We start from the raw sequence: 55,870 nt of genomic DNA on the forward strand, positions 1-55,870 counted from the left end.
GGAGCCACTGCCACGAAACGGCCACAACCAGCGCCTCGCCTCACGTAGGTCCCGGCAATGACGCCATGGTACGGGCCGTACACGATCCGACACCGGGAGGACAGGCGGGCGGGGAAGGGGCGCCGGCACGCCTGCCCAGGTCCCGTAGAAGCCGCGGTCGGCAAATGTCAGGCTGCCGCCGACCGCGCCGCAGCCCCAGCCGCCCGCAAAAAGTGAAGGCGTGGAGTGGGCCCTGCCCAGTTGCCTGAACCTGACCATGCGCCATCCAAACCATGCAGCCCAGGCTGTGCCCGGCGACTTGGGGCTGCGCTGTGGTTGACCTACGGGGCCGCTTGCCGGTGGTGGCGCGCCGATGGTCCCCTCGGCAGACCTCCGGGTAGTTACTTACTGTCGTTTCCGGCTACTTAGAGTCGGGAACTTTCAGGGTGACCCCGACCTGAGGAGCACAGGTGCCCCCGCTTCGTGCCGTCATCGCTGCGGCCGCCGTCGCCCTGGCAGTCACCGCGACATCACCCCCCGTCCACGCCGCAGCCCCTTCCGACACCCCCATTCCCACATACATCTGCGATCGGACCGTCGCCGGTGTCAAGCACAAGGGCTGGGGATGGCTGAACTGTGGCGCCTCCCGAGGCGCCCCGGTCAGCGGCGAGGTATATGGCACCTTCCTGATCTTGTCGCGCAAGGAGTCCGATCCCGCGCTCGCGTGCCAGCAAAAACAGCGTGACAACTACCCGTCCGGGCGCGCGCAGTTGCCCGACCAAATCATCGGTTTCTTCTGCGCCCCCGTTTCCTCGGGATGACCCGACTACCACTCGGCGGCACGGCGAACAGGCCCGTGCCTCATCGCGTCCTGAAGGCATGACGAAAGGCTGGATGATGAGCATCCCTCCCAAGGGACACGACCCACGGCTGTTCGTCGAGGACACCGATTCGTTCATCGAGGGCGGCAAGCAGGGCAAGAAAGAACAGAAGAAGGAACAGGAGAGAACGCCCCGGCCCCACACCACCACGCCGGGACAGGACCCCAAAGCCCATGAACTGCATGTGTGCATGGGATTGAACTCCTGCAAGGGGCAGGGCCGCGACGGTTCCGGCTGGATGGCCGGCACGGGCCAGTGCGCCACGGTCTTCCACGAGTGCCACGGCGCGAACGAATGCCGCGGCCAAGGCGGCTGCGGCTACACCGGGCACGATGCCGAGCAGGCCCTCCCCGGCGCCCAGCACTGCCGCTACTCCGGCAGCTGCGCCAGTCCGGTCAATATCAGCCGGGTCCACGCCGCCGGTCCGTTCCGCGGAACGAGCGTGTGGAAGCGGGCGCGCAAGGTCTTCGAGCAGCGCATGTACGAGGCGGGCGTCCCGTTCGGCCCGTCGCCGGGCGAGGGATACCCCGATGACGAGGTGCCCTCCTATGAGACCGGCCGCGTCAGCAAGCCGAAGAAATGACGGCCGTTCACTCGTCCGCGGCGCGCGCCGCGCCATCGAACGCAGGCGATCCAGCGGTCCATCAGGCGTCGGAGCGCCTCGGCCTTGGGGTGGGGCTACGGGCGTCGCACCTGCCGTACGTGGTGTCGGCGTGGCCGCGGGTGGACTGGTTCGAGATCATCTCCGAGAACTTCATGGACTCCGGCGGCTACCCCCGCCACGCCCTCGACCAGATCGCCGAGCGGTACCCGCTGGTGATGCACGGGGTGTCGCTGTCGATCGGCAGCACCGACCCGCTGGACATCGGCTACCTGCGCCGGCTGCGGCGCCTGGCCGCCGCCACTGGGGCCCGGTGGGTGTCAGACCATGTGTGCTGGACAGGGGTCGCCGGCGTGAACACCCACCAGTTGCTACCGATCCCGTTCACCGAACAGTCCCTGCGGCATCTGGCCCGCCGGATCCGTACGGTGCAGGACGTCCTGGAACGCCCGCTGGTGCTGGAAAACCCCAGCACCTACGCCGCCTTCGCCCACTCGACGATGACCGAGTGGGAGTTTCTGGCGCGCCTGTGTGAGGAGTCCGGATGCCGGCTGCTGCTGGACGTCAACAACGTCTTCGTCTCCGCGGCCAACCACGGTTTCGACGCCGAGGAGTACATCCGGGCTTTGCCACACGATCGGATCGCGCAAATCCACCTGGCGGGCCACGCCGACCGCGGCACCCATCTGCTCGATACCCACGACCGCCCCGTCGCCGAACCGGTGTGGCAGCTCTACCGGCTCGCCACGGCGCTGAGCGGGCCCGTCCCGACGCTGCTGGAATGGGACGACCGCCTTCCGCCCTTCCCGCAACTGCTCGCCGAGTTGCACAAGGCCAACCGGTACATAGGCAAGCCCCCTCCGCACCCGGGCGAGCGCGATCTGGGCATGGGTGAGACCAGCCCGGGCGTGTGCGAGGCCGACCCGTGCGTGGGCGAGGTCGACCCGTGCGCGTGCGGGCCCGACCTGTGTACGGGCGAGCCTGGCCTGGGCGTGCGCGACCTCGCTGTCGCTCCGATTCCATTCGCGCGCAAGGGGCCGGTGCGCGGTGACTAGAGCATCCCTCGCCGTCTCCGTTCCCGCGCTTGAAGCAGCCCAGCACTGGCTGCAGAACGCCGTCGCCATCACCGCCTTCGCTGAGCCTGCCGAAATCCCTCCGGCAGCCGGAGCCGCCGGGATGCTGGCGGGCTCGGCGCGGTTGACCGCCGAGCAGTGTCTGGACATCTACCGGATCGACTATCAGGCGCGTCTGCTGGAGACGATGCGGCACCAGCATCCGTCGCTGCGCGTTTTGCTCGGCGACGAACTGTTCGATGACTTCGCCGCCGACTATCTGCGGTCCCACCCTCCCCGCTCGTACACCCTGGCGCGGCTGGACGAGGACTTGGCCGATCATCTGTCCGCCCAGCGGCCCGACCGGGACGCGCCGCCCGCACAGCGCGAGGCATGGATCGACGTGATGATCGACCTGGTCCGCTACGAACACGCCTTCGCGCAGGTCGCGGACGGCCCTGGCCTGGAAGGCCTACCAGACCGGCCCCCGCCGGCGCTTGCCCAGCACCACATCGACACTGGTAAGGCAAGGGTGACACCGGCGCCCTGCCTACGCCTGCTGAATGTCTGCGCGCCAGTGCACAGCTACCACACCGACGTCGGCCAAGGACGGCGACCGGCACCGCCCGTTCCCGACCCGGCGCACCTGGTGCTGTTCCGGCATGACTACCGCGTCCTCACCACCGCGATCACGCCCGGTGCGTTCGCTTTGCTGGACGCGCTCACGCAAGGAGCGGCCCTGGCAGACGCGGCCGAGGCCGCCTGCGTCGCCCTTGCCGAGGCTCGCCACCACCTGCGCCACTGGGCCGCCCAACGGTGGGTGCGCGTGTCCCACCTCACCGACCAGCACACCCTCCGTCCGGCCTGCACCCGTCAGGAGACCTCCCCGTGAGCAACGGCCCCTCTGCCTCCACCGACTCTGCCGCCGGCACTGCCCCCACCAGCGGATCCATGGCGACGATCCTGGACGCCTTCCCGGTCAATGCCGCCAAAGGCATCACCACCAAAGAGGACCTGCGCAACCACCTGATCCAGGCTGCGGCCGTGGAGACCCAGACGATTCCCATGTACCTGTACGCCCTGTATTCCATCGCAGGACAGGGCCACTCCCGGTGGGCGGCGGGCACCGGTGCCCACCGCCTGATCCGCAGCATCGTCGTCGAGGAAATGCTGCACCTGTGCCTGGTTCGCAACATCCTGGTGGCCCTGGGCTTCGGTGACCAGGTGCGGTTCTACGATGAGGACTTCGTGCCCGACTTCCCCGAATACATGCTGCACCGCCATCCAGCGCTGCTGCTCCGGCTGAGCAGATGCGACAGGAGACTCATCAGGGACGTCTTCATGGAATTCGAGCGCCCTGATGCGCCACCGGCCGAGGGCACCCCTCCCAAGGGGCAGTACGCCACCATCGGGCAGTTCTACAAATCGATCGGAACCGGGCTGAAACGGCTGGATGCCGCAGAACCCCAAAGCCTGTGGGCCGGGAACAAGCCCGAACTCCAGTACGTCGCCGCCTACTGGAACAATGACGGCGGCGGGGAACCCATGCTGGTCAAGGACCTGTCAACCGCCCAGCAGGCGCTGAAGATGATCGTCGACCAAGGGGAAGGAGTTGACCCCGCCAAGCCCTCGGTACCGGTCGATGTCCTCTATCCCGTACCGGGCATCGATGAACTGCCCCACTTCCACAAGTTCCAGCGCATCGCCGAAGGGATCGAACCGATCGGTCCCACCTGGAAGGTCCCCACCGATCCCAAGTCCTTCCAATTCGGGGACGACGCCGCCGCCAGCAGCATCAGCAATCTGTTCAACGCGGCGTACTGCTACGTGCTGCACCTGATCGACGTGCTCTACCAGACCCCGTCCACCGATGTCGTCCCCGGAAAGAAGAGTCCCCGCTACGGGCACGAGCGGCTGTTCATGTCGGCCATGCAGGGCGTGCTGGCCAACACCGCCGAGATCATGGTGGCCACTCCCGCCAGAGCTGGCGAGATGGCCAAACGGAAACTGCAGATGGCCCCGACCTTCGAGTACTACTCCCACCTTCCCGCGTCGGGCAAGAAACAGCACCTGATCGAGCTGTGCGACAAGGCCGTCGACCATTTCCCGCAACTGGGCGGCGACAACAGCGTCCGGTGGCTGCTGGGCAAGATGCCCGACGTGTGATAAGCCCCCCGACACCGACCGGCGGGCGGACCGCGACGGCGGCACGATACGGCGGGGAGTGTCAAGGTGTCCGCGTCGGCTCGGCCCAAGGGCGAACGCCTGTACGACTCACCCAGAGGGAGTCCCGATATCCGACGCCGGTGTGATGAAGCGATTCGGTCGTGTCATGCGGCAGATCGAGATCAACGGGCGCGCATATCCGATCACTCTTAAGAGCTGCGCCCGGCTGGTCGAGTCGGTCAACGACACTCTCGAGGGCCAGTTCGGCCTGGAGGAACACGGCGGTCGGTCCGTCGAGGGCGTCGCCATTCGGGTGGCCCAGCGTGTCCTGGCGATGGCGGCCGGGATCTGGCACAGCAGCAAGATCGGTGCACCGGTTACCCGGTCGCCTACGATCACTGATCGCAGCGACCAACTGTCCACTCACCGGTTTGGCATGCCTGCGTGCGGGCTGTTGACCACCAAGGACAGTGATCCTTCGGCGAGGTAGAAGTGCCCGGGGAAGTAGTCGATGTGGAGGTGGCCGCCGCCTTCGGCGGTGGCCATGGCTTGCAGGTTCTCCGCGAGCACAGTCCTGCTGGCGCAGTCACCGCTGATCACAAGGATCTGCTGCTCGGCGTCCCGGTGGATGAGGACCCCGGGGCCGGAAGTCTTCTTGACCTCGACGCCGGCCAAGGCGTTGCTGCCCGGCGAAGATGTGGAGCTGAGCCGCCCCTCGCCCTGGGCCACCGCGCTTGCCAAGCGCGTTAGCTCTTCCGCCGATGCGGAGAGATCCACTTCGCCGTACCTGGGGTCAGAGACCAGCCTCACGGGCGTCACTCCTTCAAAGTTCGGACCCTCATGATGCCCGCCTGCCAGATCGTCGGTCATCCGTCCGGGTCAGCGAAGACGGCCAGATGCAGCGGAGCAGATCGGAGCTACCCGTCTAGGGGAAGCCGTCAGCCAGTTCCTCGGCGGGTTGCCTCACGCGTCGGTCGAAGGTGCCGGGCGCTTCGGGGAGGGGCGCTCAGTTCACCGCTGATGAAATTGGCGCGAATCAAGTCCTGCGCTGCCCAGCGCATTAGTGATCAACCTCCAGCGGGAGGTCCGGCTCGGCGTCACCGACGACATGCGCATCGCCCACGAGGAGGTCTTGGGCAGCGTCGCCGAGCGCGTTCAAGTCGTCTGGATCGGCGTGGGAGACGGCAGCAGCCCAAAAGCCGGATGGCAGGATCTGGTCGGCGTGGTAGCTGCGGCCTGCTCCAGCAGCTCGGGGCCGCCAGTCAGGTATTGGGTGACCTGACCGTCATGGGCGCGGTCGACCGCCAGTGCCGGGCGCGCATCAGATCGGCGATTTGTCGGAAAGCAGCCAGATCGGCGCCGGTTCGAAGGTTGGGCGTGTTGGTGTTGGTTGGGTTGTGGTGTTGGCGGCTGTGGGGGTTACCAGCCGCGTTGCCACCAGTCGGGGATGCTGGGGCGTTCTCTGCCTAGGGTCGAGTCGTTGCCGTGGCCGGGATAGAACCAGGTGTTGTCGGGGAGGCGGTCGAAGACTCGTTCGGTGACGTCGGTCATCAGTTGCTTGAAGCGGGTCGGGTCGCCCCAGGTGTTGCCTACACCTCCTGGGAAGAGGCTGTCGCCGGTGAACAGGTGGGGGCGGTCGGCTTCGGTGTAGAGGAGGGCTATCGAGCCGGGGGTGTGGCCGCGTAGGTGGATGACCTCGAAGGTGGCTTGGCCTACTTGGAGGGTGTCGCCGTTCTCGACGGGTTCGGCCACGGGTTCGGGGAGGGGCTCGGCGTCGAAGGGGTGGGCTACGACGGGGGCGCCGGTGGCCTGGACGACGTCGCTCAGGGCCATCCAGTGGTCCTGGTGGCGGTGGGTGGTGACGACGCGGCTGAGGGGGCCGTCGCCGATCAGTTGGAGGAGGCGGGCCGGCTCGTTGGCGGCGTCGACGAGCAGCTGGTCGCCGGTCGCGGTGCAGCGGAGCAGGTAGGCGTTGTTGTCGTACGGGCCGACGGCGACCTTGGTGATCGAGAGACCGGGCAGCTCCCGGACGTCGGGTTTGCCGCCGACCTCGACGTGACCGGTGTAGCTCATGTGTCCTCCTCGGTGGGGCGCGCGGTTCCATCCTCTCTCATGCGGGGTGCGTGGGCGGGAATTGAGTCACCAGACTCAGCGCAAGCGTGCCGTACCGGATGGTTCTCGACGGATTCTTGGCGGACGATCGTTCGTGGAAGGTCAGGTCGAGAGGACGGTGACGCGGTGGTGACGAGGACTTCCCCGGTCGGCCCTCCGCGCGGGGACGACGCTCCAGAGGAACTGCTCCGGCAGGCCTGCGCGCTGGTACGGCTGTGCGGTCAGGACGGGCTCATCGCGGCGGTGCTGCTGGGGGTCGTCGGCGTGGGGGTGATCGCTCAGCTTGCCGCGGTTCGGCCCGGGGTCGTTCAGCTGGCGTTGCTCGGGGTGCTCGGTGTCGCGTATGCGGGGTCGGCGGGCTTTGTCGTCCGGTCGCGGATGACGCTGGTGGCGGCGCTCAGCAGTGCCCGTGGGAACACGGGGTCGCCGCTCGATCCGGCCGTGCCGTGGAGGCCGTTCGCGCTGGACACCGCACTCGACGAGCGGGTGCGGGATGGAGAGCTGCGCCGGTTGCTGGCGGCGGCGCACCGCTGCTCGGAGCTGTCCTGGAGGGCGGTGGTGTGGGGGATGGTGACGGCCGTGTCGTTCGTCATCTGGACGATGGCGATGGTGGCGCTGTGATCGACGACGACGTCAGGCGGGGCAGCTTCTGGGACCGCCTCGCCGTCACCGACCGGCAGGCGCTGCGCGCGATGGGGCGGCGTTCGGAGATCCCCAAGGGCGGGATGGTCTGCCACCAGGGTGTGGTGGCGCCGGGCGTGTTCGTCGTGTTCAAGGCGAACGCGCGGACGGTGTCGAACGCGGTGGCGAAGGAGTTCGTGGACTCCAGCGAAGGCGACGAGTCCATCATCGACCTGTTCGGGCCGGGCGATCTCGTGGGTGCGCTGGCGCCCTGGGGGCATCCGCAGCGGGGGACGGTGGCCGCGCTCGATCAGATCGCGGTGCTGCGCATCGACCGGCGGCAGTTCGCCAGTCTGCTTGCGGCCAATCCGCAGGTGGCCGAGGCGATGATGCACACCATCGCCGAGAGCGACGCTTATGGCGGACGTCGTCATGCGGTACGGGCGGCCGAACATCCGCAGCGTCTCGCCTATCACTTGTTGGAGTTGGCGCATCGGTTCGGCGTCGTCACGAGTTACGGCGTGCAGATTCCGCTTCGTCTCAGCCAGGCCGATCTGGCGAACTGGGCCGGCATCTCCCGCGAGACCCTCGTGCGCTGGTTCCGGGTATGGCGGTCCAAGGGCATCCTCGACAGCCGCAGCCGTCCGCTGACCGTTCTCGCTCCGGAGGCGTTGCGGCGGGCGGCCAGCCCGTGGGGGGACGAGTGGCCTGCGGCGTCGAATGCGCCGCGTACGACGGATTCCGTGGCTGCCATGCAGGTGGACGAGGCGGTCAGCGTGCGGATCGCCACTCGTTCGCCTGTACGGCTTCAATCGTCGGGCCCGCCTGCGCTGAGGCTGCCGCCGGACAACCCGTTCTTCACCGGCCGAGAGGTCGGGCTGGGCAAGCTGGATCTGCTGGTCTCCCAGTCCGAGATGCCGCGGGCGGTGATCGTTCAGGGGATGGCGGGGGTCGGGAAGACCACGCTGGCGCTGCACTGGGCACACCGGGTCGCCGTGCGGTTCCCGGACGGGGTGATCTTCGTGGACCTGCGGGGGACGACGCGGGCTCCCGTCACCGCGGGGGAGGCGATGGGGCAGGTGCTGCGGGGATTGGGGGTGCCGGGCGATCAGCTGCCGCGCACGGAGGACGAGTTGATCGCGCAGGGCCGGTCGGTGCTGGCCGACCGGCGGGTGCTGCTGGTGCTGGACAACGCGGCGGGGGCCGAGCAGGTCCGGCCGCTGCTGAGCGCCCTGGGGGCGGGGCTGGCGATGGTGACCAGCCGGCGGCAGCTGCCGGACCTGCTCGACGGCGCCGACATCCGGACGCTGGAGTTGCGGGAGATGATGCCGCAGGAGGCGGTCGATCTGATGGCCGCCGTCCTGGGACCGGGCGACCGCCGCGTCCGCGACGACGAGAAGGCGGCGGTGCGGCTCGCGGGCGAATGCGGCTTCCTGCCGCTGGCGCTGGGCATCATGGCGGGGCGGCTCGCCGAGAACCCCGAGGAGTCGATCGCCGATGCCGTGCGGGAGCTGGCGGATCGCGATGCGCCGGCCCCGGCGCCGTACGAGCCCGGGATCGCCACGAGCGGCCTGCCGGCGACCGGCGGTTTGCATGGTGTGCTCAGCCCGACCTTCGATGTCGCCTATCGAGGGCTGCGCCGCGATCAGCGGGAGGCGTTCCGCAGGATCGGGCTCGTTCCCGGGCCGGATTTCACTGCGACCGCGCTGGCGGCGTTGCTGGATCGGCCGGTGGCAGAGGCACATGAGCTCTTGGACGGGTTGTGCCAGGCGTATCTGGTGCACGATGTGGCGCCGGGCCGGTTCCGCATGCACGACCTGTTGCGGGATTTCGCTCGTGAACGTGGGCTGAGTGAGGACGACGACAACGACCGGCTTGCGGCGCAGCGGCGGTTGCTGGGCGCGTACCTGTCGGAGGCGCGTGAGGCGGGGCAGGCCTTGGGGCAAGGGGGACGTCCCGTTCTGGAGGGTGCAAAGGAACCGGCGTCACCGCCAGACCCGGCGGAACGGGCGCAGAGCCTGGCGTGGTTCGAGGCTGAACGGCGCAACCTGGTCGCCGCTGTGCATCTGGCGGCTCAGCACGGTCTGCACCGCACGTGCTGGGAGTTGGCCGACTCGCTATTCGACTTCCAGGAGTTCCGGCGTTACAGCGAGGACAACATCGCCGTGCACCTGGCGGGTTTGCGAGCGGCGCGGACAGAGGAAGACTGGCCCGCTGCAGCGGTCATGTTGCACAACCTTGCAGTGGCGCACTTCGACCTCGGCGGGTCTGTGCAGGCCATCGGGTACGGCGAAGACGCCAGGCGCGGCTTCCGTTCAGCCGATCCTCCCAACCGTCGAGGCGAGGCGCTGGCGCTGGCCACCCTCGCCGACGTGCACTGCGCGCTTGGCCGCTACATGACAGCGATCGAACGGGCACGCAAATCGCTCGCCATCCACCAGTCCCTGAACGACAGCAGCGGCGTGGCCAGAGGACACGAGACACTTGCCAGGAGTTTCCTCGGCCTGGCCGACTACGAGGCCACCCTGGAGAACGCAAGGAAGGCGCTGGAAATCCGCCGTGACATCGGTGACGCGGCAGGGGTGGCCGAGACACTGCTCACCATCGCACGGGTGCACCGGCGGCGTGGCGCCATCGATTCCGCGGTCTCCCATGCTCTCGAAGCACTCTTCATCAGGCAGGAACTGGCAGACCGGCATGGTGAGGCCCAGGCCCTGACTGAGTTGGCGCGCGTGTACGCCTCGCTGGGGCTGCGTGACCTGGCACAGCAGGACGCCGAAAAGGCACTGGAGACCTACCGGGCCCTGGGCGCCCGGCATGGCGAGGCGCGCGCGCTCACCACCCTGGGCCGCCTGATGTGCGATGCCGCACGCTTCGCTGAGGCGTTCACCTACTGCGGCGACGCGCTGCGGCTGCACCGGGAGATAGGGGACAGGCACGGCGAGGCAGAAGCCCTCGCCCAGGTCGGCATCGTGCACTGGCGTCTCGGCCGCTACCGCGAGGCCCGCGAACAACTCGCCCGCGCGCTGGAAATCCGCCGGGAGATCGGCGACCTGCACGGCGAGGCGCACGACCTGGAACACCTGTCGATGGTGATGCGGCGCCTCAACCGCTATCAGGAAGCGTTCGTACTCGGCCTGGAAGCACTCGACCTGTGGCACCGGCTCGGCGCGCAAGACGGCCTGGCCGGCACGCTCGGCAGCGTCGCCCGCACCTACCTGTGCCTGGGCCTGCACCAAGAGGCCGAACGAGCCGCCACCCAAGCCCTGGAGATCCGCCGCGACATCGGCGACCGGTACGGGCTGGGCACCGGCCTGGACACCTACGCCCTCGTGCTGCGCCGCAGCGGCCGCCTCGACGAGGCGCTGCAGACCGAACTGGAGGCCCTGCGCGTCCTCGGCGAGGTCGGTGACCGGCACAGCGAGGGCACCGCGCTGGTCCACCTCGCGGCGATCTACCTCGACCTGGACCGCACCGATGAGGCGCTCGCCAGCGGCAAGGAGGCGCTCGACCTGGCGATCCGGCTCGGCGACGCCCGCGAGCAGGCGTACTCGATGCACACCATGGGCCGGGCATGCCAGCGGCAAGGCCGCCATCCCGAGGCGGCCGAGCACTTCGCCGCCGAGATCGTCATCCGCCGCGAGGTCGGCGACCACCGCGGCCAGCGGACCGCCCTGGAGAAGCTGCGCGACTCGCACATGGCGCTCGGCGACGAGGCTGCGGCCGACGACTGCACCCGCCGGATGCGCGCCATCGAAATGTGGCTGGAGTCCGATGGCGCTGACGCGGAGGTGGTCCCCGAGGCAGAATGATCTTCAGTATCCGATCTCACGTGTGTCGTTTTACGCAGTCCATCGTCGCACTGCCGCGTTCACTCGAATGGGGAGGGCGTCGATGGTCATCAGCACGTTCTGGACCGCGCTGCCCGGCCCGGGGCGCAGGGCGCTCGAGGAGGCCGGCACCTCGGTCCTGATCAGGCAGGGCGCGTTCCTGACGCGCGAGCACAGCCGGTCGTCCCAGGTGTACGTGCTGCGCTCGGGGGCGGTGCAGGTCTGGGTCGACCGGACGGGAGAACGGGTCATTCTCGACATGCTCGGCCCCGGTGACCTGGTCGGGGAACTGGAGGCCGTGGACGGCGGCGTGCGCGAGGCCAACGTGGAGGCGCTCACCCCGGTCCAGGCACTGGTGCTGCCCGCCGACCGGTTCCGGACGGTGCTGAACGCGGACCCCGAGTGGGTGTGGGCGGTTGCGGGCGTCCTCGCCGAACGCCTCCGCGACGCCAACGAGCTGAGGATCTCGCACTTCCCCGACGACGCCGAACGGCGCCTCGGTACGCGCCTCCTCCGCCTCTTCGCGCGCTTCGGCGACCCCGCCGAGGACGGCACGGTCGTCGTCCGGCTGCCGGTCTGCCAGCAGGACCTCGGCCGGTGGGCGGGAATGGGCCGCCGCAAGGTCGCCCAGATCCTCGCCGGCGAACGTGTCCGCGGCGGCCTCGCGGTCACCCGCAACATGATCACCGCGCGCTCACCGGACGTCCTCCACCGTCTGGCCGGAGACGACGCGGACCTGGACCCGGAAGCCGTCAGCCCGGGAGCCGTCAGCCCGGGAGCCGTGAACCCAGGCGGTGTAGGTCCAGGCGACGCGGAGTCGGAGGGAGACCGGCGTTCATAGACCGCTGGGCGCGTGTGGCCATGGTGGTGGTACGGGGAGTGCCCCGTCGGGGCGCAGCGCCAGGCCGGAACCGTCCGAACGGCCGCTGAGCCAGCCGAGCAGCGCACGACCGGAGCCGGAGATGACCGGCCCCGCCGCGTCACCCAGATCGGCCGATTCACCGGTGTCGGTGGCGACGAGCCGGAATCCGGCGAGCTCGCCCTGCCGCCCGGCCGGGAGGGCGGCCAGATCCCTGAGCGTCGCGGGAAAGGCCCACCGTACGTACGACTCGGGCCAGTCCGCCGGTCCGTACCCCGCCGCGAGATCCACGTGATGCGCCTCGACCTCGTTCCAACGGCGGCACACCGAATACCAGGCGGGATGCTCGAAGCCCACTATCGCCCGTACCTTCGCGTCCCACGCCGCGGACGGGAGGGTACGGGCCTGCTCGGCGAACCGCGCCGCCGTCGCCCGGACGTCGGCGACCAGCGCGGACCGGCACCGCCCGGCGCCCGCCTCGATGTCGGCGTCGCGCGCCGCGAGGCTCGGATACTGCGGGATCTCCACGCCCGTCCGCGCCCATTCGAGGAGGTTCCAGAGGGAGTCGGCGTTACGCGCGACATGGGTGGCCACGTGCGCGCGCGTCCACCCCGGCAGCGCCGAGGGGGCGGCCAGTTCCTCGTCCGAGAACCCGGACAACGTGGTCACGACCCGTTCGGTCCCCGCGTCGATCTCCTCCAGGACCTTTCTCCAGTCGCGCATGACGCCACTCCTCTCGTCCGGGTCCATCCTCCACGGTGGGAAGCCAGGAGTGAACGACGTCACGGCTACTGTGTCACGCACGCGCGTCACCACACGCGCGTCACCACACGCGCGTCACCACACGCGCGCGCGTCACCAAGCGTGTCCTAGCTGTGCACCCGGCCCAGGAAATCGCGGGCGAGGGACACGATCTCGGCGAGGTTGGTCTCCAGGGCCCAATGCCCCCCGTTGAGCAGGTGCAGCTCGGCATCCGGCAGATCCCGCAGGTAGGCGCGTGCCGAGGGCGCGGGCATGTAGCCGTCCTCCGGTCCCCACGGGATCAGTGTGGGTGGGCGGTGCTCGCGCAGATACGCCTGGTACCTGGGGAACCATTCGAGGTTGGCCTTCAGCCCCTCCATGAGCCCGACCATGATCTCTCGCCGTTCCGGTGTGCCGAGCTGGAGCCAGGCGAGCCTCCACAGGTCAGGGCTGATGTGCGCGGCCAGGCGCTCGTCGACGTCGTTCAGGAACTCCTCCCGGAACCCGTCCTCGCTCACCGCCGCGGCGAGCTTGGCGCGGCCCTCCGGCGTCGGCTCCGCCCAGTACTCCTTCAGGTACGCGTACTTGGGCCCGAGCGCGTCCTCGTAGACGTCGCCGTTCTGGATGATGAGCGCGGCGACGCGTTCCGGCGCCTTGATCGCCAGCCGCAGCCCGATCTGCGACCCGTAGTCGTGCAGGTAGAGCGCATAGCGTTGCAGGCCGAGCGCGTCGGCGAACCGCTCCAGGAAGTCCGCGTAACCGTCAAAGTCGTATGCGAAGTCCGCCGGAGTGCCGCTGTACCCGAAGCCCGGGAAGTCGGGCGCGACCAGATGCCAGCGGTCGGCCAGAGCGGGCATGAACGCGCGGTATTGGTAGGACGAACAGGGATAGCCATGAGGCAGGAGAACGGCAGGCGCGTCAGCGGGCCCTGCCTCGCGGTAGAACACACTGATCCCATCGAGCTCCATTTGCCGGTGCTGCACACGATCCCCCTCGTCGTCGATGGCAGACGCAGGATCGTTCCCACCCAGCGGAAACCAATCACTCCCACCCACCTGGCACCAGGAGTGGCGCGGTGTGGCCAGTGGTGGGGGGTTTAAGGATTTTTGTGGCGGTGTAAGACTTGATCTTCCGAGAGGGAGTGATCGTTATGCTGCGCCGTGCTGGTGCCGTCGTGTCCGCCGGGATCCTTGGGGTCGTCCTGCTGCCTCCGACGCAGGCCTTCGCGCACCGTGGGGGTCTGGTCGGTGAGTTCCCCCTGCCGAACGGATGGCGGCCCGAGGGGATCGCGACCGGGTCCGGGCCGTTCGCCTACGTCGGATCGCTGGCGGACGGGGACATCTACCGCGCCGATCTGCGGACCGGGAAGGGCAAGGTCATCAGCCAGGGGCCGGGCACGCCGACGGTCGGGATCAAGCTCGACCGGCGTGGGCGGATCTTCGCGGCGGGCGGGCCTGCCGGGACGGCGCGGGTCGTGGACGCGCGGACCGGCCGGATCATCTCCAGCCACCAGCTGTCGACCGGGACGCCGACGTTCATCAATGACGTCTTTCTGACGCGCGGCACAGCGTGGTTCACCGACTCGGCCACTTCGCAGCCCGCGCTATACAAGATGCGGCTCGGGCGGGACGGGCTGCCCAAGAAGGTCGAGCGGCTGGCGCTGAGCGGTGATCTCGTGTTCAACCCGACGGGCCCCAACGCCAACGGCATCGTCTCGACGCCGGACGGGAACGCCCTGCTGATCGTCCAGAGCAACGCCGGGAAGCTGTTCCGGGTCGATCCGAAGACCGGTGTGACGCGGACGGTGGACCTGGGCGGCGAGTCGCTGGTCAACGGTGACGGAATGTTGCGTCATGGGAACACGTTGTACGTGGTTCAGAATCGCTCCAACGTCATCGCCGTCCTGAAGCTCAACCGGTCCGGCACCTCGGCACGCGTGGTCCGGCGGATCAGCGACTCCCGTTTCGACGTGCCGAGCACGGTCGCCTCGTTCAAGGGACGGCTCTACCTGCCGAACGCCCGGTTCACGACGACGCCGACGCCCGACACCACCTACAACGTGGTCGGGGTTAAAGTGCACAGGTAGCCCGCCCGCTGGGGCGGGGTGGCGAGCCGGGCGCGTTCCGGTGGCGAGAGATCTTCGAACACGTGTACGGTTCGAAATGCGAAGGCGCTCGCCGCCGTTGTCGCAGGACAGGGATTCTGTCGTACCCCCTGGCTAGCCTGAGACCGAGGTTTTCTGTCTCTAGTCGCCGCGCCCCAAAGAGGAACCGGGAAGAACGCTGTGCATGACCGACTCATCGTGCGTGGAGCACGCGAGCACAACCTGAAGGACGTCTCGCTGGATCTGCCGCGCGACTCCATGATCGTGTTCACCGGGTTGTCCGGGTCCGGCAAGTCGAGTCTGGCGTTCGACACGATCTTCGCCGAGGGGCAGCGCCGGTACGTGGAGTCCCTGTCGGCCTATGCCCGGCAGTTCCTCGGGCAGATGGACAAGCCCGACGTGGACTTCATCGAGGGGCTGTCCCCGGCGGTGTCCATCGACCAGAAGTCGACCAGCAAGAACCCGCGTTCGACCGTCGGCACGATCACCGAGGTCTACGACTACCTGCGGCTGCTGTACGCGCGGATCGGCCACCCGCACTGCCCCGAGTGCGGCCGCCCGATCAGCCGCCAGGCGCCGCAGCAGATCGTCGACCGGGTGCTGGAGCTGGAGGAGGGCACCCGGTTCCAGGTGCTCGCCCCGGTCATCCGCGGCCGCAAGGGCGAATACCTGGAGCTCTTCCGCGAGCTGCAGTCCAAGGGCTACTCCCGCGCGCTCGTCGACGGCGCCATGATCAGGCTCGATGAGCCGCCGCGCCTGAAGAAGCAGGAAAAGCACGACATCGCGGTGGTCGTCGACCGCCTCGCCGTCAAGGACTCGGCCCGCCAGCGGCTCGCCGACTCGGTGGAGACCGCGCTGGGGCTGGCCGGCGGCACGATCGTGCTCGACTTCGTCGATCTTCCCGAGGACGACGAGCACCGCACCCGGATGTTCTCAGAGCACCTCTACTGCCCGTACGACGACCTGTCGTTCGACGAGCTGGAGCCTCGCTCGTTCTCGTTCAACTCGCCCTACGGCGCCTGCCCTGACTGCACGGGCCTCGGCACCCGCATGGAGGTCGACCCCGAGCTGGTCGTCCCGGACGTCGAGAAGACGCTGGGCGAGGGCGCGATCCAGCCGTGGTCCAACGGGCACGTGAGCGACTATTTCCTGCGGCTGTTGTCGGCCCTTGGCGACGCCATGGGCTTCGACCTCAACACCCCGTGGGAAAAGCTGCCCGCCAAGGCGCGCAAGGCCGTGCTCAACGGCCACGAGACCCAGGTGCACGTCCGCTACAAGAACCGCTACGGCCGGACGCGCTCCTACTACACGGCCTATGAGGGGGCGATCCCCTACATCCAGCGGCGGCACGCCGAGTCCGAGAGCGACGCGACCCGCGAGCGCTTCGAGGGCTACATGCGGGAGATCCCGTGCCCGACCTGCGACGGCGCCCGGCTCAAGCCCGTCATCCTCGCGGTCACCATGGGCGGCAAGTCGATCGCCGAGGTCGCGGCCATGCCCATCGGCGAGTGCGCCAAGTTCCTGCTGGCCCTGGAGCTGGACGAGCGGGAGACCCACATCGCCGAGCGGGTCCTCAAGGAGGTCAACGCCCGCCTCGGCTTCCTGCTCGACGTGGGCCTGGACTACCTGACCCTCGACCGCGCGTCGGCGACGCTGGCAGGCGGCGAGGCGCAGCGGATCCGGCTGGCCACCCAGATCGGGTCCGGCCTGGTCGGCGTGCTGTACGTGCTGGACGAGCCGTCCATCGGCCTGCACCAGCGTGACAACCACCGGCTCCTGGAGACCCTCGTCCGGCTCCGTGACATGGGCAACACGCTCATCGTCGTCGAGCACGATGAGGACACCATCCAGGCCGCCGACTGGATCGTCGACATCGGCCCGCGCGCGGGCGAGCACGGCGGTGAGATCGTCGTCTCCGGCACGCTCGACGACATGCTCCGCTCGGACAAGTCCCTGACCGGCGCCTACCTGTCCGGCCGCCGCAAGATCGAGATTCCGGCCATCCGCCGGCCCCGGACCAAGGGCCGCGAGGTCACGGTCAAGGGCGCCGCGCAGAACAACCTCCAGAACGTCGACGTCGCGTTCCCGCTGGGCGTGTTCACCGCGGTCACCGGCGTCTCGGGCTCCGGCAAGTCGACCCTGGTCAACGACATCCTCTACAACTCGCTCGCCAAGCAGCTCAACGGCGCGCGCGTGGTGCCCGGCAAGCACAAGCGGGTCAACGGCATCGACCAGCTCGACAAGGTCGTGCATGTCGACCAGTCGCCGATCGGCCGTACGCCCCGTTCCAACCCGGCCACCTACACGGGCGTCTTCGACCACATCCGCAAGCTGTTCGCGCAGACCACCGAGGCCAAGGTGCGCGGCTACCAGCAGGGCCGCTTCTCCTTCAACGTCAAGGGCGGCCGCTGCGAGAACTGCTCCGGTGACGGCACCATCAAGATCGAGATGAACTTCCTGCCGGACGTCTACGTCCCGTGTGAGGTCTGCCACGGCGCCCGCTACAACCGGGAGACCCTGGAGGTCCACTACAAGGGCAAGACGATCTCCGAGGTGCTCGACATGCCCATCGAGGAGGCCACGGTCTTCTTCGAGCCGATCACCGCCATCCACCGGCACCTCAAGACCCTCAACGACGTCGGCCTCGGCTACGTCCGCCTCGGCCAGCCCGCGCCGACCCTGTCGGGCGGCGAGGCGCAGCGCGTCAAGCTGGCCGCCGAGCTGCAGAAACGCTCGACCGGCCGGACGATCTACGTGCTGGACGAGCCGACCACCGGCCTGCACTTCGAGGACATCCGCAAGCTTCTCGGAGTGCTCAACGGCCTGGTCGACAAGGGCAACACGGTGATCGTCATCGAGCACAACCTGGACGTCATCAAGACCGCCGACTGGATCATCGACATGGGCCCCGAGGGCGGCTCGCGCGGCGGCACCGTCGTCGCCACCGGCACCCCCGAGGACGTCGCCAAGGTCGAGGGCAGCCACACCGGCACCTTCCTGGCCAAGATGCTCGACTAGCTGAACCGCCAGGCCCCGGCAACCGTGACAGGAGTACGGCGGCACTCCCGCCGTACTCCTCGCACCATCGGAGGTCGGTCGATGCGTCAGCCAATCACAAACGACACGGCGGGCGGGGGCACTCGGCGCGAGCTCCTTGCGGGTGCGGGGCTCGCGGGACTGGCCGGGGTAGTGACGGCATGCGGCGGGTCGGAGAACGGCACGGCCCCCGCGAGCCCGGCCCGCACCGGCCAGTCCACCGGGTCCCCGGCACCGCCCTCACCACTCGAGACGCCGTCCCCTTCGCCCACGAAGAAGCCTCAGGGCACGAGGCTCGCCAAGGCCAGCACGATCCCCGTCGGCGGCGGGCGGGTCTTCGCCAGCCGGAAGGTCGTGGTGACCCAGCCCGAGAAGGGCGAGTTCCGCGCGTTCAGCGCCGTCTGCACCCACCGCGGCTGCACGGTCGGCTCGGTCTCAGGCAGCACGATCAACTGCCCATGCCACGGCAGCAAATACTCCATCGAAGACGCGTCGGTCCAGGCCGCCCCGGCCACGCGCCAGCTCGCCCGCCGTGGCGTCACGGTGAACGGCGGCGAGATCTATCTCACCTGATGGAAACGCGCGATGCCCCCGGCGGGCGACGGCCGTCAGGCCGCGCCCGCCGAGGGCATCGTCAAGCAGGTCGGGTCAGGCGGGAACGATGTTCTCGGCCTGCAGGCCCTTCTGGCCCTGAACGACCTCGAAGGACACCTTCTGGCCCTCCTGGAGCTCACGGAAGCCCTGCGCCGCGATGTTCGAGTAGTGGGCGAAGACGTCCGGGCCTCCGCCGTCCTGCTCGATGAAGCCGAAGCCCTTTTCCGCGTTGAACCACTTGACCGTACCGGTGGCCATAGCCATCTCCTTCTGGATAGGCCTCGAACCCACCCCTTGTGGGAACGAGGACGCCGCGACCGCCCATCCGGAAGATCCAGAAAAACAAAAAAGCGCCTGAGGTAGGACCGCAGGCGCACACAACCAATGTTTATGGGAACCGCAACGAGGACCACGTTAGCACATGTCCCGGCCAGGAGCCCACGTTTCCCGTCAACGTAAAATTCGAGACCAGGTAGCGGGGAAATGCCCCGGAATCGTCCTGGGTGGCGCATACTGGCAAGTGATGAAACCCTCCCGAGCCGCCAAGCGGCGACACCTGCCGACCAGCCCCTTCAAGCCTCCGCTCCCGGCGCCGCCGGTCAAGGAGTTCGCGCTGGGCGACCAGGTGACTCACGACAAGCACGGTCTCGGACGCGTTCTCGAAGTCGAGGGGCAAGCCGTCCTCGTCGACTTCGGCACGGTGAAGGCGCGGATCATCGCGCCTTACGCCAAGCTCTTCAAGCTCTGAGCCGTCCGAGGCCGGACCAGGCCCGGGCCCCACGAGGGGGCACGGGCCCGTCCTCCTTGCTTCCCTACACAATGTCCTGACGTCCCTAACGCAGTTCTGCGGTGCGGTCGGCCGCGCGGCGTTCCTCGGCCAGCTCGACCAGTGTGGCCGACATGCCCGCGAACAGCGCGAGACTTCGCGTGACCGAGGCGCTGAGCGGCAGATCGCCCGGGCGGCCGACCACGGCCAGCACGCCGCGGGTGGCCTCGCCCGTCTCCAGCGGCAGCAGCAGGATGGGGCCGGCCGGCAGCCCCGTGAGGGCCTGGTCCACGGCCACCCGCGCCGACAGCGCCCGCCGGGTGGCGAACACGCGCCCGATCATCGAGCGGCCACGGCGCACGGTCAGGCCGTGGATGCGGTCGGCGTCGTCGCCGACGGCGATCTCCACGCGCAGGAGGTTGGGGTCGTCCTGCGGCAGCGCGATGAAGGCCAGGCGCGCCCGGGCCATGACGCGGGCGTGCGTCGCGATCTGCGTGAGCAGGTCCGCCAGGGCGGTGCCGTCCAGGACCGCCGCCATCAGGTCGAACGACGCCGTGAGCCGTTCGGGGTCACCCGGGCTCCAGCTCCGCCCGGCGGGACCCCACTTGAGCGGCGCGACCTCGTCGTCCGCCACCTTGTCGTTCCACATCTTCTGGACCACCTGGGCTCTCGTAGGAGTGGCGCCGGCCACGGTCAGGCCGCGGTCGAACGGGCGCCGGTGCCGGACTGGAGCGCGTCGCGCACCGACCGGCGGATGGTGAAGGCGCGCCCCAGGCCGGTGAGGGTCAGCAGCCGTTCCATCTGCGGCCGGGGCGCGGCGAGAACGATCGAGATGTCGCGCGACGCCGTCCGCCGGCGGGCACCGACCAGCAGGGCGAGGCCGGCCACGTCGCAGAACGTCACGCCCGAGAGATCGATGACCACATGGGGACCGGTGTCCCGCAGGGCGGCGTAGAGCGGACCGCGGAGCCCCGGGGTGGATGCGATGTCGAGCTCTCCCCGGAGGGTGATGAGGAGGTGCCCGGGTGAACGGTCGAGCGTCATTCCGGCTTCGTCCAGGGAAACATCCAGGCAAACGTGGTCGGTCATAGGCCGGATCTCCGATCCAGGGCTGTGCAGGCCGACGGCCCGCCGGGCATGGCGAGGGGCGTGGGCCTCATCCCGCGTGGCGGCTTCGGAGCTGGTGATGCGGCGGCATGGGCGCCGGACCTGTCTGGGCCCGGGGGCCCATGAAGTGAGAACCAGGGCGATGCCGGCTTTGCTGCCGGCACCTGCGGACCCTCGTTCGAATCGAGTGTACGCCTTCAACTGCGATCGCGCCCGGCGGCGATCGCCGCAGGGCACCGCCGGGACGAGGGCGGACGCAGACGATCTGTTCAGGATTGAACCGTCCGTGTGACGCATCCGTTCCTCCTTGTGACAGGGGAGTAATCGAACGCCGCACACGGAGGTATGAGGTTCATGGTGATGGAGCCCGCATCGCAGGTGGAAGAGATCGAGCAGTCGGCCACCGCGGCACCGGAGGGGGGCAACACCCGGCGCGGGGTCCTCATCGGGGTCGGGCTCGCCGGCGCCGCGGGAGTGGTGGCGGCGTGCGGCGGATCCGACGACTCCGGGGACAACGGCTCCGCCGGGCAGCAGTCGCCGACGGGAGGCGGCGGCGGGGCCGCGCTGGCCCAGGCGAGCGAGATCCCGGTCGGCGGCGGCAAGGTCTTCAAGGACCAGAAGGTCGTCGTGGTCCAGCCGACGCAGGGCACGTTCAAGGCGTTCAGCGCCGTCTGCACGCACCGGTCGTGTCCGGTCGACGAGGTCGCCGGCGGGACGATCAACTGCCCCTGCCACGGCAGCAAGTTCAAGATCGCTGACGGTTCGGTGGCCGGTGGCCCGGCGACCAAGCCGCTGGAGGAGAAGCAGGTCACGGTCGCGGACGGGCAGATCAAGCTCGCCTGACGGCAGCGTTCCGCGGATCCCGGGCCCCTCTACCGGCTTTTGGTCCACCGGCCATCGGTCTACTGGCCATCGGCATGGGCGAGGAGGGGCTCAGGGAGTTCCGTGCGGAATTTCGGCAGCGCGTGCGGGTGGTTTTCGCGGATGTGGCGCACCAGGTGCTCGCGTACGTCGCAGCGCAGATCCCAGGCGCTGGCCGAGTCGGCGGCGCTCATCAGGGCGCGGACCTGCACCAGCCCGTTCGGGAGGATGTCGGTGACCTCCAGCACCCACTCCCGGCGGTCCCAGAGCGGGCTCTCGCGCAGGAACGAGTAGACCTCGGTGCGCAGCTCCTCGACCGGCACCGACCAGTCCACATGGACCACCACGGTCCCCATCACCCTGCTGGAGTGGCGCGTCCAGTTCTCGAACGGCTGCTCGGTGAAATACGACACCGGCAGGATCAGCCGGCGGTCGTCCCAGAGGTGCACCACGACGTACGACAGGGTCAGCTCCTCGACACGACCCCACTGGCCCTGGACGACCACCACGTCGTCAAGGCGCAGCGCGTCGCTGAACGCCAGCTGCAGCCCGGCGAACAGATTGCCGAGCGTCGGCCGGGCCGCGATGCCGACGACCAGCCCGGCGACACCGGCCGAGGCCAGCACCCCGGCGCCGAGGGCCCGCACCGCCGGGAAGGTGAACAACGCCGCGCCGACCGCGAGGATCACCACGACGACCGCCGCGATCCGGCGGAGCAGCATCATCTGCGTCCGCGCCCGCCGCGCGCGGCGGTTGCGCTCGCCCTCGATGCGGGTCAGCCGGTTCAGCGCCGGATCGGTGAGCGCGTACGAGATCCTCAGGACCAGCCAGGTGACGGCGCCGATCGCCGCGATCCGCATCCCGTGCCCGACCGCCCCGCTCGCGCCGGCACCGAGCAGCTGGTACGGCATGGCCGCGTTCGCGCTGATCACGGCCGCGGTGGCGAACGCGGGCGCGGTGCAGCGGCGGGCCACCGCCGCGACCCCGGGCCACCGCGCGGACAACGGGCCGGCCAGCAGGCGCCGGCCCACCTCCACCACGACCACCGAGGTGGTGACCGCTATCGCCAGAATGATCCAGGACCAGAGCGCGGACACGTCCGGACGACCTCCCTTGATCTTGATCGCGGGCTGGGTGCCATCCGGTAGTCCCTTTCCGATCATCATGGGCCCGAATCGAGATCTGGATCACTCTGGGGGGATCTGGGCCATTCGTCCCGCTGCCGCGGAGGGCGCCGCCGGCACGCCTACTCTGTCGGCGGCGCCCACTAGGCTTTATGTCGTGGCAGATCCGGCGACCTACCGACCCGCCCCGGGGTCCATCCCAGACTCGCCGGGGGTATACCGCTTCCGTGACGAGCACGGGCGGGTCATCTACGTGGGCAAGGCCAAGAGCCTGCGCTCCCGGCTCAACTCCTACTTCGCCGACTTCGCCGGGCTGCACCCCCGCACGCAGACGATGGTGCAGACCGCCGCCCGCGTCGACTGGACGGTCGTCGGCACCGAGGTCGAGGCGCTGCAGCTCGAATACTCGTGGATCAAGGAGTTCGACCCCCGGTTCAACGTCCGTTACCGCGACGACAAGTCCTATCCGTATCTGGCCGTCACCCTCGACGAGGAGTTTCCAAGGGTGATGGTGATGCGAGGCGCCAAGCGCAAGGGAGTGCGTTACTTCGGCCCCTACTCCCACGCGTGGGCGATCAGGGAGACGGTCGACCAGCTGCTGCGTGTGTTCCCGGTGCGGACCTGCCGGCCGGGCGTGTTCAAGCGGCAGCACCAGCTCGACCGGCCCTGCCTGCTCGGCTACATCGACAAGTGCTCGGCCCCCTGCGTCGGCCGTGTGACGCCCGAGGAGCACCGGCTTCTCGCCGAGGATTTCGGCGACTTCATGGCGGGCAACACCAGCCGCTTCATCAAGCGGCTCGAACGCGACATGCGCGAGGCGGCCGCGTCGCAGGAGTACGAGCGGGCCGCACGGCTGCGCGACGACATCCGTGCGCTCGAACGCGCGCTCGAAAAGCAGACCGTCGTCCTCGGCGACACGACCGACTGCGACATGATCGCCTTCTTCGAGGACGAGCTGGAGGCGGCCGTCCAGGTCTTCTACGTCCGGGGCGGGCGCATCCGCGGCCAGCGCGGCTGGGTCGTCGACAAGGTCGAGGCCGTCACCACCGGCGACCTCGTCGAGGACTTCCTCATCCAGATCTACAGCGAGAGCGACTCGGTGCCGCGCGAGGTGCTGGTCCCGGCGATGCCGCCGGACGAGCAGGCCATGATCGAGCTGCTGAGCGAGCAGCGCGGCGGCCCCGTGCACCTGCGGGTGCCCCAGCGCGGCGACAAGAAGGCCCTGCTGGAGACCGTGCAGCGCAACGCGATGGAGGCGCTCAAGCAGCACAAGACGCGCCGGGCCAGCGATCTCACCACCCGGAGCAAGGCGCTGCAGGAGCTCCAGGAGGCCCTCGACCTCGACGAGGCGCCCCTGCGGATCGAGTGCTACGACGTCTCCAACCTTCAGGGCACCAACGTGGTCGCCTCGATGGTGGTGTTCGAGGACGGGCTGGCCCGCAAGAGCGAATACCGCCGCTTCACGATCAAGGCGGTCGAGGGCCAGGACGACGTCCGGTCCATCCATGAGGTGATCACCCGCCGGTTCAAGCGCTACCTCGCCGAGAGCGAGAAGACCGGCGAGCTCGACACCCTCGGCGACCCCGGGGCGGGCGTGGAGGCCGAGCTGGAGGGGCGCACGGCGGGCAGCGCGGTGGGCGATTCGGAAGGTGGTCCGGAGGACGTCTCGGCCCATCAGCCGATCGATCCCGAGACCGGCCGCCCGCGCAAGTTCGCCTACCCGCCCAACCTGGTCGTCGTCGACGGCGGCCCGCCGCAGGTCGCCGCGGCGCAGCGGGCGCTGGACGAGCTCGGCATCGACGACATCGAGGTGTGCGGCATCGCCAAGCGGCTGGAGGAGATCTGGCTGCCGGGCGACGACGACCCGGTGATCCTGCCCCGCAACAGCGAGAGCATGTACCTCGTCCAGCGGGTCCGGGACGAGGCGCACCGGTTCGCGATCAACTTCCACCGCCAGAAGCGTTCGAAGACGATGACGGCGAGCGAGCTCGACAACGTCCCCGGCCTGGGCCCGGCCCGCCGCAAGGCCCTGCTGAAACATTTCGGCTCGCTCAAACGCTTGAAGGAAGCGACACCCGAGCAGATCGCCGAGGTGCCGGGCATCGGGCTGCGCAGCGCCGCGCAGATCGCCGCCGCGCTCGGGGGAGCGCCGGTCCCGGGCGGATCCGCGACCGCGGCGATCGACGAACGCACGGGCACCCATGACGGGGAGCACAGGGACGGGGAGCACAAGGGGGAGCGCGGATGACCGCCGAGACAAAGGTCCCGGACATCGTCATCGTCACCGGCATGTCCGGGGCGGGGCGCAGCACGGCCGCCAAGTCGCTGGAGGACCTCGACTGGTTCGTGGTCGACAACCTCCCGCCCGGCCTGCTGGCGACCATGGCCGACCTCGGCGGCAGGGTCAAGGACGCGGTGCCGCGCATCGCCGTCGTGGTCGACGTGCGCAGCCGCGCGTTCACCGCCGACCTGCACTCCTCGATCGAGGATCTGGAGGCCCGCGGCGTCCACCCGCGCGTGGTGTTCCTGGAGGCCTCCGACGCCGCCCTGGTGCGGCGCTTCGAGAGCGTGCGGCGGCCGCACCCGCTGCAGGGCGACGGCACCCTGATCGACGGCATCTCCCGTGAGCGCGAGCGGGTCCGCGAGGTGCGCGCCGAGGCCGACCTGGTCCTGGACACCAGCGATCTGAACGTGCACCAGCTGCGCGCCAAGATCGTCAGCTTCTTCGGCAACGACACCGGCGAGTCCCGGCTGCGCGCCACGGTGCTCTCGTTCGGCTACAAGTACGGCCTGCCGGTCGACGCCGACCTCGTCGTCGACTGCCGCTTCCTGCCCAACCCGCACTGGGTGCCCGAGCTGCGGCCCCAGACCGGCCGGGACGCCCCGGTGCGCGACTACGTGCTGGCGCAGCGCGGCGCCAAGGAGTTCCTCGACGCCTACATCGAGGTGCTGCGGCTGCTGAACGACGGCTACGAGCGCGAGGGCAAGCACTACGTCACGCTCGCCGTCGGATGCACCGGCGGCAAACACCGTAGTGTGGCGATGGCGGAGCAGCTCGCCACCCGGCTCCGGGACGAGGGCGTCGAGGTTCAGGTGGCCCATCGTGATCTCGGTCGTGAGTGAGCGTTCCGATCAGGTCCGGTACAAGGAGACGAGCGGCACGGTGAACTCCCCTGGGCCCAAGGTCGTCGCGCTCGGCGGGGGCCACGGCCTCTACGCGTCATTGTCGGCGCTGCGCCGGGTGACCGACCAGCTGACGGCCGTGGTGACGGTCGCGGACGACGGCGGCTCCAGCGGCCGGCTGCGCAAGGAGCTCGGCGTGCTGCCGCCGGGCGACCTGCGGATGGCGCTGGCGGCGCTCTGCGGCGACGACGAGTGGGGCCAGACCTGGCGCGACGTGGTGCAGCACCGTTTCCGCAGCCAGGGCGAGCTGCACGACCACGCCGTCGGCAACCTGCTGATCGTCGCGCTCTGGGAGCTGCTGGGGGCCGAGGCCGCCGTCGAGGGGCTCGACTGGGTGGGCCGCCTGCTCGGCGCCCACGGGCGCGTGCTGCCGATGGCCTCGGTGCCGATGGACATCGTGGCGGAGGTGCGGGGAGCCGATCCGGCCCGTCCGGACGCCGTCTCCAGGGTCAAGGGCCAGGTGGCGTGCGCCAAGACGCCGGGCACGGTGCTCAGCGTGTCGCTGGTGCCGACCGACCCGCCCGCGTGCCCGGAGGCGCTGCAGGCGGTGCAGGAGGCCGACTGGGTCGTGTTCGGCCCCGGCTCCTGGTTCACCAGCGTTCTCCCGCATCTGAAGGTCCCCGAGCTGGCCCGGGCCTTGACCGAGACCCGCGCCCGGCGGATCGTCGCCTTGAATCTGGTGCCGCAACCTGGGGAGACCGACGATTTCTCGCCGCAGAACCACCTCGAGGTGCTGCAGGCGCACGCCCCCGACCTGCGGATCGACGTCGTCCTCGCAGACCGGGGCGTCGTGGACGACGCCGCGGCGCTGGACAAGGCCGTCCAGGCCCTCGGCGGCAGCCTGGTGCTCACCGACGTCGCCGCGGCGGACGGATCGCCGCGTCATGATCCCACCCTGCTGGCCCAAGCCTTCGTACAGATATTCGCTGACTGACAACCGCGCGGGCCACGATCGGCCAGACTGCAGGAAGTTCATTAGGGGGAGGGTTCATCTATGGCGATGACCGGTGTGGTGAAGGACGAGCTGAGCAGGCTGTCCATCATGAAGCCGTGTTGCCGCAAGGCCGAGGTGTCGACACTGCTGCGCTTCGCCGGCGGCCTGCATCTGGTCAGCGGACGCATTGTGATCGAGGCGGAGATCGACACCGGCTCCGCCGCCCGGCGGCTGCGCAAGGACATCGCCGAGGTGTTCGGGCACACGTCGGACGTGGTCGTGCTGGCGCCCAGCGGCCTGCGCAAGGGCAACCGTTACGTCGTTCGGGTGTTCCGGGAGGGCGAGTCCCTGGCCCGGCAGACCGGTCTGATCGACAACAACGGGCGGCCCGTGCGCGGGCTGCCCCGGCACGTGGTCGCGGGGGCGGCCTGCGATGCCGAGTCCGCTTGGCGCGGCGCGTTCCTCGCGCACGGGTCGCTCACCGAGCCCGGCCGTTCGATGTCGCTGGAGGTCACCTGCCCGGGGCCCGAGGCCGCGCTCGCCCTGGTCGGCGCCGCCCGCCGGCTCAAGATCCACGCCAAGGCGCGGGAGGTGCGCGGGGTCGACCGGGTCGTGGTCCGGGACGGCGACGCGATCAGCGCGCTGCTCACCCGGCTCGGCGCGCACGACAGCGTGCTGGCCTGGGAGGAGCGGCGGATGCGCCGCGAGGTCCGGGCCACCGCCAACCGGCTGGCCAACTTCGACGACGCCAACCTGCGCCGCTCCGCCCGCGCCGCCGTCGCGGCCGGCGCCCGGGTCGCCCGCGCGCTGGAGATCCTCGGCGACGACGCCCCCGAGCACCTGGTCAACGCCGGCCGGCTGCGCCTGGAGCACAAGCAGGCCTCGCTGGAGGAGCTCGGCCAGCTCGCCGACCCGCCGCTCACCAAGGACGCGATCGCGGGCCGTATAAGGCGTCTGCTGGCCATGGCCGACAAGCGCGCCCAGGACCAGGGCGTCCCCGGCACCGAAGCCAACCTGACAGCCGACATGCTGTCGCCCTGACCCGGTCTTCTGTGGTGATTTCTTCGCAGGCCGGATCCCCCGAGCGGGGGAGGGGGAATCACTCGGTAGATCACACGCCGCCGGTGGCGATGTGCGGGTCCCGGGTTCGGTAGGGTCGCAGATGGAGGGGCCGGGCGGCTTCTCTGCAGCATGCTGGACTTCGACGTACGAGGAGTGTCGTTCCGTGACCATCCGAGTAGGCATCAACGGGTTCGGCCGCATCGGCCGTAACTTCTTCCGCGCGGTCAAGGCGAGCGGGGCCGACGTCGAGATCGTGGCGGTCAACGACCTGACCGACAACCAGACCCTCGCCACGCTGCTCAAGTACGACAGCATCCTTGGCCGCTTCCCCGAGGAGGTCACCGCCACCGCCGACGAGATCATCGTGGGCGGCAAGGCGATCAAGGCCTTCGAGGAGCGCGACCCGGCCAACCTCAAGTGGGGTGACCTGGGCATCGACATCGTGGTCGAGTCGACGGGCTTCTTCACCGACGGCAAGAAGGCCAAGGTGCACGCCGACAACGGCGCCAAGAAGGTCATCATCTCCGCGCCGGCCAAGAACGAGGACATCACCCTCGTCCTGGGCGCCAACGAGGACAAGTACGACCCGGCGGCCCACACGGTGATCTCCAACGCGTCCTGCACCACCAACTGCCTGGCCCCGCTGGCCAAGGTGCTGCACGACAACTTCGTCATCGAAAAGGGCCTGATGACGACGATCCACGCGTACACCCAGGACCAGAACCTCCAGGACGCCCCGCACAAGGACCTGCGGCGCGCCCGCGCGGCGGCGCTGAACGTGGTGCCGACCTCCACGGGCGCCGCCAAGGCCATCGGCCTCGTGCTGCCCGAGCTCAACGGCAAGCTCGACGGTTACGCGCTGCGCGTCCCGGTGCCGACCGGCTCGGCCACGGACCTGACGGCGACCCTTGGGCAGGACGTCACGGTGGACGAGGTCAACGCCGCGTTCAAGGCCGCCGCCGAGGGGCCGCTGAAGGGCTACCTGACCTACACCGAGGACCCGATCGTGTCCTCCGACATCGTCACCGACCCGGCTTCCTGCATCTTCGACTCCGGGCTGACCAAGGTCATCGGCAACCAGGTGAAGGTCGTCGGCTGGTACGACAACGAGTGGGGCTACTCCAACCGCCTCGTCGACCTCGTCAAGCTCGTCGGCAGCAGCCTCTAGCCTCTCCGTTCCGCCGTGATCACGTGTCGCCGCGTGATCACGGCGGCGTCGTCTTCCGGAAGGACACGCGTTTCGATGCGCACCATTGACGATCTCGACGTCGCCGGGAAGCGGGTGCTGGTCCGCGCGGACCTCAACGTTCCCCTGCAGGACGGGAAGATCACCGACGACGGCCGGATCCGGGCCAGCGTGCCGACGATCACGGCGCTGCGGGAGAAGGGCGCCAAGGTCATCGTCTGCGCCCACCTCGGCCGTCCCAAGGGCGAGGTGAAACCCGAGTTCTCGCTCGCCCCGGTGGCGGGGCGGCTCGGCGAGCTGCTCGGCGCCGACGTCACGTTCGCCGCGGATGTGGTGGGCGACTCCGCGCAGGCCACGGTGAGCGGCCTCGCCGACGGCCAGGTGGCGTTGCTGGAGAACCTCCGCTTCGAGGCGGGGGAGACCAGCAAGGACGACGCCGAGCGGGGGGAGTTCGCCGACCGGCTGGCCGCCCTCGCCGAGGTGTACGTGGGCGACGGCTTCGGCGCGGTGCACCGCAAGCACGCCAGCGTCTACGACGTCCCCCAGCGGATCCCGCACGCGGCCGGCGGTCTGATCGCCACCGAGGTCGCGGTCCTGAAGAAGCTCACCGAGGAGGTCGAACGCCCGTACGCGGTGGTGCTCGGCGGCTCCAAGGTCTCCGACAAGCTCGGCGTGATCGACAACCTGCTGGGCAAGGCCGACCGCATCCTCATCGGCGGCGGCATGGTCTTCACGTTCCTCAAGGCCCAGGGGCACGAGGTCGGCAAGAGCCTGCTCGAAGAGGACCAGCTCGACACCGTCCGTGACTACCTGCGCCGGGCGGAGGAGGCGGGCGTGGAGTTCGTGTTGCCGGTCGACATCGTCGCCGCCACGGCCTTCGCCGCCGACGCCGACCACGACGTGGTGGCCGCCGACGCCATCCCGGCGGACCGGCTCGGGCTCGACATCGGCCCCGAGTCCGGGAAGCTGTTCGCGTCGCGGCTGGCCGGGACCAGGACGGTGTTCTGGAACGGCCCGATGGGCGTCTTCGAGATGGAGCCCTACTCCCACGGCACCCGCGCCGTCGCGCAGGGCCTGATCGACTCCGGCGCGTTCACCGTCGTCGGCGGCGGCGACTCCGCTGCGGCCGTGCGGACCCTCGGCTTCGACGAGAACGCCTTCTCCCACATCTCCACCGGCGGCGGCGCCAGCCTCGAGTACCTCGAAGGCAAGACGCTGCCCGGCCTGCAGGTTCTGGAGGACTGAACCATGGCTCCCAAGGCCCCTTCCCGCAAGCCGGTGATGGCCGGCAACTGGAAGATGAACTGCAACCACCTCGAGGCGATCGCGCTGGTCCAGAAGCTCGCGTTCGGTCTCAAGGAGGCCGACCACGAGGCCGTCGACGTGGTCGTCGTGCCGCCCTACACCGACATCCGCTCGGTGCAGACGCTGGTGGACGCCGACCGGCTCCAGATCCAGTACGGCGCGCAGGACATCTCCCAGCACGCGTCCGGCGCGTACACCGGCGAGATCTCCGGCGCGATGCTGGCCAAGCTGGGCTGCTCGTACGTGGTGATCGGCCACTCCGAGCGCCGCCAGTACCACCACGAGGACGACGCGCTGGTCAACGCCAAGGTGAAGGCGGCCTTCGCCAACGAGCTGACGCCGATCATGTGCGTCGGCGAGGGCCTGGAGGTCCGCCGGGCCGGCGAGCAGGTCGCCCACACCCTGGCCCAGGTCGACGGCGGGCTGGAGAAGATCCCCGCCGACCAGGCCAGGACGATCGTGATCGCGTACGAGCCCGTGTGGGCCATCGGCACCGGTGAGGTCGCCACCCCGCAGGACGCCCAGGAGGTCTGCGGCGCGATCCGGGCGCGGCTCGCCGAGCTGTATGACGGCGAGATCGCCGATTCCGTACGTATCCTGTACGGAGGGTCGGTGAAGGGCGCCAACATCGCCGGGATCATGGCCCAGCCCGATGTGGACGGGGCACTGGTCGGAGGTGCCAGCCTCGACCCGGGTGAGTTCGTCAAGATCTGCCGGTACCGGGACCTGCCCGTCTGATCAATTCTGATCAATTCGGCGACGACATGGGGGTTCTTGACGAACCAGCGAAGAGTTCGTCGTACCCTTCGTAGCTGACGGGTAAACCGCCCGGCTCGTTCCTCCGTCCTTGAATACGACAAGCCCCGCGTCAGCGGGGGTGGCCAGAAGAGGCGCAACTGCAGTGATTCTCGCAACGTCCATCGTGCTCATCCTCACGAGCCTGCTGATGGTGGTCCTCGTCCTGATGCACAAGGGCAAGGGCGGCGGCCTGTCCGACATGTTCGGCGGCGGCGTGTCGTCCTCGCTGGGCGGCTCGTCGGTGGTGGAGCGCAACCTCGACCGGCTGACGATCGGCACGGGCGTGATCTGGTTCGCCTCGATCATCGTCCTCGGGCTGTTGTTCAAGAGCAAGGGCGCCTGAGCCGAGCAGGCAGGCGACACACGAACGATCGCCGCTCTGGCCGGGGTCAGGCGGGCGGCAGCGGAACATTGAGCGAGGAGTAGTCCGTGGGTAGTGGCAACGCGATTCGGGGCAGCCGTGTCGGGGCAGGGCCGATGGGAGAGGCCGAGCGCGGGGATGCGGCCCCCCGCGTCTGGGTGACCTTCTACTGCGCCAACCGGCACGAGACCCGCCCCAGCTTCGCGACGGACGTCGCGGTGCCCGACACGTGGGATTGCCCGCGCTGCGGGTTTCCGGCGGGCCAGGATTCCGACAACCCCCCCGCTCCGCCCAAGACGGAGCCCTACAAGACGCACCTGGCGTACGTGAAGGAGCGTCGCAGCGACGAGGACGGCGAGGCCATCCTTGAGGAGGCCCTGGCCAAGCTGCGCCAGAAGCGCGCCGCCGTCAAGGCCGCCATGGAGGCCGCCGCACGCGTCTGAGGCCCGGCCGCCGGCCTCCGAGACCGGCGGACGCCCGGACGCGGCGCAGACATCGCGCACAGACACAGCAGGGTCCGGCCCCCGATCGGGGGCCGGACCCTGCTGTCGTTTCCGGAGTCGGTCGTTCCGGAGTCATCGACCGCTCGAAGGCCCGCGGCGGCCGGCGAGATCAAGGGCCGACGGAGGCCAGTGCTGGTTCGGGGGTCTCTCGGGACGCGGGTGGCCTGGTCGGTGTGGCGGAGGGCTCGGCCCGGCGGGCCAGGCGGCGGCCCAGGCGCTGGGCGGGGGCCTCCACGAGACGCTGGGTGAGGTGCGACAGGGGGAGCAGCACGGCGACGAACGCGAACATCAGGAACGGTCGGTGGGCGGGGGACCGTCCCACGATCTCCTCCAGGACCACCAGGACCACCGGGTGCAGCAGGTAGACCGAGTAACTGATCACACCCAGCCAGATCAGGATCCGGGGCATGGAGCGGTGGCGGAGCGCGTACCCGATCGCGAAGACGACGGCAGCCACCAGGACGGCGGAGACCCAGGCGCGCCGGACGGCCCAGTCGGTGGTCTCAGGACTCCAGGCGTTCAGCCGCGTCATGCCGAGCAGGCAGGCCACTCCGGTCACCGCGGCGGCTGTGAGCGCGGCCGAGCGCCATCGGATCTGGCCCTGCTCGGCCCGGTGCAGCGCGGTGCCGGTGAACATGACCGCAAGGATGATCAACCCCTCCCAGGCCGGGATGCGGGCGTTGAACAGCAGGAGCGCGATGGCCACCGCCCCGCCGAGGAACGCGCCCGCCCGGCGCATTCCCGGGTTTCGCGAGCAGGCGAGGGCGATGGCGGTGGCGACGGTGATGGCGGTGCCGAGCACGACCGGGGTGACTCCGGCGCGGGCGGCCAGCGCCATGCTGGGGAGCGTGCCCGCGAGGACCAGGGCGCCGACGGTGAGGCCCAGCGCGATGCCGGTCGACCGCCGGTGGAACCCGGCCGTGAAGAACGCGACGGCCAGGAGGTAGAACGCCATCTCGTACGACAGGGTCCACATCACGGTGAGCGCGCTCGGCACCGCGAGGAGATCCTGCAACATCGTCAGATGGGACGTCACCACGGCGAGCGGGTCGTACGCGTCGCCGAGACTGCCCGGGAGCACGGCGACCGAGGCCGCCTCCAGCATCAGGACCGCGCCCAGCGCCACCAGAAGGAGCGGGTAGATCCGGAAGGCCCGGCTGATCCAGAACCGGCGGAGCGAACCGGTGCGCTCCAGCGAGGCCGGAATGATGTAGCCGCTGACAAGGAAGAAGACCAGGACGCCTGCCAATCCCGGGTCGAACCACGCGAGCACGTCCTCATGGAAGGACGGCGTGAACCGTGCCGTACCGTGATGGAAGGCCACGGTGAGCGCCGCGAGACCGCGCAGGGCGTCCAGCCAGCCGAGCCGCACGGCACCCGGTCGGACGGGCTCAGGCGCCACGGCTACCGGGACAGGTGAGGCGGGATGTCCGGTTTTGGTCATCCAGGGACCCTAGTGGCACCGGAGACGTGCCCGAGCCCCATTCTCACGATTTCATTGAAATTTAATCACTTTCTTATTGCGGCTCGGTCTCAGGGTGCCGTGGTGCGGTCGGTGGTGACCACGGTGAACGGGTGGCCGCAGCCCGGTACGCCGCGCTGCTCCTCTCCGCCGACCTCGTAGCGCTCGAAGACGAAGGGCGCGCCGTTGGCGATCAAGGGCCGGGGCTGGTCCATCAGCTGGAAGTGAAGGTGCGGCTCGGAGGTGTTGCCCGAGTTGCCGCAGTCGGCGATGTGCTCGCCGGCCCGGACGCGCTGACCGCGCCTGACCCTGATCGAGCCGCGCTTGAGATGGGCGAACGCCGCGTACGTGCCGTCGCCGAGGTCGAGGATCACATGGTTGCCGATGATGAGGCGGGAACCGCCGAGTTCGCGCAGCAAGCCCTCGATGATCAGGTACGGCAGCGTGATCCACGAGTTGCGGCTCCAGTGATCGCGCTGCCACCCCGAGGTCCGGACCACCGTCCCGTCGGCGGGTGCGAAGACCGGCTGCCCGAAGCCCGGAAAGCTGACGGGGCGCCGTGCGGGCGGCCAGGCGCGCATCCCCGACCAGTCGCTCTCCTCGTCCTCGTGGTGGACGAGATCGATGGCATAGGTCTGCCCGTAGGCGTCGACGCCATGGCTGGGCACCTTGTCCGCAGGGCTGTTCACCGGGACCCAGCGCCCGCGTACCGGCGCCTGGACGGCCCGCGGCTCCCCGGCGGTGACCGGCGCGCTCGCGGGCCTGCCCCGGAACGCCTCCGGGCCGATCCTGGACGGGTTGACGGCCATCAGCCCGTACCCGGTGACGAACAGGAGCAGTGCGGCCACCATCACCCACCAGGCGTCGTGCAGGAACAGCGACAGGCCGAGGACGGCGCCGAGCAGGATCATCAGTGTCCGGTAGCGGGCGGCGTGCAGGGCGAGGGTCCTCATGGCTCCAGGGTACGCTTTTCCGGAATTCCGTCAATCCGGGCTGCGTTATGCTGGCGGCCACGCGACTGGCGCAGTCAAGGTGGAGCAACCACCGGGGAGCGAAGACCGTCCGCACACCGCGCGCCTGGGTGTACGGGTCCCTCAACCGGGGGTTCCCGACACGAGCCCCGGGTGTGATTCAGCGCGGAGGTTGTCATGCATCAGCCGTCCCTTCCCCATCTGCACGACCAGGATCCCGACATCGCCGGGCTGGTCGAGGCCGAGGCCCGCCGCCAGTACGAGAAGATCCGCCTCATCGCCTCGGAGAACTACGTCTCGCCCGCGGTCCTGGAGGCCACTGGCTCGGTCCTCACCAACAAGTACTCCGAGGGCTACGCGGGCCGCCGCTACTACGAGGGCCAGCAGAACGTCGACCCGATCGAGCTCCTCGCGATCGAGCGCGCGAAGGCCCTCTTCGGCGTCGAGCACGCCAACGTGCAGCCGTACTCCGGCTCGCCCGCCAACCTCGCGGTCTACATGGCGTTCCTGGACCCGGGCGACAAGGTGATGGGCCTGTCACTGCCGATGGGCGGCCACCTCACCCACGGCTGGTCGGTGTCGGCCACCGGCAAGTGGTTCACGCCCGTGCGCTACGACGTGCGCGCCGACACGGGCCGCGTCGACATGGACCAGGTCCGGGACCTGGCGCTGAAAGAGCGGCCCAAGCTGATCTGGTGCGGCGGCACCGCGATCCCGCGCACCATCGACTTCCCCGCGTTCGCCGAGATCGCGCGGGAGGCGGGCGCCGTGCTCGCCGCCGACATCGCCCACATCGCCGGGCTGATCGCCGGTGGTGCGCACCCGTCGCCGGTCGGGCACGCCGAGGTCATCTCCACCACCACGCACAAGACGCTGCGCGGGCCGCGCGGCGCGATGGTCATGTCCACGGCGGAGCACGCCAAGGCGATCGACAAGGCGGTCTTCCCCGGTCTCCAGGGCGGCCCGCACGACCACACCACCGCCGCGATCGCGGTCGCGCTCAAGGAGGCCGCGCAGCCGGAGTTCGCCGACTACGCCAGCCAGATCGTGGCGAACGCCCGCGCGCTCGCGGACGCCCTGCTCGAACGCGGCTATGACCTGGTGTCGGGCGGCACCGACAACCACCTGATCCTCATCGACCTGACGAACAAGGGGGTCGCCGGCAAGCCCGCCGCGCAGGCCCTCGACCGCGCCGGGATCGAGCTCAACTACAACGCGGTGCCGTTCGACCCGCGCAAGCCGTTCGACCCGTCCGGCCTGCGCCTGGGCACCAGCTCGATCACCACCCGCGGCCTGACCGAGCAGCAGATGCCGCAACTGGCCGCCTGGATCGACGAGGTCGTGCAGGCCACCGCCAAGGACGACGAGGCCGTGCTGGCACGGATCGCCGACCAGGTGCGCGAGCTGCTCGCGGGCTACCCGATGCCCGGCTGGGCGCCGACGCCGTAGCGACGCCGTGACGCCGCTCCGCCGATCTCAGAAACGGCGGAGCAGCGCTTGCTTGGCCGTGGCGAACTCCTCGTCGTTCAAGATGCCCTCCTTGTGGAGCGCGCCGAGTTCGCGGAGCCGCCGCAGCAAGGTGTCGTGATCCTCGCCCGGAGCCTCCGCCTGCGCGGGCTCCGGGCTCGGCGCCTCGATCTCGGCCGGTGGTGCGGCCGGATGCGGCAGGCGCGCCACGACGGCGGCCGCCACCAGCGCGGTCAGGCCGCCCTCCTTCTGGATGCCCCACGCGATGCACTGGGGGTCCTCCTCGGCCGTGAGCCTGGAGTCGCCCGACTTGAGCCGGAAGCGGAGGCAGCCATACCCCATCCCGGACTGCGGCGCCCACTCCACACCGGCGATCTCCGCGAGCTCGAACAGCTGCGGGCCCGCCTCCTCCTTCTTCGAGTTCGCCATCCAGTTGAACTCGAGGCGGACGCGCTCGCCGTCGAACGAGGCCGTCCCGTCGCCCGCCGAGGCGCTCACCGGCACCGGCGGCCCGGGCATGAGGTAGCGGTCGCACGGTCCGTCCGGCACTTGTTCGAGGAGGAGCGCGTTGCGCACCTCGTCGACGAGGTACTCGGCCACGCCCGCGCGCCCGCCGTCCACCGACAGCCGGTACGGATCGGCGGCGGAGTCGGCGAGGCCGCCCGCGACGGCCTGGCTGAACGGATCCGCGGCGGCGCGCAGTCTGAGCCGCAGCCGCCCGCCCTTGCGGCCCGGCTCGAACGCCATGCCGGCCACCGCCTCCAGCGGCACGACCAACTCGCCGAGCGCCTTGCGCAGTTTGTGCACCCCCCGATCACGGCCGGGGACGATGCGGAGCACGTCACCGTCGAACGTCCACGTGCCGTCGCGCGCAATGACCTCCATGGACGGAATCCTAGGACGGCTCGGCGCGCCGGAGAACGGTGATCATCCGCCAGGCCTCCGGGTCGGTCAGTCCGACCTCGCCGAAATCCCCGTACTGCGCCACCACTTCCAGCGTGCCGGACAGGCGGATCGCGGCGCTGAGCTCCGTCGCCGTCCAGAACCGGTAGGGCACGACGTCGCGGATCACCCGCGGCGTGCGGCCGCCTTCGGCGATCGTCATCGTGACATGGTCGTCGGCGACCTGCGTGACGGGATCGAGCCGGTCCGACGGCTCGCCCCAGCGGACGGTGGCGTGCACGCCGTCGCGGTCCACCGTCCAGGCCGTTCCCACGCTGGGCTCGTCGGTGAGCCGGTCCTTGGGATGCGACATCTCCACGACGTAGAGCCCGCCGTCCGCGAGGTGCGCGGCGGCACGGCCGAGATGGGCCGTGAACGCGTCGAGCGTCATCAGGTGGGACGTGGAGTCGAGCATGGTGACGACCAGGTCGAACCGGCGGCCGAGATCGAAGGCGGTCATGTCAGCCCGCACCACCTCGATCTCCAAGCCGGCGAGCTTGGCCTGCTCGGCGGCGTACGCGCACATCGCCGGGTTGAGGTCCAGCGCGGTCGCCCGGATCCCGCGCCGGGCGAGCTCGCGGGCGTGCTCGGCCGGTCCGGCGGCCAGTTCGAGCGCGGTCCCGGCCGGCGTGCCCGAGTGCTCCGCGCACCAGGACAGGAGGACGTCCACCTCGGCGGGCACATCACGGAACGAGCAGGCCAGCTCATAGGCCCACGGGTCGTCATAGATGCCGGTCACCGGGCCATCCTCCCAGTCCCGCCGGGCTGAGCCGTCCACGAGCGCGGAGGGGTGTGTTATCTGGCAGATGGTGCCTTGGCGCGTACATCACTCGCGTTCGCCCGTCGCTGTTACGGAATGGCTACGTCACCATGAGCTGACGGTTTCACCTTTCGGGACGGGGTTGAGGCGCGTCCTCCGACCGCATACCGTGCCGTAAGTGATCGACCCGCTGAGTGGTGATGACGTCAACGAGCAACCCGTGACCACCGGCCGACCCGCCCGGCTGCCGCTCCTGCCGCCGGGAATGCTGAGCGACGAACAACGCGAGGTCTACGACGCCGTGCGCGGCGGTCCGCGGAGCGGGCGGGCACCGGTCTTCCGGTTCGTGGACGACGACGGGCATCTCCTCGGCCCGTTCAACGCCATGCTCTACAGCCCCGCGGTCGGCGGCCCGCTGCAGGAGCTCGGCGCGGCGCTGCGCTTCCAGAGCTCGTTCACCAAGCGCGAGCGTGAGATCGCGACCCTGGTGGTGGCCGAGCACTGGCGCTCGGACTTCGAGTGGTACGCGCACGAGAGGGTCGGCCGCCGGGCCGGCCTGACCGAGGACGAGCTCGACGCGCTGCGCGAGGGCCGCGCGCCGATGCTGGCCGACGTGCGCGAGCGGGTGGTGTACGAGGCGGCCCGGCAGCTCACCGCCGAACGTGACCTCGGCGACGCGCTCTACACCGAGGCGGTCGCGACGCTGGGCCGTTCCGCCCTCGTCGAGCTGGTCACCCTGGTCGGTTACTACGCGGCACTGGCGCTGCAGTTGCGTGTGTTCCGGGCGGGCGTGCCGGAGGGTGAGCCCGCCCCGGTCTGGAAGGAACCCGGACCGGCCCCCGAGTGGAGAGAGCGTGGGCATGAGTGACGGCGTGATCTTTGGCGATGACGTGCTGCGCACCGACCGGCTGGCGCTGCACCCGGTCAGCATGAGCGATCACAGCGCGCTGCTGGCGCACTGGACCGGCCCGCTCGTACGCCGGTACCTCTTCGACGACAAGACGCTCTCGGCCCTGGAGGTCACCGAGATCATCGCGGCCAGCCAGCGGGACTTCGCCACGGAGGGCTACGGGCTGTGGGCGCTCCGGGCGGCCGCACGCGGCGACGCGATCGACGGCGTGCCGCCCGCGAGCACGCTCGTCGGGGTCGCGGGGCTGCGCGGCCATGGCGCCGACGTCGAGATCGTCTACAGCCTCGAACCCGACCGGTGGGGGCAGGGACTCGCGGAGGAGGCGTCGCGCGCCGTGCTGGACTACGCGTTCGACGTGCTCCAGCTGCGCCGGGTCACCGCCGAGATCGACGCGGCCAACGGATCCTCGGCCGAGCTGGCCGAACGGCTGGGCATGCGCCCGCACGGCGACCCCGGGCACTACCAGGCCGAACGTGTCAGCTGGCACGGATCACGGCATTCCATCGACGCATGACGACTGATCCAGTGCTACGTGATGCCTCTGGGAGGCTGATTACGCCAGTATGAGGGCATGAGTCCGACTCCACCCCCCGCGCCGCGTTCCGACGACCACGTCAACGGCGAGGTCTCGTACTGGTTCCGGGAGGGAGGCGTGCCCACGCCGGGCTCACACCTGTCGGGCGCGCGCGCCTGCGACGTCTGCATCGTGGGTGCCGGTTACACCGGCCTATGGACCGCGTACTACCTCAAGCGCGCGCGGCCGGATCTGCACATCGTCGTGCTGGAGAAGGAGTTCGCCGGATTCGGCGCGTCCGGGCGCAACGGCGGTTGGGTGGTGGGCGAGCTCGCCGGATCCCGCGAGGGTTACGCCCGGCGGCACGGCCGGGAGGCGACGGTGGCTCTGCAGCGAGCCATGTTCGACGCCGTGGACGAGGTCGTCCGGGTCGCGGCCAAGGAGGGCATCGACGCGGACGTGGTCAAGGGCGGCGTCCTGACGGTCGCCCGCAACGAGGCCCAGCGCGCCCGCCTCACCGCCCTGGTGAGGAACGCCCGCGAATGGGGCTGGACCGAGGACGACCTCATCGTGACCGGGCTTGGCGACCGGATCCAGGTCGAGGGCGCGGTCGGCTCGGTCTGGAGCCCGCACTGCGCCCGCGTCCAACCGGCGGCGCTGGCACGCGGACTGGCCCGCGTCGTCCGTGACCTGGGTGTAGAGATCTTCGAGCGCACCCCGGTGATCAGGATCCGCCCGCGCACGGCCCATGTGCCCCCGTCCGCCACGACGCCCTACGGCACCGTCACCGCCGACCACGTCATCCGCGCCACCGAGGGCTTCACCGCAGCCCTCCCCGGGCACCGCCGCGACTGGCTGCCCATGAACAGCTCGATGATCGTGACCACCCCCCTTGCCGAAGACGTCTGGGCGCGCCTCGGCTGGGAGAACGGCGAGCTCCTCGGCGACATGGCCCACTACTACATGTACGCCCAGCGGACCGCCGACGGCCGCATCGCGTTCGGCGGCCGAGGCAGGCCCTATCGCTACGGGTCGCGGATCGACGACGGAGGCCGCACCCAGCCGCAGACCATCGACCTCCTGTGGCGGATGCTCACCGAGATGTTCCCGGCCGTGGCCGGCAAGGGAGAGGTGGCCCACTCCTGGTCGGGCGTGCTCGGCGTCCCGCGTGACTGGTGCTCGACCGTCGTGGTGGACCACGAGTCCGGCCTCGGCCATGCGGGGGGCTACACGGGCCACGGCGTGGCGACCGCCAACCTCGCGGGACGCACCCTCCGCGATCTCATCCTGCGCGAGGACACCGACCTCACCGCGCTGCCCTGGGTGAACTGGCGCGTGCGCCGCTGGGAGCCCGAGCCCCTCCGCTGGCTCGGCGTCCAGGCGATGTACGCCCTCTACCGCGCCGCCGACGCCCGGGAGTCGGCCTCGAACTCCGCACGCACCTCACTCCTGGCCCACGCAGCCGACACCATAACGGGACACTGACGCCATGGCCCCGGAATACGCGCTCAACCTCGTCGACAAGCTGGAAGACCTACGCCCCGTCCTCCAGGAGTGACTGGACGTCGGCGTACGAGGGGACTGGGCGGCCGGCCGGCTTTCCCGCAACGCTGAGGGCGGTGTTGACCGTCGCCTGGAGGGACGTGCGGTAGAGCAACGACCCGCAGCTCACCCGTTTGACGCCCAGCTCGCCCAGGCGTGCGAAGTCGGTGCGCCCCGGCAGGTGCAGGACGTTCAGCGGGAGGGGGATCCCCTCAACCAGGACACGCACGTCGTCGTCCTCGGCGGCACCCGGTACGAAGATGCCGTCCGCGCCCGCGTCGGCGTATGCGTTGGCCCGTCCGAGCGTCTCATCAAGGGAGCCCTTGCCGAGCCAGAAGAGGTCCGTCCGTGCGTTCAGGAAGACCCCCGGCGCGGTCGCCTTGACGGCCTCGATCATCGCGACCTGGTGGTCGATCGGCCTCAGCGTTCCATCGGCGTATCCGTCTTCGAGGTTGACACCGGCGATGCCGTACGAGGCCAGCTCGCTGACCAGCGCACCCACATCGTCCGGGCGCTCGGAGTAGCCGCCCTCCAGGTCCACGGTGACCGGGACCGGCAGGCGAGCCAGGCGCCGCGCCAAGACAACGGTCTCCTCCTTGGTGTCGCCCGAGGCGTCGGGCTTCCCGGCCACTCCCGCGACCCCGAGGCTCGTCGTGCCGATGGCAGGGAAGCCGGCCTCAGCCAGGAGCGCCCCACTGGCGAAGTCCCAGGCGTTCGGCAGAAGCAGCGGCTCATCGCCGTGGTGCAAGGCGTGGAAGCGCATCAGTCGTTCTCCTTTGCGCGGAGGGCGTCGAGGACGCCTGCGGCTAGCTGGACGGCATGGTGGGCACCGGGACACGGGCGTCTGCCTGCGCCGAAGGTCAGGTGCGGGGAGCGTTCCAGGTTGGCCACCGTGATGTTGAGCGTCACGGGGATGCCGTGGGGGTCCAGGCGGCGGAGGGCGGGAACGGGCGGGTCGAAGCGGAGGGTGTCGATGATGGTCGACTCGCTGTCCGCGCAGGTGCGGGTTGCGGCCTTGGCGATCAGGGTGGCGGTCGCCTCGCAGGACTGCATGAGGATCGCGATGCGGTTGGCGATCTCCTCGTCGGAGCCGGGGGAGAGGAGCTCGACGAGGATCGCCACGGCTCTGTCGGCCGCCTCTGGTTGATCGGTGCCTGTCAGGTAGACGGCTGCCACCACGGGGACGTTCTTGATCAAGGTGTCCAGTTCGGTCACGCCGAGGGCGCGTCCCAGCACGGCGGTGGGGACGGCGCGGGCTACGGCGGCGACGCGGTCGTGCGGGGAGGTCTTCAGGATGGTCGTAGCGCGTTCATGGGCTTCTCGGCGCAGGGCCGCCGGGTCCATCTGCGCCAGCTGTTCGATCACGATGGCCAGGCGACGGTCGTGGTCTTCGCCCTCGCTGAACCTGCACACGTTCTGGCGCAGCCATTGCAGCGTGCCGCGCAGGGCGTGGCCCGGGACCGGCGGGACGGTATAGCGATCATCGGACAACACGGCCGCGATGTCGGCGTGGGCTCGGATCTCCATGATCTGAAGGTAGGGCGGAGTCGCTTCGACGCCGGGCGAAGTGTCCAAAGTGCTGGCACTCCGCGAATAGTTTTAGGAAATCCTCAATCTTGCTTGCTGTTCGAAGCCGGTAGTGCGCCTTTCGATGGCGGTTCACGTCCACGGCGGTGCGGTTCACCGCCGTGGACGCGGTGACGGCATTGGCGCACGCCTGTCACTAGTAGCTGGCGAACGGGTAGTGGTCCGCTCTGGCGAGATCTCGGGCGAAGGCCTTCACCTGGAGAGCCCGCCTTGCCAAGTAGCGGGTCACAGGTGATCGATTGGGTCCGTACGCGGCGGACCACAGGACGGGTACGCGGTTCATGCCTTCAGCGTGGCTCCCGTCCGGGCCATCGGTCCAACACATCATTTCGCTACCAGCCATCGCTAACGTAGATGGATGGAGATGCGGCAACTTCGCCATTTCGTGGCGGTCGCGACGCACGGCAGCTTCACAGCGGCGGCGCGCGCGGAGCTGATCGTTCAGTCGGCGCTGAGCACGTCGATCCGCAAGCTGGAACAGGATCTCGGCGCGGACCTCTTCGACCGCACTGGGCGGCGGCCGGTGCTCACACCCGCCGGGGAGGCCTTCCTCCCGGCGGCGCGGGCGCTCCTGGCCGACGCGACGGCGGCGCGCGAGGCGGTCGCGGCGGTGACCGGGCTCGAGACGGGGCGTGTCGCGATCGGCACCTTCCAGACACTGACCCGGGTCGATCTGGCCGCGGAGCTCGCCGCGTTCCACCTCAAATGGCCGGGCGTCCAGATCTCGGTGCACGAGGCGCCGGTCGGTGAGCTGGTCGATCGCCTGCTGGCGAGGGAGCTGGACCTGGCCTATCTTGCGGCGGCGGGCCCGACCGTTCCGGAAGGGCTGACCGCGTTCGGCGCCTGGGAGGAGGAGCTCGTCCTGGTCACGCCGCCCGGCCACCGGCTCGCCGGTGCCGGTCGTGCGCTCTTCTCCGACCTGACCGACGAACACTTCGTCGACTTCCGCGCAGGGACCGGTCTGGAGGTGGCCGTACGCCGGCTGGCCGCCAGTTGCGGTCTGGATCGGCACATCACCTGCGAGGTCACCCAGATCAGGCTGCTGGTCGAGCTCGTGAGGGCCGGCATCGGGATCGCGATCGTCCCGCGCCTCGTGGGGGAGCGGGCCGGGCTTCCCTGCCTCACGATCCGCCAGCCCGATCCCGCCCGTACGACGGTCCTCGTGGGCCGCAGCCCCCAGCCGGCGAACCCGGCCGCCGCCGCCCTCCTGGATCATCTGACCTCGTAAGTGCTTGGATACAGGCAACCGATCTTGAGGGAACGCATGTCGCTCACGACCCCCCCGCGTCCGCTGGACGTGGTCTCGCTTTTTCCGGAGTTGGCCGGTACGACCAGGACCGCCACACGCCTCCATCCGCGGCCCGGCGAACCGACCGTGCACGACAGCTCAGTGGGCGGGCCGTTGTTGTGGCCTGCCGACGAGCCGTGGCCGACCTGCTCCGATGACCACGACGTGCACAGGCTGACGACGCTGGAGGACGTCCGGACGCTCCGGCGCATTCTCGCTGAGGCGTGGGCGCGGCCCAGACCGCCCCGGACCAATCTTCTGACGCCGGACGAGCAGGCGATCGTGGACCGCATCAACGCCGGACACGACGCGGACCTGCTGCCCTCGGGGCCGCTGCCGCTCATCCCGTTGGCGCAGCTGTACGCACGAGACGTGCCTGACCTGCCCTGTCCCGGGGACACGGACATGCTGCAAGTCCTGTGGTGCCCGTTCGACGAGCTTCTCGAGCTTTCCTCGGCAGTGCACCTGCGGTGGCGGCAGTCCGGGGACGTGAAGGAGGTCTTGTCGGACCCGCCTGAGCCCGCTTACGTCGGCCTCGCTGACTACGTCCCGGCTCCGTGCGTCCTGCATCCCGAGCAGGTGCTGGAGTATCCGCCGATCCACGAGCTGGACGAGGATGTCGCGCAACGTGTCATCGCCCGCGAACGAGAGCTCATCTTCTCCGATGACACCGAACAACCCCGGTACAGGGGCGCCCTCTCAGGGCCTCCCGGCTGGAAGGTCGGCGGCTGGCCCGCCCCGTGGAGTTTCCGCGACCCCGCCGGGCCCGACGAACTGCGGTGCCGCTGCGGCGCCCCTGTGGAGGCCCTGCTCACCATCGACAGCAGTGAATGGGACGGGGAGAGCGGCAGCTGGCGCCCCCTCGAAGACATCGACACAAGCGAAGACTGCCCCACGATGGTGACCGTTGGCCGCGGCTACACCCTGCAGATCTACCACTGCCTCCTGGAGGCCGGGCACCCACCGTTCACCGCCCTCCAATGACACCGGTGCGCCTGGTGGCGGCTAGCTGACCACGGCTGCCACGAACGCGCTCAGCAGCGGGCTCGGCTCCCCGGCCTGCCGGCAGAGGGCCACGACGCACGGCTCGGGATCGGGGGAGAGGCGGCGGAACGCGACGCCGCGTAGGCGGATCCGGGCCACTCCAGCAGGCGCGATCGTGACGCCGAGGCCTGCTTCGACGAAGGCGACGAGGGTCTGCCACTCCACGGCCTGCTGGGCGATGTGCGGCGTGAAGCCCGCGTCCGCGCAGACGCGCAGGATCCGTGCGTGGAACGCGGGCCCCTCGGCGGGCGGGAAGAGTACGAACGGCTCCTCGGCCAGCGCGGCGACCGGCACCTGGCGTTGTGCGGTGAGCGGGTGAGCGCGGGGCAGCACGGCCACCAGGCGTTCATGGAGAACGGGTATCGAGACGAGGTCCGGCTCGGGTGGTGTCTCGCGTACGAATCCCGCGTCGAGGGTTCCTGCCCGTAGTGCCTCCATTTGTGGGGTGCTCGTCAGCTCGCGGAGGTCGAGCGTCACGCCTGGGAAACGCGCGCGGTACGCGCCGACCACCTTGGGCAGCAGGGTGAACGCGAGCGAGGCCGCGAATCCGATTCGGAGCCGTCCAGCCTGGCCGAGCCCGGCCCGGCGGGCCGCGTCCAACCCGGAGGAGACCTGGTCGAGAGCGGATCGGGCGGCAGGGAGCAGTTCCCGGCCTGCGGCGGTGAGCATCACCCCGCGCGCGTGCCGTTCGAACAGCGGATGGCCGACCCGGGACTCCAGGCGGCGGATCTGCTGGCTGAGCGGCGGCTGCGCGATGCCCAGCCGTTCGGCGGCCCGCCCGAAGTGCCGCGTCTCGGCCACCACGAGGAACGCGCGCAACTGGCGCAGTTCGAGTTCCGGGGCGGGCAGCGTCATACGGCCAGAGATATCACATGGCTGTATACAGGGTATTGGACGTATGGCTGGGCGTCTTTCTAGGGTTCCGGTCATGCAGAACCGCAGATCGATCCTGTCCGGGTCCACGTTCGAGGAGCAGATCGGCTACGCGCGGGCGGTGGTGGACGGCGAGTGGGTGCACGTCTCCGGGACCACCGGATTCGACTACGCCACGATGACCATCCAGGACGACGTCGTCGCCCAGGCCGAGCAGTGCCTCGCGAACATCGGGGCGGCGCTCACCGAGGCCGGCGCCATGTTCGACGACGTCGTCCGCGTTCGCTACATGCTGCCCGACCCTGCGGACTTCGAGCCGTGCTGGCCGGCCCTGCGCGCCGCGTTCGGCGCCGCACGGCCGGCCGCCACCATGATCGCCTGTGGTCTGGCCGATCCGAGGATGCGCATCGAGATCGAGGTCACCGCCCGCCGCGCCGTCACCGGGTGATGTCGGTGAGGGGGGCGCCGTAGGTCTCGGTCAGCCGTGCGACGACGGTGTCGTTGCCGTGCTCCTTGGCCTCGGCCAGCTCGTCCGCCGTGATGCCCACGGCGGCGATGAAGTCCACGCGTCCGTTAGGGCTCTCGATCGTGCCGAGACACGGGTCGGTGACGAACGCCAGGGCGGTCAGCCGGCTGCCTGCGTGTCGGCGGGCCGGAGGCCGTGCGCTTCGGCGTCGTCGGGATCGAGGGTGATGACCTCGTCCGCGCCGAAGAGGCGGACGAGTTCGGCGTGAGTGGCCACGGGAGCCTTCCGTCACAGGGGAGCGGTGAGGATCAAGATCCTCCGGATTGGATCTCCGTTGGACGGTCCATCCGCGCCACGAGTTCCGCCAGCAGCCCGACCAGCCGCTCGCGGTCGGCAGGCCGCAGCCAGCCGAAGATCTCCTCGCCCACCACCGACGCCTCGGCCTGCGCGGAGTGCAGGCGGGCGCGCCCTTCGCCGGTGAGCTCGATCGCGTACGCGCGGCGGTCGTGGGCGGCCCGGCGCCGGGTGGCCAGCCCGGACCGTTCGAGCTCGTCCATGATCCGGACCATCGCCGACTTGTCGAGGTCGAGCAGCTCGCTCAGCTGCCGCTGGCTGGTCGGCCCGTGCCGGTCCAGCGCCGACAGCACGCCGAGGTGACGGACCTCGATGCCGAACGGCTGCAGGCGGTCGTTCAGCTTCTGGCGTGAGTGGAAGTGCGCTGTCGCCAGCAGGAATCCCAGCGCGAGGTCGTCGCCGCGCGGGTCGCCCAGGATCGATGGCGTCTCCGGTGGTTGCACGGCTCCATCTTAGGGGCCGTCGATATGGTCTCACTTGAGACAGTCTTGTATGCTCCTATTTGGGCGGCTCGACAAGCATGGGAGATGTGATGCGCGACATGAGCAGGCGGCGGGCCCTTCAGGCGGCCGCGCTCACCACGGCCGCGGTCGGGCTCGGTTCGTCCGCCGCGGACGCCGGGACCGGGAGCCGAACCGGGACCGCAGCGGGGGCCCGCCCTTTCCGGATCGACACCCACCACCACGCCGTTCCGGCGGAGATGCGCAAGTGGGCTGTCGAGCAGGGCCTGCTGCCCCCGGTTGGCGGGCCAAGGTGGGGGCAGTGGAGCCTGTCCGAGACCCTCGACACGATGGACCGCAACCAGATCGCGATGGGTGTCGCGTCGGCGCCGGTCCCGTCCATCGCCTTCCGCGACCGGGCCGTGGCGGTGTCCGGGGCGCGGATCATCAACGAGGACCTGGCGAACCTCGTCCGCGACCACCCCGCCAGGTTCGGCTTCTTCGCCTGCCTGCCGCTCCTCCACATCGACGTCGCCCTCAAGGAGGCCGCGTACGCGCTCGACGTGCTCGAGGCCGACGGCGTGATGCTGATGACCAACGACGGGACCCGTTACCTCGGGGACAAGGCGTTCGACCCGCTGTTCGAAGAGCTCGACCGGCGGCGGGCCGTGATCTTCACCCATCCCTTCTCGCTCCCCGGAGGGCACGTCGGGGTGCCGGGGATGGAGGACTGGATCGCCGACTTCATGCTGGACACGACCCGGGCCGCCTTCAACCTGGTCGCCTCCGGGACGATGGACCGGTACCGGCGGATCTCGGTGATCCTCTCCCACGCCGGCGGCTTCCTCCCCTACATCGGCGGACGGGTCGAGCACGCGGGCAGGACGGGACGCGGTCCCAGCCCTGCCGCGTTCCGCCGGGCGGTCCGGCGGTTCTACTACGACACCGCCGCGCCGCCCTCGCCCTACGCGACGCCCACCCTGCTGGCCGCCGCCGGTGCCGGGCAGCTCCTCTACGGCACCGACTGGGCGCAGACGACGGCCGACGATGTCAGGCACACCACTCGCGGGCTCGAACGCGACCCGGCGCTGAACGGCCGTATGCGACAGGCGATCTACCGGGGGAACGCCCTGCGCCTCATGCCCACGCTCGCCCGCCGCGTACGAGCGTGAGCTCGGGCCCGCAACCCGGGGCGACGCGCTCCGAGGGCCCGGCCTCCGGCCGCGCCCTCGGCCCTCGGCCTACTTCACCTCGCGCTTGATGAGGCGGATGGTCCCGATGACGAGCGGGAGGAGCATCCACACCGCGAGCGAGGTGCCGGCGCGGGCCCATTCTTCGCCGGTGATGCCGGGCTCGGTGAGCGCGGTGAGCGTGAGGTTGGTGTCCAGCCAGCCCGCCGGGCCCTTGAGCTTGCTGATCATCCCGCCGAGCGTCGACCAGACGATGGGCAGCACGAGGAAGAGCACGATCGCCAGCGGCGAGTTCATGAAGAGCGTGCCGAACGCGATGCCCATGAAGAGCATGACCACCGCGAGGAGAACCGTCACGCCGAAACGGCCCGGGCTGAGCGACCAGCTTCCGTCCGAACGGCCCATCAGCTCGCCGACCGTGCGGGCGATCAGCGCCACGGCGAGCCCGACACAGGCGAAGAGGGCACCGAGCACCGAGCCCGCGATCAGCTTGGCAGCCAGGATCCGGGGTCGTTCGGGGACGAGGGTGAACGTGGTCAGAGCCGTGCGCTGGGACCACTCCGTCGTGACCGCGAGGATGCCGAGGATGGGCAGGAGGATCGACACCCCTACCTGCGAGGCGGTGAAGAACTCCAGCAGTGTCTGATCCTGCTTCGGCACCGCGAAGAGCACGACCGGCATCATCGCCACGGCGACCAGGCTGATGATGATGAGCAGCCAGCGGCTCGAGCGGGTGTCGATCATCTTGCGGAGCTCGACGGCCGTGAGCCGGACGAGCGACGGGCGTGCCGGCTCCAGCAGGGCGGCCGGTGCGGTGATGGCGGTCATCGGAGTGTCTCCTGCGGAGCGGGGGCAGCCACGGTCGGGGCGTCGGCAGGGGATGGGTTGATGAGTGAGAGGAACAGCTCCTCCAGGCCGCCCCCGCTGGCCTGGCGAAGTTCGAGGAGCACGGTGCCCGTGGCGGCGGCGGCCCGTCCCACCGCCTCGGCGGGGGCGTCGACGACGAAGGCGCCCTGGCCATCGGGCCGGGCGGACAGTCCCGCCTGCGCCAGCGCCGACTGCAGGGCGGCGCCGTCCAGGGCGCGGACCACGACGCCGGTGGGCTGGGTGAGGAGTTCGTCCTTGGCGCCCTGGGCTGCGACGCGCCCGCCCGCGATGACCACGAAGCGGTCGGCGACGGCCTCCACTTCGAGCAGCAGGTGGGACGACAGCAGGACCGTCCCGCCGCGGTCGGCGAAGTCGCGCAGCATGGAGCGCATCCAGTGGATGCCTTCCGGGTCGAGACCGTTGGCGGGCTCGTCCAGGATGAGCACGCTGGGGTCGCCGAGCAGGGCCTGGGCGATGCCGAGGCGCTGCCGCATGCCGAGCGAGTAGCCGCCGACCCGGCGCTTGGCCGCCTTGGTCGACAGGCCCACCCGGTCGAGCATCTGGCCGACGCGCTTCTGGTCGACGCCGAGAATCTGCGCGGTCAGGGCGAGCGTCTCGCGGCCGGTGCGGCCGGAGTGCTGCGCGGCGGCGTCGAGGAGGACGCCGACATGGCGGCCGGGGTTGCTGATCCGGCGGTACGGGACGCCCTTGACCGTCGCCGTCCCCGTGGTGGGCGGGGTGAGGCCGCAGATCATTCGCATGGTGGTCGACTTGCCCGCCCCGTTGGGGCCGAGGAAGCCGGTGACCGTTCCCGGCTCGCAGCGGAACGAGACGTTCTCGACCGCGGTGACCTCGCGATATCGCTTGGTCAGGTTCTCAACACTGATCATGCCTCCAGGCTGCCGGTCACGGCCGGGCCGGCGCGTCGGCCGGGCGTCGACAGCCGGCTCGACCAAAGTCGGTCGTCAGTCGTCCGATGGATCGTCGCCGCGCGCGTCGTGCACGAGCAGCGCGATCTGGACCCGGTTGTTGAGCTCCAGCTTGGTGAGGAGCCGCGAGACGTACGCCTTGACGGTGGCGACGCTGAGCGAGAGCTCCTTGCCGATGTCGCTGTTGGTCTTGCCCTGCCCGACCAGCAGCGCGACGGCCCGCTCGCCCTCGCTCAGCCCGTCCAGCCGCTCGCGGGCCCGGGCCTGGCGCGGGTCGACGCCCGCGCCCGCCACGTACGACATCATCCGGCGCAGCACCGCCGGGGACATCATCGGCTCACCGGCGGCGACCTGGCGGATCGCGCGCATGATCTCCGGCGGCGGCGTGTGCTTGAGCAGGAACCCGCCCGCCCCGGCACGCATCGCGCGCAGGATGTGGTCGTCGGTGTCGAACGTGGTCAGGATGATGATCTCGGGTGGCTCCCGCCGCGAGCGCAGCAGCTCGGTGGCGGCCAGCCCGTCCATCCGCGGCATCCGGATGTCCATCAGCACCACGTCGGGCCGGTGCTGGTTGACCGCCGCCACGACCTCCGAGCCGTCGCCGACGTCCGCGACCACCTCCAGGTCGTCGGCGCCGGCCAGCATCATCGACAGGCCCCTCCGGACGAGGGCGTCGTCGTCGACGATGAGCACGCGGATGGGTGAGTCCGTTCCCGTCACTGGCAGATACCGTCGCTTACTGGTCGGGCCCGGCCTCATGGCCTGGCCGGGCGGGCAGGGGTAGGGACACGCGCAGCCGGAACTCGTCGCCGGTCCGGCCGTGTTCGATCGTTCCGCCGACCAGGTCGACGCGTTCGCGGAGGCCGACGAGCCCGGCGCCCGAGCCGGGGAGGTCCAGCGCCGCCAGGGCGGGCAGGAGCCGGTTGGCGACCTCGATGGTGAGCTCGGCGCCGCCGGCCGCCTCGACCGTGACCCGCACGTGCGAGCCGGGCGCGTGCTTGCGGGCGTTGGTCAGGCCCTCCTGGACGACGCGGTAGGCGTGCCGGCCGATCCGGGCCGGGATCGCGGCCGGGTCGGGGATCCGGGCGTCCAGGATGACGTGCGCCCCGGCTTCGCGCGACTCGTCGATCAGCGCGGGGAGATCGGTGAGCGTCGGCTGCGGCCGGTCCCGTTCGCTCACCGTTTGGGCGCCGTCGGTGGTGAAGGGGGCGTCGGCGCGGAGCACGCCGATCACCTCGCGCAGGTCCTCCATCGCCTCGTAGGCGGTCTGCCGGATGATCCCCGCCGCCTCGCGCTGCGCCGCCGGGGCGTCCGGGCCGAACTCCAATGCCCCCGCGTGCACCGAGAGCAGGGAGATGCGGTGCGCGAGCACGTCGTGCATCTCCCGCGCGATCCGCTCGCGTTCCAGCAGGCGGGCCTCCTCGACCCGCAGCCGCTGCCCCTCCTCTGTCTCCTGCGCACGTTCGCGCAGCGACTTGATGAGCTCGCTCTGCGAGCGGACCAGCAATCCGAGGGTGATGAGGACCGCGTAGCCCAGACCGAAGGTGACCAGCCCGTCCCGGTACTCCGAGGGGCTGATCGGAGCGAGCGCGAAGACGCTCGCGATGATCGAGAGGTTGGCCCCGGCCACGAGCGCGGTCACCCGCCAGGAGCAGCGGACGGCGACCGTCCACACCGCCAGCGCGGCGGGCCCGTACGCGGTCGAGGCCGAGATCTGGATGATCATGAGGACGACGGCGAGCGTCGCCGGCCGGGTCCGCCGGAACAGCAGGAGCAGCACGCAGCCCACGGCCCCGACCGCGATGTCGGGGATGATCGCGTTCTTCTTGTCATCGGGGAAGCTGTCGAGCGACGCGGCCAGCATGAGGAGGCCCACCGCCGCCGCGAAGGCGGTGACACCCGCATCGGCGAACCACTCGCGCTTCGTCCGCCGCATTTGCACCCGCTCAACGTTACCGACCAGGCCGCCCGTGAGCAGTGACCGCAGGTCGATGCGCCATCGACTTTGGTCGATGGAGCCAGCCCCCGGAACGGCGGACCGGCGCGCCCCACCCCCGATTGTGGAGAGCGCTCTCCTGTGCGTGTCGCGTCCCCTGCCTAGCGTCGTTGCACATGACCATCACCAGAAAGCTGATCGTGGCGGGCGCCGGGCTGGCCACCGCCGCGGGGCTCGTGGCGGTGCCGGGTGCCGCGACCGCGAGCGCCGGCGGCCTCGCCCGCTTCCACCAGCAGAAGATCGTCTGGAAGGACTGCACGCTCGGCCCTGGCGACGAGGTGGGCAAGGAGCTCGACAAGGCCGGGGTCAGGTGCGCCGACGTGACCGTGCCGCTCGACTACGCCAAGCCCGGCGGCCGCACGATCAAGGTGGCGATCTCACGCCTGGCCGCCACCGGCAAGGCGGATCGGATCGGCACCATGCTGATCAACGGCGGCGGCCCGGGGCCGGCGATCGACATGCCCCCGTACATCCGCGGCCTCATGGGGGACGCCGGCACGCGGTACGACCTGATCGGCATGGACCCGCGGTCGATCGGCCGCAGCGCGCCCGTGGACTGCGGCTGGCCGGCCGGAACGTGGATCAGGTCGGCCGGTGTGGACCGCCGCGGCTTCGACCGCGCCGTGGCGTTCGCCAGGGACCTGGCGGACAGGTGCGCGCGGGTCGACCCCGAGCTCATGAGGAACATCAGCACCCGCAACGCCGCCCGCGACATCGACGTCGTCCGTGCCGTGCTCGGCGAACGGAAGATCTCCTACAACGGCGCCTCGTACGGTACCTACCTCGGCGCCGTCTACGCCCAGATGTTCCCCGGCCGGCTCGACCGCACCCTGCTCGACAGCGGCGTCGACCCGGCCACGTGGGGCCCCGGGCTCCTCAAGACCACCGGTGCGGCGAACGAGCGGGCGCTGGTCGGCTTCGCGGACTGGGCTGCGCGCCGGAACGCGGAGTACGGCCTCGGCGCGACCCGCAAGGAGGTGCTCGACACCGTGCTGGGCGTCATCCAGGCGTCCGCGCGCAGGCCGTTGCGGGTCGGCGCTTATGCGGTCGACGACAACGTGCTCCCAAGCGAGCTCTTCAACCTCGTCGGATCGGACCGTGAGGCCGACCGCTCCCACATGGCGGCGTCGCTGAAGGTCTTCAAGGAGGCCGCGGCGGGCCGTCCGGCGCGGCCGCACGAGCGGCTGGCCGAGGAACTGGAGTTCGTGCTGACCGGGAAGGAGTCGCAGTACGGCAGTGCTCAGGTGGCGCTGCTGTGCGGGGACGCGGCCGGGGAGCGCGACCCCGAGGCCCACTGGCGGGACGTCCAGCGCAGCCGCGCCAGGCATCCGGTCTTCGGTGCGGTGGCGCACAACATCAACCCCTGCGCGTTCTGGCCGTACACGCCCCGCGAGGAGCCGACCCGCATCTCGGCCGAGTTGCCCTCGCTCGTCGTCGGAGCCACCGGCGACACCCGCACCGTCTACCAGTCCAGCCTGGCGCTGCACCGGCTGCTCGGCGGCTCACACATGGTCACCCTGCGCGGCGCCGACTTCCACGCGCCCTACCAGGCGGCGTACGGCAACGCGTGCCTCAACGACCAGGTGAACACCTACCTGGGAACCGGAGTGCTGCCCCGCAAGAACGTCGTCTGCGAAAAGTAAGCCCGATCAGTGTGCCGGTGCCGAGAACGGCACCGGCACAGGGCTCTTTGGAGGGCTCCTTGGGGGCCGGTTATTTGAGAGGTTGTCCCATGACCGGGGCGCCCAGCGCGCTGCCCTTGAGCCAGCCGTCCCACGAGATCGCCCAAGGCGTCGGTCCGTTGCCGAAGCGCAGCTTGCGGGTGGTGCCGGTGACCTCGATGATGTCGCCGCGCTGCGTGAAGTCGTAGAACCACTTCGCGTCCGTGGGGGAGGCGTTGACGCAGCCGTGGCTGACGTTGGCGCTGCCCTGCGATCCGGTCGACCAGGGGGCCGAGTGGACGAACGTGCCGCTGTAGGTGGTGCGGACGTTCCAGTCGGTGGGCGTGCGGTAGTCACCCGGGTTGCCGGTGGTGGAGGAGTCCATGACCATGTGCGCGACCTTCTCCTGCGCGATCATGACGCCTGTGTAGCTGTCGTCCCCGGGCTTGCCGAGGCTGACCTTCATCGTCCGCACGGTCTTGTCGCCGTCCTTCACCGTCGCCCGGTGCGTCTTGGCGTTGATCTTCGTGTAGTGCTTGGCCCCGACGCTGAAGTTGAGCGTGCGGTCCTTCACCCCGTACAGCCCGTTGCCCGCCTTGACGCCCGCCAGATGGGCGACGACCTGGACCTTCGAACCCGTCGGCCAGTACTCGCGGGGCCGGAAGTCGACCTCCTTGTCGCTGATCCAGTGCCAGGCGCCCTCGACCGGCTTGGACATGCGGACTTCGAGCGACCGTTCGACCGCCGCCCGGCCCGCCTTGGTGGACACCGGCTGCGTGAGCAGCAGCTGGACCGGCATGCCGACCCCGACCTTCTCGCCGTCCAGCGGCGCCATGCCGCTTTCGAGCTTCTTGCGAGGGGTGAGGGTGGTGAACGTGGAGGTGGCGGTGACGGTTTTGCCGTCGTCGGTGCCCTTGGCCGTGACGGTGTACGTGGTCGACGGGCGCAGCGTCCATCGCGACTTCCACGACAGGCCGTCCGGAGCGAGCGCGCCCTCCGCCTTCCGTCCCTTGGCGTCGGCGACCGTCACCTCGGTGAGCTTGCCCTTGTCGGCCTTGACCGTGACCGGCTGGTCGGGCGCGACCTGCTTGGTGCCGGTGGCAGGTGTGATCGCCAGCTTGGCGGCGGCCTTCTGGCCGCCTCCACCGCCCTTGCCGCCGTCGTCGTCACCGCCCGACGAACATCCGGCCGCGGCGACGACCACCGCGAGAACGGCCGCCGCGCAGGCGCTTCCGGCCCGACCTTTCACCACTGAGCACCCTTCATGACTGTGCGCCTCCGCATCATTCGACAAGGGGTTCCCCTCGTTCGACAGAGTATGTCCCGGAAAAAGCGATTGCCCCCGTCTCATGCGATCGGTGACCCTGGACGCATGGAGGTCATCTTTCAGCGGGTGTCGGCCACGGCGTATTTCAGCACTGCCACCAGGAACGACGGTGTGACCGTGCGGGTGCCGGGCTATGACCGCACCAGCCCGATCCCGCACGACCTCGCCCATTTCGTCGCCGAGCACGAGTTCGGCCTGGCCAGGGGCTTCTGGGGGAGCGTCGCGGCGGGCGCCATGTTCACGAACATGAAGGTCGTGGACGGGCGCCGGCGCCCGCACGCCGACGAGCGTTCCAAGCGGATCATGAAGGCCAACGGCCTGTGGCTCGGCGCCGGGGAGGCCGTCGCCGGCGCGGTCCACGACGCGGTCGAAGAGGGCCACACGGCTGAGCGTGCCCTGGTGGCGCTGCGCAAGATGCACGGAGTCGTCAGCACCGAGCCGCTGCCGGTGGGCGTCGAGGACGTCGAACGGGCGATGAGCGCGTTGCGCGCCGCCGAGGACCGCTGGGCGCAGGTCCCGGCAGGGGAGGGCATGGCGCTCTCGTGGCGGATCCCCGTCTACGACCCCGGTCTCGGTGACCGCCGGTCCAAGGACCGCAAGGGCGGCCGCCGCAAGCCGCGCGGTGTCCGCTAGTCCGCTTCGAGAGCTCTGAGCACGGTCTCGCCCCGCGGGCGGTCCCACCGACGGAACGCCAGAGTGATCGTCCCGTCGGCGAGACCCTCCCACCAGTGCTGGGGGAACAGCATCAGGGGGAGGCGATGCGTTCGATGCCGGGTGGCAGCTGCGACGCGGCGGCCCGGTCCAGCAGGAACAGCGTGCGCTGGCGCCCGCGCGCCCCCGCGACGGGCACCTGTACCGGGCCCGCCTCCTTCGACAGCCCGAGCCGGACCGCCCTGGCCTTCTCCTCGCCCGCCGCGAGGATCCAGACCTCACGGGCGGCCCTGATCGAGGGGAACGTCAGGGAGACACGGGTGGGCGGCGGCTTGGGCGCGCCCCGCACCGCCACCACCGGCCGCTCGTCGTAGACCGCCGGCATCTCCGGGAACAACGACGCGACGTGCGCGTCCGGCCCCACGCCCAGCATCAGGACGTCGAACGAGGGCACCGGCCCGTGGTCCTCCGGCCTGGCCGCGCTGCCCAGCTCCGCGGCGTACCGTTCGGCGGCCGCCTCCGGGTCGTTCCCGTCGGGGCCGTCGGTCGCGGGCATCGCGTGCACCCGGGCCGGGTCGACGTCCACGTGGTCGAGCAGCGCCTTGCGGGCACCGGTCTCGTTGCGCTCCGGATCGCCGGTCGGCAGGAAACGTTCGTCGCCCCACCAGATGTCCAGGCTCCGCCAGTCGATGGCGTCGCGTGCCGCGCTGGCGCAGAGCTCGGCGAGCACGGCGGTGCCCACCCCGCCGCCGGTCAGCACCACCGAGGCCGTGCCCCGGGCCGCCTGCACGTCGACGATCCGGGTCACCAGCCGGGCCGCGACCGCCTGCGCCAGCAGTGCCTGGTCCCGGTGGATCAGGACG

56 protein-coding genes, 1 pseudogene and 1 riboswitch (1 of these 58 cut by a window edge) are annotated in these 55,870 nt (G+C 70.1%); of the genes and pseudogenes, 34 read left to right on the top strand and 23 right to left on the bottom strand.

Annotated features, from left to right (window positions below; genetic code table 11):
* Positions 1 to 449 precede the first annotated feature (449 nt).
* From F8566_RS13550 to F8566_RS51130, 6 genes and pseudogenes are all read left to right on the top strand, one after another.
* Positions 450 to 800, top strand: a complete 351-nt coding sequence (locus F8566_RS13550) for a hypothetical protein (RefSeq protein WP_151560575.1) — start codon at positions 450 to 452, stop codon at positions 798 to 800.
* Between the two features lie 58 nt (positions 801 to 858).
* Entirely contained in the window at positions 859 to 1,443 is a 585-nt protein-coding gene (locus F8566_RS13555; protein WP_192809669.1) for a hypothetical protein, read from the top strand.
* Positions 1,440 to 2,516 (top strand): MNIO family bufferin maturase, encoded by a 1,077-nt coding sequence (bufB, locus tag F8566_RS13560; protein ID WP_151560577.1) that lies wholly within the window; start codon positions 1,440 to 1,442, stop codon positions 2,514 to 2,516. Before F8566_RS13555 ends, bufB begins: the two co-directional genes overlap by 4 nt.
* Positions 2,509 to 3,405, top strand: coding sequence for an HvfC/BufC N-terminal domain-containing protein (locus F8566_RS13565; protein WP_192809670.1), 897 nt, complete (start codon positions 2,509 to 2,511; stop codon positions 3,403 to 3,405). The genes bufB and F8566_RS13565 overlap by 8 nt, the downstream gene beginning before the upstream one ends.
* A complete protein-coding gene (locus F8566_RS13570) occupies positions 3,402 to 4,679 on the top strand; it encodes a ferritin-like domain-containing protein (protein WP_151560579.1) in 1,278 nt (425 codons plus the stop codon). Before F8566_RS13565 ends, F8566_RS13570 begins: the two co-directional genes overlap by 4 nt.
* A gap of 229 nt (positions 4,680 to 4,908) precedes the next feature.
* Positions 4,909 to 5,067: pseudogene (locus F8566_RS51130) on the top strand (IS982 family transposase); the annotation flags it as partial.
* A gap of 35 nt (positions 5,068 to 5,102) precedes the next feature.
* On the opposite strand, the gene F8566_RS13580 reads toward F8566_RS51130, so the two are convergent.
* A complete protein-coding gene (locus F8566_RS13580; RefSeq protein WP_151560580.1) occupies positions 5,103 to 5,489 on the bottom strand; it encodes an Imm32 family immunity protein in 387 nt (128 codons plus the stop codon).
* A gap of 253 nt (positions 5,490 to 5,742) precedes the next feature.
* Here F8566_RS13580 and F8566_RS13585 point away from each other — a divergent pair, with 253 nt between their 5' ends.
* Positions 5,743 to 5,961 carry a hypothetical protein gene (locus tag F8566_RS13585; RefSeq protein ID WP_151560581.1) on the top strand — a complete coding sequence of 73 codons (219 nt, stop codon included), beginning with the start codon at positions 5,743 to 5,745 and terminating at the stop codon, positions 5,959 to 5,961.
* Between the two features lie 137 nt (positions 5,962 to 6,098).
* Here the strand turns inward: F8566_RS13585 and F8566_RS13590 are convergent, their stop codons facing one another.
* On the bottom strand, positions 6,099 to 6,752 hold the full coding sequence (locus tag F8566_RS13590) for an MBL fold metallo-hydrolase (protein ID WP_151560582.1): 654 nt from the start codon (positions 6,750 to 6,752) through the stop codon (positions 6,099 to 6,101).
* Positions 6,753 to 6,920: 168 nt separating this feature from the next.
* On the opposite strand from F8566_RS13590, the gene F8566_RS13595 reads away from it, so the two are divergent.
* The 3 genes from F8566_RS13595 to F8566_RS13605 all read left to right on the top strand — a co-directional run bounded on the left by F8566_RS13595 (position 6,921) and on the right by F8566_RS13605 (position 12,083).
* The gene (locus tag F8566_RS13595) at positions 6,921 to 7,412 is read left to right on the top strand and encodes a hypothetical protein (protein WP_151560583.1); all 492 of its coding nucleotides are present in this window, start codon (positions 6,921 to 6,923) and stop codon (positions 7,410 to 7,412) included.
* Positions 7,409 to 11,224 (top strand): tetratricopeptide repeat protein, encoded by a 3,816-nt coding sequence (locus F8566_RS13600; protein ID WP_151560584.1) that lies wholly within the window; start codon positions 7,409 to 7,411, stop codon positions 11,222 to 11,224. The genes F8566_RS13595 and F8566_RS13600 overlap by 4 nt, the downstream gene beginning before the upstream one ends.
* An 82-nt stretch (positions 11,225 to 11,306) precedes the next feature.
* Positions 11,307 to 12,083 carry a Crp/Fnr family transcriptional regulator gene (locus F8566_RS13605; protein WP_192809671.1) on the top strand — a complete coding sequence of 259 codons (777 nt, stop codon included), beginning with the start codon at positions 11,307 to 11,309 and terminating at the stop codon, positions 12,081 to 12,083.
* Here F8566_RS13605 and F8566_RS13610 read toward each other — a convergent pair.
* Positions 12,078 to 12,824, bottom strand: coding sequence for a maleylpyruvate isomerase family mycothiol-dependent enzyme (locus tag F8566_RS13610; protein WP_151560586.1), 747 nt, complete (start codon positions 12,822 to 12,824; stop codon positions 12,078 to 12,080). The genes F8566_RS13605 and F8566_RS13610 overlap by 6 nt on opposite strands.
* Positions 12,825 to 12,970: 146 nt before the next feature.
* A complete protein-coding gene (locus tag F8566_RS13615; protein ID WP_151560587.1) occupies positions 12,971 to 13,810 on the bottom strand; it encodes an alpha/beta fold hydrolase in 840 nt (279 codons plus the stop codon).
* A 182-nt stretch (positions 13,811 to 13,992) separates the two neighbouring features.
* Between F8566_RS13615 and F8566_RS13620 the strand changes: the two genes are divergently transcribed.
* The 3 genes from F8566_RS13620 to F8566_RS13630 all read left to right on the top strand — a co-directional run bounded on the left by F8566_RS13620 (position 13,993) and on the right by F8566_RS13630 (position 18,555).
* A complete protein-coding gene (locus tag F8566_RS13620) occupies positions 13,993 to 14,928 on the top strand; it encodes an SMP-30/gluconolactonase/LRE family protein (RefSeq protein ID WP_151560588.1) in 936 nt (311 codons plus the stop codon).
* A gap of 198 nt (positions 14,929 to 15,126) precedes the next feature.
* Positions 15,127 to 17,964 carry an excinuclease ABC subunit UvrA gene (uvrA, locus tag F8566_RS13625; RefSeq protein ID WP_151560589.1) on the top strand — a complete coding sequence of 946 codons (2,838 nt, stop codon included), beginning with the start codon at positions 15,127 to 15,129 and terminating at the stop codon, positions 17,962 to 17,964.
* An 81-nt stretch (positions 17,965 to 18,045) separates the two neighbouring features.
* Positions 18,046 to 18,555, top strand: coding sequence for a Rieske (2Fe-2S) protein (locus F8566_RS13630; protein WP_151560590.1), 510 nt, complete (start codon positions 18,046 to 18,048; stop codon positions 18,553 to 18,555).
* Positions 18,556 to 18,630: 75 nt separating this feature from the next.
* Here the strand turns inward: F8566_RS13630 and F8566_RS13635 are convergent, their stop codons facing one another.
* A complete protein-coding gene (locus F8566_RS13635; protein ID WP_151560591.1) occupies positions 18,631 to 18,834 on the bottom strand; it encodes a cold-shock protein in 204 nt (67 codons plus the stop codon).
* A gap of 265 nt (positions 18,835 to 19,099) precedes the next feature.
* Here F8566_RS13635 and F8566_RS13640 point away from each other — a divergent pair, with 265 nt between their 5' ends.
* On the top strand, positions 19,100 to 19,324 hold the full coding sequence (locus F8566_RS13640; RefSeq protein ID WP_225993145.1) for a hypothetical protein: 225 nt from the start codon (positions 19,100 to 19,102) through the stop codon (positions 19,322 to 19,324).
* An 85-nt stretch (positions 19,325 to 19,409) separates the two neighbouring features.
* Here the strand turns inward: F8566_RS13640 and F8566_RS13645 are convergent, their stop codons facing one another.
* Together F8566_RS13645 and F8566_RS49835 are read right to left on the bottom strand one after the other, a co-directional pair.
* Positions 19,410 to 20,003 (bottom strand): GAF domain-containing protein, encoded by a 594-nt coding sequence (locus F8566_RS13645; protein WP_151560593.1) that lies wholly within the window; start codon positions 20,001 to 20,003, stop codon positions 19,410 to 19,412.
* 32 nt (positions 20,004 to 20,035) lie between these two features.
* Positions 20,036 to 20,431, bottom strand: coding sequence for an STAS domain-containing protein (locus F8566_RS49835; protein ID WP_192809672.1), 396 nt, complete (start codon positions 20,429 to 20,431; stop codon positions 20,036 to 20,038).
* Between the two features lie 363 nt (positions 20,432 to 20,794).
* Between F8566_RS49835 and F8566_RS13655 the strand changes: the two genes are divergently transcribed.
* Positions 20,795 to 21,292 carry a Rieske (2Fe-2S) protein gene (locus F8566_RS13655; protein WP_225993146.1) on the top strand — a complete coding sequence of 166 codons (498 nt, stop codon included), beginning with the start codon at positions 20,795 to 20,797 and terminating at the stop codon, positions 21,290 to 21,292.
* A 59-nt stretch (positions 21,293 to 21,351) separates the two neighbouring features.
* Here F8566_RS13655 and F8566_RS13660 read toward each other — a convergent pair whose 3' ends face one another.
* Positions 21,352 to 22,476, bottom strand: coding sequence for a mechanosensitive ion channel family protein (locus F8566_RS13660; protein WP_225993147.1), 1,125 nt, complete (start codon positions 22,474 to 22,476; stop codon positions 21,352 to 21,354).
* A 115-nt stretch (positions 22,477 to 22,591) separates the two neighbouring features.
* Here F8566_RS13660 and uvrC point away from each other — a divergent pair, with 115 nt between their 5' ends.
* From uvrC to F8566_RS13705, 9 genes are all read left to right on the top strand, one after another.
* Entirely contained in the window at positions 22,592 to 24,682 is a 2,091-nt protein-coding gene (gene uvrC, locus F8566_RS13665) for an excinuclease ABC subunit UvrC (RefSeq protein ID WP_151560595.1), read from the top strand.
* On the top strand, positions 24,679 to 25,557 hold the full coding sequence (rapZ, locus tag F8566_RS13670; RefSeq protein ID WP_151560596.1) for an RNase adapter RapZ: 879 nt from the start codon (positions 24,679 to 24,681) through the stop codon (positions 25,555 to 25,557). The genes uvrC and rapZ overlap by 4 nt, the downstream gene beginning before the upstream one ends.
* Positions 25,558 to 25,597: 40 nt before the next feature.
* A complete protein-coding gene (locus tag F8566_RS13675; RefSeq protein ID WP_192809686.1) occupies positions 25,598 to 26,551 on the top strand; it encodes a gluconeogenesis factor YvcK family protein in 954 nt (317 codons plus the stop codon).
* Between the two features lie 60 nt (positions 26,552 to 26,611).
* Positions 26,612 to 27,592 carry a DNA-binding protein WhiA gene (gene whiA, locus F8566_RS13680; RefSeq protein ID WP_151560597.1) on the top strand — a complete coding sequence of 327 codons (981 nt, stop codon included), beginning with the start codon at positions 26,612 to 26,614 and terminating at the stop codon, positions 27,590 to 27,592.
* Between the two features lie 184 nt (positions 27,593 to 27,776).
* A complete protein-coding gene (gap, locus tag F8566_RS13685; protein ID WP_151560598.1) occupies positions 27,777 to 28,781 on the top strand; it encodes a type I glyceraldehyde-3-phosphate dehydrogenase in 1,005 nt (334 codons plus the stop codon).
* Between the two features lie 75 nt (positions 28,782 to 28,856).
* A complete protein-coding gene (locus F8566_RS13690; protein ID WP_151560599.1) occupies positions 28,857 to 30,044 on the top strand; it encodes a phosphoglycerate kinase in 1,188 nt (395 codons plus the stop codon).
* A 3-nt stretch (positions 30,045 to 30,047) separates the two neighbouring features.
* On the top strand, positions 30,048 to 30,842 hold the full coding sequence (gene tpiA, locus F8566_RS13695; RefSeq protein WP_151560600.1) for a triose-phosphate isomerase: 795 nt from the start codon (positions 30,048 to 30,050) through the stop codon (positions 30,840 to 30,842).
* Positions 30,843 to 31,005: 163 nt separating this feature from the next.
* Positions 31,006 to 31,245, top strand: coding sequence for a preprotein translocase subunit SecG (secG, locus tag F8566_RS13700; protein WP_151560601.1), 240 nt, complete (start codon positions 31,006 to 31,008; stop codon positions 31,243 to 31,245).
* 86 nt (positions 31,246 to 31,331) lie between these two features.
* Positions 31,332 to 31,706, top strand: a complete 375-nt coding sequence (locus tag F8566_RS13705) for an RNA polymerase-binding protein RbpA (RefSeq protein ID WP_151560602.1) — start codon at positions 31,332 to 31,334, stop codon at positions 31,704 to 31,706.
* 169 nt (positions 31,707 to 31,875) lie between these two features.
* Here the strand turns inward: F8566_RS13705 and F8566_RS13710 are convergent, their stop codons facing one another.
* Together F8566_RS13710 and F8566_RS13715 are read right to left on the bottom strand one after the other, a co-directional pair.
* Entirely contained in the window at positions 31,876 to 33,210 is a 1,335-nt protein-coding gene (locus F8566_RS13710) for an acyltransferase family protein (protein WP_225993148.1), read from the bottom strand.
* An 89-nt stretch (positions 33,211 to 33,299) separates the two neighbouring features.
* On the bottom strand, positions 33,300 to 34,181 hold the full coding sequence (locus F8566_RS13715; protein WP_225993149.1) for a M23 family metallopeptidase: 882 nt from the start codon (positions 34,179 to 34,181) through the stop codon (positions 33,300 to 33,302).
* A gap of 51 nt (positions 34,182 to 34,232) precedes the next feature.
* Positions 34,233 to 34,318: riboswitch (ZMP/ZTP riboswitch) on the top strand.
* Between the two features lie 58 nt (positions 34,319 to 34,376).
* Between F8566_RS13715 and F8566_RS13720 the strand changes: the two genes are divergently transcribed.
* On the top strand, positions 34,377 to 35,648 hold the full coding sequence (locus F8566_RS13720; RefSeq protein WP_151560603.1) for a serine hydroxymethyltransferase: 1,272 nt from the start codon (positions 34,377 to 34,379) through the stop codon (positions 35,646 to 35,648).
* Between the two features lie 27 nt (positions 35,649 to 35,675).
* Here the strand turns inward: F8566_RS13720 and F8566_RS13725 are convergent, their stop codons facing one another.
* Both F8566_RS13725 and F8566_RS13730 read right to left on the bottom strand, forming a co-directional pair.
* Positions 35,676 to 36,551 (bottom strand): DUF4429 domain-containing protein, encoded by an 876-nt coding sequence (locus tag F8566_RS13725; protein WP_151560604.1) that lies wholly within the window; start codon positions 36,549 to 36,551, stop codon positions 35,676 to 35,678.
* Positions 36,552 to 36,561: 10 nt separating this feature from the next.
* Positions 36,562 to 37,347: a class I SAM-dependent methyltransferase gene (locus F8566_RS13730; RefSeq protein ID WP_151560605.1), complete on the bottom strand. Its 786-nt coding sequence runs from the start codon at positions 37,345 to 37,347 to the stop codon at positions 36,562 to 36,564.
* Between the two features lie 199 nt (positions 37,348 to 37,546).
* On the opposite strand from F8566_RS13730, the gene F8566_RS13735 reads away from it, so the two are divergent.
* The 3 genes from F8566_RS13735 to F8566_RS13745 are packed head-to-tail and all read left to right on the top strand — an operon-like array spanning position 37,547 to position 40,277.
* On the top strand, positions 37,547 to 38,236 hold the full coding sequence (locus F8566_RS13735) for a carboxymuconolactone decarboxylase family protein (RefSeq protein ID WP_225993150.1): 690 nt from the start codon (positions 37,547 to 37,549) through the stop codon (positions 38,234 to 38,236).
* Complete coding sequence (locus F8566_RS13740) at positions 38,229 to 38,792, top strand: GNAT family N-acetyltransferase (RefSeq protein ID WP_151560606.1); 564 nt, start codon at positions 38,229 to 38,231, stop codon at positions 38,790 to 38,792. Before F8566_RS13735 ends, F8566_RS13740 begins: the two co-directional genes overlap by 8 nt.
* Before the next feature lie 57 nt (positions 38,793 to 38,849).
* Positions 38,850 to 40,277, top strand: coding sequence for an NAD(P)/FAD-dependent oxidoreductase (locus F8566_RS13745; RefSeq protein ID WP_151560607.1), 1,428 nt, complete (start codon positions 38,850 to 38,852; stop codon positions 40,275 to 40,277).
* Positions 40,278 to 40,326: 49 nt separating this feature from the next.
* Here the strand turns inward: F8566_RS13745 and F8566_RS13750 are convergent, their stop codons facing one another.
* Together F8566_RS13750 and F8566_RS13755 are read right to left on the bottom strand one after the other, a co-directional pair.
* Positions 40,327 to 41,097 carry an isocitrate lyase/PEP mutase family protein gene (locus F8566_RS13750; RefSeq protein WP_151560608.1) on the bottom strand — a complete coding sequence of 257 codons (771 nt, stop codon included), beginning with the start codon at positions 41,095 to 41,097 and terminating at the stop codon, positions 40,327 to 40,329.
* A complete protein-coding gene (locus F8566_RS13755; RefSeq protein ID WP_151560609.1) occupies positions 41,097 to 41,861 on the bottom strand; it encodes a cytochrome P450 family protein in 765 nt (254 codons plus the stop codon). Before F8566_RS13755 ends, F8566_RS13750 begins: the two co-directional genes overlap by 1 nt.
* Before the next feature lie 418 nt (positions 41,862 to 42,279).
* Here F8566_RS13755 and F8566_RS13760 point away from each other — a divergent pair, with 418 nt between their 5' ends.
* Positions 42,280 to 43,149 (top strand): LysR family transcriptional regulator, encoded by an 870-nt coding sequence (locus F8566_RS13760; protein WP_151560610.1) that lies wholly within the window; start codon positions 42,280 to 42,282, stop codon positions 43,147 to 43,149.
* A 36-nt stretch (positions 43,150 to 43,185) separates the two neighbouring features.
* On the top strand, positions 43,186 to 44,193 hold the full coding sequence (locus F8566_RS13765) for a hypothetical protein (RefSeq protein WP_151560611.1): 1,008 nt from the start codon (positions 43,186 to 43,188) through the stop codon (positions 44,191 to 44,193).
* 21 nt (positions 44,194 to 44,214) lie between these two features.
* Here F8566_RS13765 and F8566_RS13770 read toward each other — a convergent pair whose 3' ends face one another.
* Positions 44,215 to 45,108, bottom strand: coding sequence for a LysR substrate-binding domain-containing protein (locus F8566_RS13770; RefSeq protein WP_225993151.1), 894 nt, complete (start codon positions 45,106 to 45,108; stop codon positions 44,215 to 44,217).
* Between the two features lie 73 nt (positions 45,109 to 45,181).
* On the opposite strand from F8566_RS13770, the gene F8566_RS13775 reads away from it, so the two are divergent.
* Positions 45,182 to 45,574, top strand: a complete 393-nt coding sequence (locus tag F8566_RS13775) for a RidA family protein (RefSeq protein ID WP_151560612.1) — start codon at positions 45,182 to 45,184, stop codon at positions 45,572 to 45,574.
* Here F8566_RS13775 and F8566_RS51135 read toward each other — a convergent pair.
* Both F8566_RS51135 and F8566_RS13785 read right to left on the bottom strand, forming a co-directional pair.
* A complete protein-coding gene (locus tag F8566_RS51135) occupies positions 45,564 to 45,755 on the bottom strand; it encodes a suppressor of fused domain protein (protein ID WP_225993205.1) in 192 nt (63 codons plus the stop codon). The two genes, F8566_RS13775 and F8566_RS51135, sit on opposite strands and share 11 nt — an antisense overlap.
* A 145-nt stretch (positions 45,756 to 45,900) precedes the next feature.
* Positions 45,901 to 46,389: a MarR family winged helix-turn-helix transcriptional regulator gene (locus F8566_RS13785; RefSeq protein ID WP_151560614.1), complete on the bottom strand. Its 489-nt coding sequence runs from the start codon at positions 46,387 to 46,389 to the stop codon at positions 45,901 to 45,903.
* A gap of 98 nt (positions 46,390 to 46,487) precedes the next feature.
* On the opposite strand from F8566_RS13785, the gene F8566_RS13790 reads away from it, so the two are divergent.
* On the top strand, positions 46,488 to 47,558 hold the full coding sequence (locus tag F8566_RS13790) for an amidohydrolase family protein (RefSeq protein WP_192809673.1): 1,071 nt from the start codon (positions 46,488 to 46,490) through the stop codon (positions 47,556 to 47,558).
* Between the two features lie 69 nt (positions 47,559 to 47,627).
* Here F8566_RS13790 and F8566_RS13795 read toward each other — a convergent pair whose 3' ends face one another.
* The 4 genes from F8566_RS13795 to F8566_RS13810 form a co-directional block, all read right to left on the bottom strand.
* On the bottom strand, positions 47,628 to 48,404 hold the full coding sequence (locus tag F8566_RS13795; protein ID WP_151560616.1) for an ABC-2 transporter permease: 777 nt from the start codon (positions 48,402 to 48,404) through the stop codon (positions 47,628 to 47,630).
* Positions 48,401 to 49,333 carry an ABC transporter ATP-binding protein gene (locus tag F8566_RS13800; RefSeq protein ID WP_151560617.1) on the bottom strand — a complete coding sequence of 311 codons (933 nt, stop codon included), beginning with the start codon at positions 49,331 to 49,333 and terminating at the stop codon, positions 48,401 to 48,403. The genes F8566_RS13795 and F8566_RS13800 overlap by 4 nt, the downstream gene beginning before the upstream one ends.
* Before the next feature lie 75 nt (positions 49,334 to 49,408).
* The gene (locus F8566_RS13805; RefSeq protein ID WP_225993206.1) at positions 49,409 to 50,065 is read right to left on the bottom strand and encodes a response regulator transcription factor; all 657 of its coding nucleotides are present in this window, start codon (positions 50,063 to 50,065) and stop codon (positions 49,409 to 49,411) included.
* Positions 50,066 to 50,108: 43 nt separating this feature from the next.
* Positions 50,109 to 51,308 (bottom strand): sensor histidine kinase, encoded by a 1,200-nt coding sequence (locus tag F8566_RS13810; protein WP_151560619.1) that lies wholly within the window; start codon positions 51,306 to 51,308, stop codon positions 50,109 to 50,111.
* A gap of 176 nt (positions 51,309 to 51,484) precedes the next feature.
* Between F8566_RS13810 and F8566_RS13815 the strand changes: the two genes are divergently transcribed.
* Positions 51,485 to 53,011, top strand: a complete 1,527-nt coding sequence (locus F8566_RS13815; RefSeq protein WP_151560620.1) for an alpha/beta hydrolase — start codon at positions 51,485 to 51,487, stop codon at positions 53,009 to 53,011.
* A 70-nt stretch (positions 53,012 to 53,081) separates the two neighbouring features.
* Here the strand turns inward: F8566_RS13815 and F8566_RS13820 are convergent, their stop codons facing one another.
* Positions 53,082 to 54,278 (bottom strand): L,D-transpeptidase, encoded by a 1,197-nt coding sequence (locus F8566_RS13820; protein WP_225993152.1) that lies wholly within the window; start codon positions 54,276 to 54,278, stop codon positions 53,082 to 53,084.
* Between the two features lie 123 nt (positions 54,279 to 54,401).
* On the opposite strand from F8566_RS13820, the gene F8566_RS13825 reads away from it, so the two are divergent.
* Entirely contained in the window at positions 54,402 to 54,989 is a 588-nt protein-coding gene (locus tag F8566_RS13825) for a hypothetical protein (RefSeq protein WP_151560622.1), read from the top strand.
* A gap of 112 nt (positions 54,990 to 55,101) precedes the next feature.
* Here the strand turns inward: F8566_RS13825 and pgl are convergent, their stop codons facing one another.
* A protein-coding gene (pgl, locus tag F8566_RS13830; protein ID WP_151560623.1) for a 6-phosphogluconolactonase crosses the window boundary here: on the bottom strand, positions 55,102 to 55,870 show its 3' portion. 14 nt of this gene lie beyond the right edge of the window; 769 of the gene's 783 nt are visible here — the last part of the coding sequence; its start codon lies beyond the right edge, outside the window — the gene reads right to left on this strand; it ends in the stop codon at positions 55,102 to 55,104.

Origin of the sequence: Actinomadura rudentiformis, assembly GCF_008923185.1 — a bacterium.
GTDB classification, from domain to species: Bacteria; Actinomycetota; Actinomycetes; order Streptosporangiales; family Streptosporangiaceae; genus Spirillospora; species Spirillospora rudentiformis.

Bases quoted from the DNA above. Each gene is read 5' to 3' on its own strand.
- F8566_RS13635 (WP_151560591.1), bottom strand. From the start codon at position 18,834: ATGGCCACCGGTACGGTCAAGTGGTTCAACGCGGAAAAGGGCTTCGGC.
- F8566_RS13790 (WP_192809673.1), top strand. From the start codon at position 46,488: ATGAGCAGGCGGCGGGCCCTTCAGGCGGCCGCGCTCACCACGGCCGCG.
- F8566_RS49835 (WP_192809672.1), bottom strand. From the start codon at position 20,431: ATGACCGACCACGTTTGCCTGGATGTTTCCCTGGACGAAGCCGGAATG.
- F8566_RS13555 (WP_192809669.1), top strand. From the start codon at position 859: ATGACGAAAGGCTGGATGATGAGCATCCCTCCCAAGGGACACGACCCA.
- F8566_RS13715 (WP_225993149.1), bottom strand. From the start codon at position 34,181: ATGAGGACCCTCGCCCTGCACGCCGCCCGCTACCGGACACTGATGATC.
- F8566_RS13740 (WP_151560606.1), top strand. From the start codon at position 38,229: ATGAGTGACGGCGTGATCTTTGGCGATGACGTGCTGCGCACCGACCGG.
- F8566_RS13630 (WP_151560590.1), top strand. From the start codon at position 18,046: ATGCGTCAGCCAATCACAAACGACACGGCGGGCGGGGGCACTCGGCGC.
- F8566_RS13775 (WP_151560612.1), top strand. From the start codon at position 45,182: ATGCAGAACCGCAGATCGATCCTGTCCGGGTCCACGTTCGAGGAGCAG.
- bufB (WP_151560577.1), top strand. From the start codon at position 1,440: ATGACGGCCGTTCACTCGTCCGCGGCGCGCGCCGCGCCATCGAACGCA.
- F8566_RS13725 (WP_151560604.1), bottom strand. From the start codon at position 36,551: ATGGAGGTCATTGCGCGCGACGGCACGTGGACGTTCGACGGTGACGTG.
- F8566_RS13720 (WP_151560603.1), top strand. From the start codon at position 34,377: ATGCATCAGCCGTCCCTTCCCCATCTGCACGACCAGGATCCCGACATC.
- F8566_RS13810 (WP_151560619.1), bottom strand. From the start codon at position 51,308: ATGCGGCGGACGAAGCGCGAGTGGTTCGCCGATGCGGGTGTCACCGCC.
- F8566_RS13655 (WP_225993146.1), top strand. From the start codon at position 20,795: ATGAGGTTCATGGTGATGGAGCCCGCATCGCAGGTGGAAGAGATCGAG.
- F8566_RS13825 (WP_151560622.1), top strand. From the start codon at position 54,402: ATGGAGGTCATCTTTCAGCGGGTGTCGGCCACGGCGTATTTCAGCACT.
- F8566_RS13815 (WP_151560620.1), top strand. From the start codon at position 51,485: ATGACCATCACCAGAAAGCTGATCGTGGCGGGCGCCGGGCTGGCCACC.
- F8566_RS13765 (WP_151560611.1), top strand. From the start codon at position 43,186: ATGTCGCTCACGACCCCCCCGCGTCCGCTGGACGTGGTCTCGCTTTTT.
- F8566_RS13605 (WP_192809671.1), top strand. From the start codon at position 11,307: ATGGTCATCAGCACGTTCTGGACCGCGCTGCCCGGCCCGGGGCGCAGG.
- F8566_RS13770 (WP_225993151.1), bottom strand. From the start codon at position 45,108: ATGACGCTGCCCGCCCCGGAACTCGAACTGCGCCAGTTGCGCGCGTTC.
- F8566_RS13795 (WP_151560616.1), bottom strand. From the start codon at position 48,404: ATGACCGCCATCACCGCACCGGCCGCCCTGCTGGAGCCGGCACGCCCG.
- F8566_RS13760 (WP_151560610.1), top strand. From the start codon at position 42,280: ATGGAGATGCGGCAACTTCGCCATTTCGTGGCGGTCGCGACGCACGGC.
- rapZ (WP_151560596.1), top strand. From the start codon at position 24,679: ATGACCGCCGAGACAAAGGTCCCGGACATCGTCATCGTCACCGGCATG.
- F8566_RS13800 (WP_151560617.1), bottom strand. From the start codon at position 49,333: ATGATCAGTGTTGAGAACCTGACCAAGCGATATCGCGAGGTCACCGCG.
- F8566_RS13615 (WP_151560587.1), bottom strand. From the start codon at position 13,810: ATGGAGCTCGATGGGATCAGTGTGTTCTACCGCGAGGCAGGGCCCGCT.
- F8566_RS13750 (WP_151560608.1), bottom strand. From the start codon at position 41,097: ATGCGCTTCCACGCCTTGCACCACGGCGATGAGCCGCTGCTTCTGCCG.
- F8566_RS13590 (WP_151560582.1), bottom strand. From the start codon at position 6,752: ATGAGCTACACCGGTCACGTCGAGGTCGGCGGCAAACCCGACGTCCGG.
- F8566_RS13755 (WP_151560609.1), bottom strand. From the start codon at position 41,861: ATGGAGATCCGAGCCCACGCCGACATCGCGGCCGTGTTGTCCGATGAT.
- tpiA (WP_151560600.1), top strand. From the start codon at position 30,048: ATGGCTCCCAAGGCCCCTTCCCGCAAGCCGGTGATGGCCGGCAACTGG.
- F8566_RS13640 (WP_225993145.1), top strand. From the start codon at position 19,100: ATGAAACCCTCCCGAGCCGCCAAGCGGCGACACCTGCCGACCAGCCCC.
- F8566_RS13745 (WP_151560607.1), top strand. From the start codon at position 38,850: ATGAGTCCGACTCCACCCCCCGCGCCGCGTTCCGACGACCACGTCAAC.
- F8566_RS13660 (WP_225993147.1), bottom strand. From the start codon at position 22,476: ATGATGATCGGAAAGGGACTACCGGATGGCACCCAGCCCGCGATCAAG.
- whiA (WP_151560597.1), top strand. From the start codon at position 26,612: ATGGCGATGACCGGTGTGGTGAAGGACGAGCTGAGCAGGCTGTCCATC.
- F8566_RS13690 (WP_151560599.1), top strand. From the start codon at position 28,857: ATGCGCACCATTGACGATCTCGACGTCGCCGGGAAGCGGGTGCTGGTC.
- F8566_RS13620 (WP_151560588.1), top strand. From the start codon at position 13,993: ATGCTGCGCCGTGCTGGTGCCGTCGTGTCCGCCGGGATCCTTGGGGTC.
- F8566_RS13610 (WP_151560586.1), bottom strand. From the start codon at position 12,824: ATGCGCGACTGGAGAAAGGTCCTGGAGGAGATCGACGCGGGGACCGAA.
- F8566_RS13710 (WP_225993148.1), bottom strand. From the start codon at position 33,210: ATGACCAAAACCGGACATCCCGCCTCACCTGTCCCGGTAGCCGTGGCG.